Genomic DNA, 57,671 nt, shown 5'->3' with positions numbered 1-57,671 from the left:
CAAAAAATGTAAACGATTCAGAGTGGGTTAATTACACAGAAAAATCAAAGAGACTTCGTTATCACAAGCCGATTGGAATAAATAGAGCAGCTATTGAATTCCTGAAGACGAAGAAAAAGGACATAAAGGTCACAGACGATAAGGATAGCTTTACACTCGTATATGAGACTGACGATGTTAAGCTGCTTGGGGCTAATGGTGACATCCTAGTTGGCGGAAGCTACAACGGACCTATTTACACCGACAATGACACGAATGACAAATTGAAGATTGAGCTTACAGTCTCTAAGAAAGGCTTTAAACCTATGTCGGTTAAGTACATATGCGAACAGGAAAGTCCGCAGATAACAGTTAAGTTTAAGGGTAACTTCAAGTATTCCAAGCAAAATTCAGGTGTACGAGTTGAAGTTCCAAGCGGCATCAGCAGCGCCGCAAGTAGGTAGAAAGGGGGATTATGATGAACAAGATAAAGAAATTAGTTGTGATTGTATTCGCGTTTGTTTTGAGCTTATCCCTCATGTCGTTCAAGAAGAGTTCGAGCTCTGACGTAAATACTTTTGCCGATAAGCTGCGCAATGCAAAGAACTTAGAGTACGAAGTTACCGTATATAACAAGAACAGCGCTTCTAACAAGTATATGAAGAAGTTTAGCTCCGATACGACCATCAGGCAGGGTCAGATTCAATTCAACCCACAGGTATTCAGCGAGTATGTTCTAAGCGGATATGGCACCACGAACGATGATGGCAAGGTAGCAAAGGCGAAACGTATATTTGCAAGTGCCGACGACCTGAACAGCTATGCGAGAATCTATTCTCCAGAGCCAGGTAAAGGATATAAAGGATTTACCTCACCAAAGGAAAATGGATGGGTATGGATAGATAAGGACGATCTCGAGGCTCCGGAAGTTGGGCGTAACGAAGAAATTCTTAAGCTTTATGAGAAGTATGCTAGCAAGTTTAAGAAGGCGGAAGATGATAACTACATATATCTTGACTACAGTGGCGATGTATCTAAGGACTTCAACCAGGTTGGTAAGGCACAGCAGACATTCGCAGACAACAAGGTATTTAAATCAGGTAAACAGTACGTTAAATCGGTAAAGCTTCGCATACACCTTGTGATAGCTAAAAAGGATAAGGCTACCGGTGAAAAAATGGTACCAAGCGAGGCTCACATCCAGATTAAGGCAAAGGGAAAAACCGACGGAGCGGGAGTTAAGCTAGCTAATGAGGATAATTTCATCGCTTCATATCGTGATATAAATAATGTGAAGAGCATTGAAAAGCCGGCGGGAATTTAATAACTGCACTTATGAGCGACATACGATTAATTGCAAAAGTACACTAATTAAGTTATGATAGCAATAACCTATGCACGGGGGTATTTTACAGATAGGAGGTAGAATATGACAGGTTACAAGAAAAGAACAGTCATATTGGTTATCAGCTTGATCGCTTTACTTGGGCTTGCTGGATGCGGACAGTCTGGCGGCGGCAACGGAAGTGGCGAGAATCTAACCAAAGAACAGAAAATTGATAAGGGGCTAGATGCCTTTTACAATCTAGATGACGGAAAGGTTCAGATAGAAGCTAAAACTGACTATATCCGCCACCAACCATCAGAGGGACAGAAGGCGGAGGGCTTTAATAAGTACTCTTATAAAGGAACCTTTGAGATGGGTCCAGTTAGAGCCCGCGGAAAGCTAAACTATGCAAATGATTCTAAAAAGGGGTCTAGAGAAATCTACGGAACCGACGGGGCAGAATTTAAAAAGGAAAAAGGCGATAAGACTTGGAAGCAGGATATTTATACCAGTAAGTGGCGCAATCAGCCAACTGGATTCAACCGCGATTTCATCGCTTTTCTACAAACAAAGAAGAAAGACATCACTGTTAAAGAGGATAAGAAGACTTACACACTTCGCTTTGAGACGACTGATATAAAGCTTCAAGATGAAAATGGTGACCTATTCTTTGGTGCAATGTTCAGGCCGCTCATTGTTAGCTCAACAGATGACACAGGAAAGCTGGTTGCTGAACTAACCGTTTCCAAGGAGGATAATAAGCCGCTATCGTTCAAGTATACTGGTAATTTTGATAGCAGTGCAGTTAGTGCTAAATTCAAGGGCGTGGCAAAATATAGCGATCAGAACACTGGTGTTCGTGTTGAAGAACCTAAGGGCATTGATAAGGCTAAAGGTTACTAGGGAGGGGCAATAAAATGAGACAGAAACGAAAAATAGTTTTAGTAGTCATCGCCATGATGATGGTCCTAACCCTTTCAGCTTGCGGTGGAAAAGGCGATGTTAAGACATTTGTAAAGAAGATGCAAAAGGTGGAAAACCTTGATTATGAGATCCACACATATAGAAGATACGTAGCATCTGAGGGTTCAGCTAGACTCTTTAGGGGTGAATCACAGGTTAGACAAGGTAAAATGCAGCTTGACCCACAGGCTTTCATCGAATATTACTCAAGCGGTACTTCTAATTCTAGTGAGCCTGAGACTGTTGATGAGAAACTGATAAAATTTGGAAGTTCAGACTTCATATTTAAGAGTGATAAGATATACTCCCCAAAGCCTAAGAAGTTATATATCGGCTCATCTTCGGTAACTAATAATTATGAGTGGGTTTGGAAAGAGGCAAAGGATATAAATCCTCCAGAGATAGGTAATAGCAAGACTTTCTTAGATATATACGAGAAATATGCGGACAAGTTTAAGCTGACTGAGGACGAGAATCATTACTATCTTGATTATAAGGGTGATGTGAGCAACAATCTGAATCAGATGGCTAAGCTTCAGGTAGCAATTATTCCTAAAAGCAAAATGCTTAAACAGGGTAAGAAGGATGTAAAGTCCTGCAAGATTGAAATTCACCTCGTGATGAAGAAGGGCAAGGGCGGTCCAACTCCTTATCAGACAAGGATAAAGCTTATTACCAAGATGGATGTTCCTGAAATTGGAGGAGCAATCGACAACGAGGATTACTATCAGGCATATTACCGTGACATCAACGATGTAAAGGAAATCAAGAAGCCTCACGGATTTGATGCTAGCAAGGTGAAGAAGTCGCAGTTCTAGGGTTTGGCCTTGGAGGGCTGCATGTAATCGTCCGGTTATGGCAGTAAAAAATGGACTAGAGCCGATAAAACAGGCTAAAACCGAATATTTAAAGAGGAAGCCTGCGCGTGAGCGCGGGCTTTTTAGTGTGGGAAATTTTGGGAATATAATATGGAATAAGTGTGCTAAAAATGAGAGGGTGGTGTGTTATAATTCGGTATCTAGATTATTCATTTCTATATAGCTTTAAAAAATAAGAAATATAACATTATAGATTTTGGGTTTTGAATAATCGTAAAAACGAATATAATAGTCATTATATTGTTAAGGTGAGGGTTGAATATGTCAAAAAATTTACTTTTAAGTCCAATATTAAAATGGGTAGGTGGTAAGCGACAACTGCTATCAGAAATAATTCCATTAATAGATGAGAGTTGCGATAACTATGTTGAACCTTTCATTGGTGGAGGGGCGGTACTATTCAGATTGCAACCTAAAAAAGCAATTATTAATGACTACAATACTGAACTAATTAACGTATATAGAACAGTCAGGGATGATCTAGATGCTCTTGTAGCATTGTTGAAGGAACATGAAAAATATAATTCATCAGATTATTACTACGAAGTTAGAGCGCTAGACCGCACCCCTGACTTTGATAAAATGTCAAATTCGGAGAAAGCTGCAAGAATTATCTATCTAAATAAGACTTGTTACAATGGATTGTATAGGGTTAATTCTTTAGGACAATTTAACTCACCATACGGCAAATACAAGAATCCTAATATAGTAAATGAAGTTGTACTAAGAGCAATTTCAAAATATCTAAATGGGAATGAAATTAGTATTAGGAGCGGTGACTATAAAGATGTCTTAAATGATATTGAAAAAAATTCCTTTGTATACTTAGATCCACCATATATGCCGATTTCATCTTCATCTTCGTTTACAGGATATACAGAGGGAGGATTTGGGTATGATAAACAAGTAGAACTGAAAGAAGAATGTGACAAATTAAATTCAAAGGGTGTACATTTCTTACAGTCCAATTCTGATTGTGAAGAGATAAGGGAGCTTTATAAGGCTTATAGAATAAAGGTTGTTAAAGCAAAACGAGCTATTAATAGTGATGCAAAAAAACGTGGACAAATAAATGAGGTTCTAATATACAATGCAAAAAAATAAAATTTCTGCTAATGAAGCATGGAAAGAGATTATTAAAAAATACGATATTATAAACAGAATTAATGAAAATGGTATATTTCATATTAAAGCAAGTGAAATTAAAGAATTTAAAGAACCTAGATTAATGGCTAAATGGGACTGTACATCAGCTCTTCCAGAAGCATTAAGAAACAATAAAATTAACATCTTACCTAATAGTAGAAGCTCTTATGTTTTAGGTAGATTTAATTTATATGAAGAACTACCAGAACTAACAGAGTCTGTAAATAAAATGGATTCTGCTGAACTACCCGCTCTTGAGACAATAGATATTAATAGCATTACATCAGAATCTGCGGCAATTTGCATATTGATTATCTCAGGTATATTGGATGATTTTTTAGGTGATAGGGATACCGTCGAAACATTTAATGGAAGAATGGGTACCGGAGAATTCGAGTTTAGCGTAAATACGGTTGATGGTGGAAAGCAGATAATTTCTGTAAAAAATGCGCAATGTGAAATAGACGGCGGTTTTGAAAATGATAAAGATGTCATAATATTGGAAGCAAAGAATGTAGTACACGAAGATTTTCACATTAGACAGCTATACTATCCGTATAGGTTATGGGAACAAAAGGTGTCAAAACCTATTAGATTAGTGTTTTCTGTGTATTCAAATATGATTTTTAGATTATTTGAATATAGATTTTTAGATAAAAATAATTATTCCTCTATTGAACTAGTTAAAGCAAAAAATTATTCTCTACAAGAGACGCATATTGAGATAAGTGACTTAGTAGAGATTAGAAATTTAACTAAAATTATTTTTGATGATGACTGCAGGGAAGATGACAATGTTCCATTTATTCAGGCAAACTCCTTTGAACGTGTTATTTCTCTTTTAGAGAATCTAAAAGAGAACGCTATGACAAAAGAACAAATTGCTGAATTAATGGAATTCGATGAACGTCAATCAGATTATTATTATAACGCAGGGGCTTATCTAGGGTTATTTGTAAAACGAATAGAAGGGTCTGGTAAAAGAGTTACTCTTACTAGATTAGGAGAACAAATATTAACAATGAACTACAAAGAACGTCAACTTAAGTTTGTTCAGTTAATGTTGCAGCACCAAATATTTGCAGATTGTTTTGATAGTATAATTGAAACAGGAGAACTTATTGAGATAAGTGAAATCGAAAAGTTAATGCGTAAATATAACGTATGCAAAAGTACTAGCACAATTCATAGAAGAGCTAGTTCAGTGCAATGTTGGATAAAGTGGGTATTTAATTTAGTTAATTTATAGGAGTGTGTATGAATTATGAACCTCAGATATTTGAACTAGAAAAATCATCAGTATGGAGTTTTAAAGAAAGAGGAGATTGGGCGACTCATGATTCAAAATATAGGGGTAATTGTTCGCCATACGTTTTTAGAAATCTAATAATAAGGTATTCTTCACCAGGTGATAAAATTCTAGATCAATTTGTTGGAGGCGGGACTTCAGTTATAGAGGCAAAATTACTAAATAGAGATATTATAGGTGTAGATATAAATCCTAAATCAGTAGAACTAAGTATCAATAAGCTTAATTTTGCATACGGAAGTAGTGATGTTGAAATAAGAATTGGAGATGCGCAAAAACTTGACTTTATAAATGACCATAGCATTGATTTCATATGCACGCATCCTCCGTATTCGGATATTATAAAATATAGTAATAATATCGATGGTGACTTATCACGACTTGAATATAGTGATTTTTTAAAATCAATGGAATCAGTTGCAAAGGAATCATATAGAGTATTAAAGACTAATAAGTTTTGTGCATTTATAATTGGCGATATAAGGAAGAATGGCTTTGTGAAACCCTTAGGGTTTGAAACATTGCAACTATTCCGAAATGAAGGCTTTTCGTTAAAAGAGATTATCATAAAACAACAATATAATTGTAAAGGCACTTCCAAGTGGGCAAAAATTTCCAATCAAAACAAATTTATATTACTAGCACATGAGTATATCTTTGTGTTAAAAAAATGCAACTAGACGTTTAAATGGATTATGAATTCATGATGAGCAATTGTTTTTCATCCTGTAAAAAGCAGTTCCGATTCAATAACTCATATGTTAGAGCTTCAAGATTAATAAATACTCCGCAAAATAATTCTATTAAAACTTAAAATACAGTTTTACACAATCTATCTTCCTCCAACCTTCACAGTTCGCCGAGGATTATCGAGTACAATGTAGCCATAATTTAAAAGATAATTCACAGTAAACATAAAGGGGTTTGGAGGACATAGATGAACATTTACGAAGGACTAAAGCAGAGAAGAAGCTACTACCAGCTCAACAAAGAGCTACCGGTGAGCACAGATGAGATTCATGCGCTTATAAATGAAGTCACGGAGCTAGTTCCTGATGCGTTTAACATGAAGAGTGCTCGCGTGGTCGTTGCGCTCGGTGAGAAGCAGGATGAGCTGTGGGACGGCATCTATGATGTGTTTGACGGCAAGTTGCGAGAGAGAAGATAGATGGGTTCAAGGCTGCGGCAGGGACGATTCTGTATTTCTACGATGAAGAGGTAGTGCGTGGATTACAAGAGAAGTTTGCTGCATATGCTGAGAACTTCCCAGTATGGGCGAATCAGGCAAATGGTATGCTTCAGATTAATATCTGGAGTGCTCTGCGTGAGCTCGGTGTTGGTGCGAATATACAGCACTACAATCCTGTTATTGATGATTTCGTGCGTGAGAAGTTTGGACTGCCAGAGAAGTGGAAGCTCGTTGCTCAGATGCCATTTGGTGGAATCGTAATGGAGCCAGCACCGAAAGATAAAGAGGATATATCGGAAAGAGTTAAGTTCTACGAATAGTGGATTTTAACGTAAATATTTATGAGCAAAGAGACCGTGGGAATCTTCCTGCGGTTTTTTATTACAAATTTTGTGCTAAAGGGAACTGGAAAGTGTGTAATAATTAGTTGAACTTATATAACAGTGTTGCTGATTGAAGTTAATCAAGGGAAGATAATAGAAATTGTATTGCAAAAAGCAATACAATAGTTCATAATTTTCTAAAAGGAAGGTGATAAATATGTCAGCAACAAAGAATGCAAGCGTTAATGTGAGAATACAGAAAGATATCAAGAAGCAAGCGGAACAAATATTGGAAACCATTGGAGTTCCAACAGCAACTGCGATAGATATGTTTTATAGACAAATAATATTAAATAATGGCATTCCGTTCTCTTTAACTATTCCGAATAATGTTCCAGTCAGAGAAAATATGAATGATAATGATTTTAATATAATTATGAGAACTGGATATATGCAGGCTGCTGAAGGCAAATCGAAGGATGTAGATGAGGTGTTTGATATTCTTGAGAAAGGAATATGATGAGGCAATACAGAATTTACATTACGGAGCAAGCAGAGGATCATCTTTCTTCTATTAAAAACTATTACATAGAACAAATGAAAAAGGAACCGCCCTGCGGTTCCTTTTTTAATGCCTAGACATCTTAGGGCAATACAAAATAAGACAACATCACGGACAAAACGAGTTGGTAAAAACACCGAATTTTATTGAAAAATCAATACATACATGAGATATATCTTCTTTTTATAATGCTATTGACACATATATCGAACCGCGATATACTTGATATATCGAGATGCGATATATCAAAGCTTGATATAGGAGGAGCAAATGGATTCAAAATTAAAGAGGGTCTACGTCCCAATGTCGGAGACAGCCTTTTATATACTGTTCTGCCTGCAAGAGCCTCAGCACGGATACGGCATCGGGCAAGAGGTAAAAGAGATGACGAAAGGAGAAGTCAGCATAAGCCCTGGGACGATGTACGGAACACTTTCCAAGATGGAGAAAGATGGACTGATTAACTTCGTTAGTGAGGCTGAGAAGCGTAAGATTTATGAGATTACAGAACTTGGACGTGAGATTCTCACTATCGAGATGAATCGTATCAAACGCATATATATCAACAGTATTGGAGATGAGTACAATGGGTAAGAGACAGACAAAGATTAGATTTTTTACAATAGCAGATTACAACGAAGAGCAGACTTGGCTCGAGAAGCAGCATAAGAACGGTTTGAAGCTGGTAAAGGTTAAAGCGCCATGCTTTTTCACATTCGAAGAGTGTGGGGCTGAAGAGGTTTCGTACAGATTAGAGTTCAACCAGACCAAGATTACCGATGATTACCTCCAGATGTATGAGGATTACGGCTGGGAATATATCGGTGGATGTATGAACTGGAGCTATTTCAGAAAGCCTGTAGTTGAAAGCGCTGTGGAAGGAGAGAATGAGATATTTTCCGACGATGAGTCAAGGCTGAATATGATAGACAGAATCGTACATACCAGGCTGATACCTATAATTGCCGCACTAATTCCGGTAATTTTTCTAAATATAAGAAGTATGCTAGAAGAGGCTGATGTGTGGTACAGCTCTGCGAGAGGAGGGATAAACATCGTGCTCATAGCTATTCTAGCTGCCGATATCTGCCTGATTTCACACTGCCTGAGGAAGTTCCGAAAGCTTAAGAAGGACCTGTAGTCAAAGCGTTATACTAATAGAAATATAAAAAAGCACACAGCCCAACTATTTCGGAAGCTGTGTGTTTTTGTTCGTTTGTAGTTACTATTCCGACAGTAGGTATGAGGGCGCTGTTAGCAAGGTCATCTAGACTAGCACTTCGCCGTGCATACCCTCTGGGACCTCGAGTCCCATGAGTGTCAGAAGCGTTGGCGATATATCTGCCAGCTTGCCATGGGGTACTTTGAAGGCTCTTGGCTCGTTTGCGATATGGCACAGCGGAACTGGTGATAGCGAGTGCTTAGTCACAACATTATCCTTATCATCCAGCATGTAGTCGGCATTGCCGTGATCGGCTGTGAGTAGAATCTGACCATCCTTTGCCAGAACTCTGTCCACAATCTGCTGTACCAGTCCATCGAGCGTCTCTATAGCGCTAACCGCTGCATCGAAAACACCTGTATGGCCTACCATGTCGGGGTTTGCGAAGTTCAGTATGATGAGGTCGTACTTATCCGAGTCTATTGCTTCTAGTACATTTTCAGTCAATAGTGGAGCGCTCATCTCTGGCTGAAGATCGTAAGTAGCCACCTTCGGAGATGGAATCAAGATGCGGTCCTCTCCTTTAACTGGAGCTTCGACACCACCGTTAAAGAAAAATGTCACATGTGCGTACTTCTCAGTCTCGGCTATGCGGAGCTGAGTTAGTCCAGCGTCAGATACCACACCTCCGAGAGTCGGTTCAACGACTTCTGGTGGAAACGCGACTTTTACATTAGGCATAGACGCATCGTACTCAGCCATGCACACGTACACGAGATTCGATAGAATTTTCTTCCTTGCAAATCCATCAAAATCAGGATCCACGATAGCACGAGTTATCTCGCGTGCACGGTCAGGTCTATAGTTGATGAAGATGACCGAGTCACCGTCTTTGATAGGTGTATCATCTACGATTGTTGGGAGTACGAATTCGTCAGACTCGTCCTTGTCATACGATATCTGAATCGCTTCAGCAGGAGAAGCTGCTCTGACGCCTTCAGAAAGTGTAAGTGCGTCGTACGCAAGCTCTAGTCTCTCCCAGCGCTTGTCCCTATCCATAGCATAGAAACGGCCAGAGATAACTCCGATTCTGCCTAGTCCAAGCTCAGAGAATTTCTCTTCGAGAGCACTCAGGTAGGTCATAGCGCTGCGAGGCGGTACGTCGCGGCCATCGAGGAAGCAGTGAACCACTACATCCTTGATACCTGAACGCTTTGCGAGCTCGAGAACTGCGTAGAGGTGTTCGAGCTTACTGTGTACGCCACCATCTGAGCATAGTCCCATTATGTGAAGGGTGTGACCTGAAGATGCATTTTCCATGGCTTCAAGCAGCACCTTGTTGTTATAAAATTCGCCTGTGCTAATCGACCTATTGATGCGAGGAAGATCCTGTAGCACAACGTTTCCTGCACCTATATTAGTGTGCCCAACTTCTGAGTTGCCGATCTGCCCATCAGGAAGACCGACGAATTCACCGCTCGCCTCCAGGGTGATGAACGGGTATTTTGTGAAAAGCGCATCGAGATGAGGTTTTTTAGCGGCAGCAATTGCGTTGCCGTGCGATTCTTCGCGGATTCCGTAGCCGTCGAGTATCATCAGCATTGTTGGTCTATTTTTAATCATTGCTATCCTCCTATAGATATATTCAAGTATACACAAGAGCGGTGTTTATTTCTAGGAGCTGAAGTATTGATTTATAGTTTATAATTGTGATTAAAATCCGTGTTTACAGTATTACTTGGGGTTTGCACGAGATAATAAACATCATATAATAGTAGCATCATTATTTTAAGGAGAACGGAAGATGGCAGACGTCAGATTTACGCCTGATCAGCAGAGGGCAATCGATACTATCGACAAAAGCATTCTCGTATCGGCCGCAGCTGGTTCCGGTAAGACGGCAGTGCTCGTTGAGCGCATCATCAATATCATAGTTCAGGGCAGGGCGGATGTTGACCGCATGCTTGTCGTGACATTTACCAATGCTGCAGCATCTGAGATGAGGCTAAAACTGACCAAAGCGATTAACAAGGAGATCAAGGCATCTAAGGCTTCTGAACCAGAGAGAGCGGAGAAGCTCAGGCAGCAGCTAGGTAAGATGTATAGGTCATACATATCGACGGTACATAGCTTTTGTAACCGCGTTATCAAGGAATTTTTCTATCTGACTGATCTCGAGCCGAACTTCAAGATATGTGATAGTCTCAAGGCTGAAATCATGAAGATGGAAGCTATCGAAGAGGTGTTTGAACAAGGATTTGGAGAGGATAATTTTATAGAAGGGGGCTCATTTCGTGAGTTTTTAGACCGCTACAGTAAGGAACGAGATGATAAAGCGCTAATGCAGGAGCTCGTCAAAGCATACGCAGATCTTCGGAGTATGCCAGATTATTTTGAATGGTCTGAGCGCATGGCTGAGAAGCTTCGTATACCGGATAGCGGTGACTACCGAGATAGCGATTTATATAGAGAGCTTTTGGAAGAGGCAAGGCGGATTGTGGATGAGACCCTTCGAGAATCACTTGGGCTGCAGGAATATCTGATTACACTTAATTTACCCAATACGGCAGCTAAGCTTGACTCTGAGATAGGTGTATTTCAAACTCTGGCGGATGCTATTAAGTCTGTTTGTGACAGAGGAGAGCTTGCTAGAGGAGCTGAAGATGTCGTTTCTCAGGTATTTCAAAATTCTATATTCGGTACATTTACCGGTGGAAAAGGTGAAAGAGAGGCTTACAAGGCGGTATCTGCTGATTGCAAGGCTCGCAGAGATACATATAAGAACAACTTCCAGAACTTCTTTAAGGAATACAATTTTGCAGAGCTCAAGATTTTATTCGAGGAGCAGGCGGAAACGCACAAGTATACGATGTATTATTTGGCCCTACTCAAGGAATTTGAGAGCATTTATAGTGCGAAGAAGCGGGAGCAAGGTGTTATTGACTACGGTGACATGGAGCATATAACTGCAGGTATTCTCAAAAATGAAGAGGCAAGGAAGGTGCTCCGTGAACGGTTCGAATTTGTATTCGTTGATGAATATCAGGATGTGAATACCCTTCAGGAGTATCTAATCGGCAGCGTGGCACGCGAAGATAATGTGTTTAAGGTAGGTGACGTCAAACAGAGCATCTACAAGTTCAGACAGGCTGAGCCTCATATATTTGAGGAGACATCTAGGGCATATAAAGACGAGAACAATGAGCATGCGATTCAGATAAATCTCAACAAGAACTTCCGCAGTAACGGAGCTACGATTGACTACATCAACTATGTATTTCAAGATTTGATGGATGGCTATGACGATGATGAGAAGCTATATCAAGGACTTACGGGGCATCCTGAATATAACCTTAAGCCAGAGGTGCACCTGCTTCTAACTGAAATGGATGATTCAAGCGAAGGGGAAAGCTCAGATACAAGTTATAAACCTCGAGGCTCTCAGATCGTTGATATAGAAGGACCTTCATCTGGTGAACGAGATGAGTCTGAAGAAGAAATTAAGTCCCTCTCCAAAGCTGAGATTGAAGCGATTCATGTTGCGGATATTGTCAGCGGTATCATCGGTACGGAATTCTACGATGGCAAGAGCGGAAAGGTTAGAAAAGCAACTCCTAGAGATATATCCATATTGCTTCGTTCTACTAAGAATAAATCAGACATGTATTATAAGTCGCTGATGAGCAAGAGCATCTCGTCCCATATCTCTGATGATGGTGGCTATTTTGATACGGTTGAAGTAGCTGTTGCTATGGCGATCCTTAAAATTGTTGATAACATGCATCAGGATATACCGCTCATATCCGTGCTCAGGTCAGAGGTGTTCGGGTTTACTCCAGAGCAGCTTGCTGAGATAAGAGCCTTTGCAAGGGAGATGCAGATATCGGAAGCGAAGGATAGAGAAGGGAAGGTGCAGTACAAAAGTCAATCATACTGCGATGCATTGCTTTTATACAGTGCAAATGGCAGTGACGATGGTTTAAAGTCTCGTGTAAATGAGGCGCTCACGACCATCGAGAAATGGCGTGCGCACAGCAAGATGATGCAGCTCGATGATTACATTTGGTATCTACTAGAAGATTCCAATTATTACATGTACGCAGGTGCTATGTATGGCGGCAGACAGAGACAGGCAAACCTAAGGGCGTTAGTAGAGAGGGCTGGAGCCTTTAGGATGTCTAGTATCGCCTCACTCAGCAGCTACATAAGCTATCTTGAGGTATTAAGGACCAAGAACGTAGATATGGGACAGCCATCAATGGTCAGCGAGGAAGATGATGTTGTCAGGATAATGACCATCCATAAGAGTAAGGGACTCGAGTTTCCGTTCGTAATCGTAGCGGGCATGGGAAATCAGCTCAATTATTCGTCTGGCATCAAAGGCTTCCAATTCGACAACGAGCTTGGAATCGCCTTGGCGTACGTCAACCCAGACGAGCATTACTGGCGTAGAACGCTGATGCAGAAGAAGATAACAGCCAAGATTCGTGAGGATGAGTATCAGGAGCAGCTTAGAGTCTTGTACGTTGCGATGACACGTGCTCGGGAAAAGCTATATCTTATCGGCTGTGAGAAGACAGATGAGTTTGTGCTTGATGATATTCGTTCTAGAACTAGTTATTTTAAGATCATGGGAAAGTTGTGCGACTCTGGGCACTATAACGAGTATACATCTACTGATATGCATGAAGTTAAGATGCCGTCGCTTCCACGAGGGGCAAATAATTTCTTGACCACTGATAAGATTCCGATGGATATCGAGCTAAGTGAAGAATATGAAGAGGTTAAGAGGCGTCTCGACTATGAGTATGCATATAAGGATGATCTTAATACCAAGGCGAAATACTCCGTTAGTGAGCTTAACAAGGAAGCAATAGAGGAGTCAGTTTACAGAGGCAAAATCGAAGATAGAAATACAAGAATTGAGAGGCTAGCTAGCGCCGATGCAGCAAGTATAGGAACTGCTTATCACAGAATTATGGAGTTTGTGGATTTCAAGAAGGCAGTAAACGAAGCTGGTGAGTGCGATAAGTCTTATATAGCCGAAAGAGCTGAGAATCTTCGTGTCAATGGAGCCATTTCTGAGGCTGTATTCAAAGCTCTTGATCTTCGCAAAATATACGCGTTCTTTGAGACTGAAATAGGAGTGCGGGCTTGTGCAGCAGCTAGAGAGGGCTTGCTATCTAAGGAAAAACCTTTTACATTAAGGGTAGAACGAAGTGGTAAAAGTGTACTGGTTCAGGGTATCATCGATTGCTACTTTAGTGATGGAGATGGACTGGTTCTGGTTGACTACAAGAGTAACAGACTTAGCTACAAGGATAGAGAAGCTGACATTGAGCGCATAAAGGAAGAGTATCGGGAGCAGATAAGTCTCTACAAGCGTGCTCTCGAGGAAGGTACGGGACTAAGTGTTAAGGAAGCATATCTGTATCTGCTAGATAAATCAATTACTATATCGATGTTATAACAAAGGGCGAATTCTGCAGAGAATTCTACATAGAAGAGAGGTAAAAAATGTTCAGAAACCTTAGAAATGAGAAAAAAGCTATTTCAGAAGAGGCTGCAAAGAAGCTGCTAAAAGAAGCACCAAGAGGAGTCTTAGCAGTGAATGGCGACGATGATTATCCGTATGCAGTGCCAGTTAACTATCTGTACGATGAACACAAAGGTCGTATCTACTTCCATAGCCTGCGTGGAGGATACAAGGTAGAGTGTATGGAGAGATGTGACAGGGTATGCTTTACCGTATATGGAAATGAACAGATCAAGGAAGAGGCGTGGGCCCCGTTTGTACAGAGTGTGGTTGTGTTCGGAAAGTGCCATCCAATTGAAGATAGAGAAGAGATGTTCGAAGTGCTGAAAAACTTCGCTCTAAAATACTATCCAAGCGAGGACCTCGTGCACCGCGAGATAAAAGCAACTGGTCATGCCGTACAGATGTACGAGATTGAGATTGAGCATATGACTGGTAAAGAAGTGCAAGAGAAATAAAGCTTGTATACATAAAAAACCATTTAATGGATAATAAATACCATTAATACTATTGAACCGATAATATTATGATGATAAAATGACACACGTCAGTTAGTTAAAGTGAACTAACCAGCGTGTGTTTTTATATTAAGCAAGCAAAGGGGAGATGGGAATATTTCTCAGCTGCAGCTTACGTATAGTAGGAAAGGAAAAAATATATGGAGTATGTCAAGAAGAGAAGTATATTGTTCGTAGCAATTCTTGTGCTCAGCATGGTTCTTGGAAGCATCAACATAGTTTCAGCAGCAAGCAGAACACAGGATGTGTACAAGTCTTACGATGTGTCTATAAAGTCTGGAAGCAGTGCATATGGGTATACTGACGGAAATAAGTGGAGTGCAGTATATGAGAAGGTTCTAGGAACTAATGGCACAACGCTTACACCGATATGGTATTCGGCTGATGGTTCTAACTATTACCCAGTAGAGGTATCCAGAGTTTATCAGTCCGGTGGATATGTATACACGTTCAAGGCCAATGGAGCAGTTCTATACACGGGTCAAAATGCAGTTATGAATCCTGCAATTATCGCAAAGCTCTATGATAAAAAACTTACTAAGACTATATACAGCGGAACAGAAACTGTTTCAAATCAGACATTTAACGGACCTGTTGAGGTAGAAGCTGGAGCAAATATCACTTTTGATAATGTAAAGTTCAACAATGGCCTCACTACCTATGGAGTATCTAATGTTTCGAACAGTTCGTTTACTGATAGCACGGCTGTCAATAGAGGTAGTGGTAAGACTTATATAGCAGATACATATTTCGGCCACACCGCTAGTTCATCGAGCTTATATGGTCAGACTTCATCCGTAGTTGGAGTAAAGCTGAAGAGCAATCGCCTAACAGACGCTGTAAAGGGAAAGGCTTATGCTGAACTTCTTTCGTTCCCTGATTTTTCATACACGTATTATCCAAACTCATACAGTGCAAGAGTAACTGCCAAGATGCACTATGACACAGTTAGTATCGTTGGTGCACTTCCAAGTGGACTTACAGCAAGCGCTGCAAACTACGATGCTACGGCTGAGAAGACAGATGTTAATATAACCGGGACACCTACGGCAGAGGGAATAGATCAGCTATTCGATATTAATTTTACAGAAGGCGTTTCAAAATTAAATATCACGATTCCAATGTTAATTAATGTTAATGCATATAGCGTTGAGTACAATGTTATTGGAGACACCCCAAGTGGATACACGGCTCCAAGCACTGTAACTGGTGTAGGGTACGGCGAGACAGTTACACTTGCGGCTGCACCAAATAGCATTTCTGGACAGAAGAATGGCGTTAACGGCAAATGGAAATTTTCCGGATGGTCGACAGACAGAAACAATATAAGCACTACAAAGGCCACTACGGTAAATGTAACTCAGAACACTGTAGTATATGGGCAGTGGATATTTAAAGCAGATAACACTTCTTCTACTACTGTTACACCTGCTTCAGGAAACTCTAGCAGAAACAGTGCTCCTGCAGCTAATACCGTAAGTAAGCATAAGGTCCATAGGGCTGGACCAAAGACTGGTGATAGCAACGATATCGGTGGATACTTGCTAGTGCTCGGAGTGGCTTCGGCAATATTGGCAGTCGTTTCAAAGCGCAAGGCTAACTAGTTAAGGTAGCTGTCCGTATAGCGATATGCGATTATAAAAATTTAAGAAAGCCTAAAGTAATAAGTTATAAATATGCTAGACGAGAAAATCGAGATTTGTTCAGGAATTGAAAAATCTTGGCTTTCTCGTTTTGTTTTGGAGCGTTGTTATGTATAATTTATTTATCTAGGTTACTATAAGTAGTAATTGCAAGAAAATCGATACTAAAAGGCAAGATGTAGGAGCATATGATGATAGAGATTAAAGACATCGGGAAATTCGAATCCATACCGCAGATTGCAAGTGACATAGTAAATGGTGATGTAAATGCCTTAGAAGAGCAGCTATCTAAAGGATGGGATATCAATGAAGAGATAGTGCTTAGCAAGTACACGAGGCTTTTGCCACTTAACCTAGCTCTTATGATGAATAAATCCAAATCTATCGAGTGGTTAGCTGAACACGGAGCAAATCTAAACGATGAAGATAATCCAAGCTTTCTTACTGCAGTTAGATACTCTAATGAGGAAACCATAAGATATCTGGTTTCTAAAGGCGCCGATGTCAATTCTGTTAACTCGGTAGAGACTGAAGCATTTGAACAAGCTATCTTTGGAGAGAGGCTAGATAACCTAGCTCTGATCGATGAACTCGGTCATACAGTTAAGAAGCATGGCGGAGCAGCTTTTAGAAATTGCCTCGATAAGAGAAATTACGATGTTGTTGATTTCTTTATAAAAAAAGGCGTCGATATAAACTATAACGAGGCTGATTCTATTTATCCGTTTAATCCGACACCACTCTGTGTAGCAGCGAGATACGTTGACCTTGAGATGTGCAAATACCTCGTGGAACACGGTGCGGATGTGACTATTACAGAGAAAGATGGCATGAGACCGTACAGCATCGCGCTTGAGAAGGGTGATGACGAGATGGCGGAGTATTTTAAGGGGCTGGAACCAACTGAGTTTCATAGTCTTCACAACAAGCTGGACGAACTGAAAGCGTACAAGCTTCCTAAGGCGATGATTGATTTGCTGCAAAGTGATAATCTGCACTTTGAACTTCCAAATTGTGATTTCGGTTACATCGACTTTTTTGAGCTTACCGAAACGGTTCCTATGAAGCTCGGCAGGCGAAAAGTGCTTAGGATATCTAGGTCAACTGGAGATTATAGCGATATATACGTAGTCTGGAATCCTAAAACCAAGAAGGTTGCCGTTTACGATGTTGAACACGAGGAACTGAAGGATCTATGTGGATGCAAGGATTTTATAGATGATATGGCAGGGCATCTGCAGAGAGTTCTGGAAGGAGAGCTATAAGGATGAATATAGTTGATAAGTCTAAGGAAATCGTAAAGTACATATGTGAGAACTTCGAAGAATGGGATTTAGATGACCCAGTCGAAGAAGAGTACATCGATGATTACGAAGATTTGGCAGGAGCGAAGGAAGAAGAAATTAAGGCACTTGAAGATACTTTCGATATTGAGCTGCCAAAGGCTTTTAAGGAGCTTTATAGATATAAGAATGGTAGTGGATATATGTGTGCATTACCATGTGTGGTAGGTGAGCGCGATATGACGTTTTGTCTAATGAGCCTTGATCGGATAACGAGTAGTAAGGGGTACTTTCAAAACAAGGATGCGCTTCTTGCAGACTATCCTGATTTCTTCTCGGCTCAAGATATTGAGCGCCTTAGTGATAGCAGAATTAAGCCGTATCTGTTCAACAAGAGATGGTTCCCGTTCGCAGAGTATTGTGACAGCTGTTACCTGATGCTTGACATGAATCCAGGAGATGATGGAAAAGTAGGCCAGATAATTTGCTATATTCACGATCCTGACGAGGTTGTATATGTATCGGAAAGTCTAGAGAAACTCGTTTCTGAGGTCTATGATGAGATATGCTCATAGGAGCATAAAACAAATTTGCAATTGCATAAAAGACAAAGAAAAAACAATTTCTTTGTCTTTTTTTTAATGCAATTTGACGGATGAAGTAGTATAATTCATGTATTAAATTTTATACAATTTTAAGCTATCTTAAAAGCTAGGAGGACTTATGAAAGCTTCAATTCGTTATGGCAGGAGTGCAGCACTCGTATTAGCATTCTTGTTATCATTAATGATGATGATGCCACCTAACATGGCATATGCTGCTACTAAGTACACTGCAACAGGAAGTGAGACTGCAGCTCAGCTAACGGCTATCATCGACGGTACAACCACAGATGCTGCAGGTAATAAGTATGATGTAGTTGAATTTCCAGCAGGAACGTACAATTACAATATGACTGCACCGATTCATATCAGAAGAGCTGTAACAATCAAGGCGGATGCAGGTGCAAACGTAACGCTAACTGGTGGAGATTTTAGAGGATATGCTAACTCCAATACAACGTTTACTGGAGCAGGCTCTTTCCTTCTCAAGAATCCAAATACTTACGGTATCTGGTCTAACGACCCATCTGTAAAGTTCAATTTTGACCACACAAACTTTACTATCGATGGTGCTCCAGGATTCGGATTCTATGCTCTATTAGGTGGAAACACTACTAACATTAAGGGCGGAACATTTGTCGTTAAGAACTGTGCAAATACAGGAAACGAAGGTGGAATCGAAGTTGACGGAGCTACCTTCAACGTGTCGGATGGCGCACAGATGACAATTGAAAACAACGGAAATGGTACCTTTGGAGACCTATACATGAACGGCAAGATGAATGTAAGCGGCGCAAACACAAAGGTTACAATCAACGAGACAAGAGCAACAGCTAGAGGATACGGAATGGTAATTCCAACATCTGGACACCTCAACATAGACGGAGCTACTTTTGAAATCAATACAACAACTGCAGGTAGAGGTCTTAACGCAGGAAATAACGCAGCTGATACAGTTAATATAGAGAACGGCGGAAAACTGCTCATCAAGGCTAATGGCGGACTTGCAAATAGCGGTATTCGAAGAGCGAAGGTTACGTTAAATGACACAAGTGTTCTCAAAGTCGAGGGCTATAAGTATGCGCTAGACGGAAGTGTTCTCGTAACTAAAGGTAAGCCACATGTAACGCTTAACGGAACAACAGAGGATAATGGGTCAACACCTGTATTTACAGGAGGAACAAACGGATCAATTATCATGGGTGGATCGGTGCTCGAAGACTACACTGATCACGTTGTAGATGGTGCTCTTACAGCAACAGCTGGAGGAAGCCAGGTAGCTACACAGCCTGTAAATACAGCTGGCGAGGCGCTCACGCGTTTTGATATCAGGGGGCTATCTAATAAGACTATAAACATTGCAGCAGATCCAGACAACGCAGCACATCCTGCATACACATATAGCGTGGGTGCAAATCATGGTGGAACGGCTTACGTATGGGCTCCTGCAGTAAATGTAAAGTTCTGGGAGACAAAGGAAGCGTTCGATAACAATGATGCTGCTAAGCTCATCAAGACTCTGACAACTATCCGTGGCAATAATCTCAAACTGGTTGGGGCAACTATGCCTGAAGCGCCAGCTGCACCAGCAGGAAAGGTGTTCTCACACTGGGTAAATGCAGATACAGGCGAGGTTTTCGATGTGAACACATCTCTCACCAAGAGCATGACAAACGTATACCCAGTTTATAAGGTGCCAACAGTTAAGAAGGTAGTTAAGGTTCACAAGAAAGGACCTAAGACAGGCGATACAGAGAATGTTATGCTCTATGTAAGCATGCTAGCTGGAGCAATTGTTACACTTTCTGTAATAGTAAGATTGAGACGTAAAGCGTAATTCACTAACCAGATTGCTTTGGTGATAAGTGTAAGAAGTTCTCTTGTTACGGGAGCGAGAATAAAACTATATAAATACATAACAGTTGACTAATATGAATAAATTAAAGGCAAATGCAGATTTCTGTGTTTGCCTTTTTTCATTTCATAAACATTTCATAAATGTTCGGTAATATTTCTTGTATGAAGCAAGGGCTTCGAAAAAACTATAAGGAGGATGGCTACAAGTGGTAAAAAATGCAATCGCCTATGTCGCTAGGCGCAGATGCAGAACTTTTATAATCTTCATCATTTTGACCTTGGTCCTCGCATGTATACATGTGTGTTTAAATATAATTATATCTAGTGATAACGTTGAAAAGTCTCTCTACAAGGTTTCAAATTCATCGTTATCAATAGTCAAGAAAGGGGACCAAGGGACGTTTGAAATCAAGAACTTCGCAGGCTTAAAAAAAGTGAATGGTGTCAGCGAAGTTATTCCTAGGTATGAAGGCGTAGCGACGCTCGTAGGTAGTAAAGTTGTCAACGGAAACCAAACGGTTATACGAGATGATGTACCGAGCGAGTTTAGAAATGCGGTATCAGTACAGGCAGCTACTCGGACGGAACGCGAGGTACTTTTTAGCAGTGGAGTTTTCAATCTTGAGGAAGGAAGGCACATCACTAGGGGTGACAAAGGCAAGGTGCTTTTGCATAGAAAGTTTGCCGAGCACAACAAGCTGAAGCTGCACGACAAGCTTAGCCTGAAATTTTTGAAATCAGACGGGAATGCAGCGTCCGGAGAGGATACAGAGATACTCGAAATAGTCGGAATATTCTCCGGTAAGATGCAAGAGCAACACACGGGTATGCCATCTGATCTCAGTGAAAACACCATGTTTACTGACTATGATTCAAGTCAGAAGGGACTTGGATATACGGGTGATAGTAGAGTGGCTAGTTCAATAACAGTTACGACGAATAGTCCAGAGAATTTAGATACTGCAGAGAAAAATATAAGGAAATTAAATTTAGATTGGTCGAAGTTCGATACAACTAAGAATAATGGAGCGTTCAAAGAGGCTTCCGAGTCACTGTCAGGAGTTAAAAACATCATGAGAATCATGACACTGTCAATTCTAGGAGGCGGGACAATAGTACTCTCGCTCATACTGGTGCTCTGGCTCAGGGAGAGAGTTTATGAGATTGGAATTCTCTTGTCTATCGGGGTAAACAAACTGGCGATAGTCGGACAGTTCATTCTTGAACTCATATTTGTATCGATTCCAGCTATGATATCGGCACTAATAGTCGGAAATGTTGCATATTCGTTTATCGTTGATGGATTTGCAAGTAGTGATGAATCGGGAGCGCTTGCGAGAGATCTAAGCGAAGGTGGAATAGGTGCTAGTTTCACGACTTTTGCGATGAGCTACGCTCTGTTACTAATGATAATATTCGTTTCTGTTGTTATAACATCTGGAGCAATTTTAATACGTAGTCCAAAGGAAATACTATCCAAGATTAGTTAGGAGAAGGCATGAAAGTAATAGAAATTAAAAACGTATCATACAGTTACCATGGCTCGAGAGACAAGGTGCTATCATCGATTAATTGCAGCTTTGAAGCGGGCAAATTCTACGCTATAACTGGCAAATCAGGCGCCGGCAAGTCGACGCTTCTATCTCTACTAGCGGGGCTTGATGTACCTAGTTCAGGAGAGATTTGCTTTAATGGCAAGAACATAGCACTACACGGATACAGCAATCACCGTAGGGACAACATATCCTTGGTGTTTCAGAACTACAACCTGATCGATTATCTGACACCTATTGAAAATGTTAGGCTCGTAAACAGAACCGCTTCTGACGAACTGCTTCTTAAACTTGGCCTTAACAGCAGTGAGATTAAGCGAAATGTCATGAAGCTTTCAGGTGGACAGCAGCAGAGAGTTGCTATAGCAAGGGCTCTAGCTTCGGAGGCACCAGTTATTCTCGCAGATGAACCGACTGGAAATCTCGATGATTCAACTGCTGGCGAAATTATCGGAATCCTCAAGAAGCTGGCTCAAGAGAGGGATAAGTGTGTCATCGTAGTTACACATAGCAAAGAAGTTGCAAATGCAGCCGATGTAGTTATGGAGCTTAGTGGCAAGAAGCTCAAAGAGACGAGAAAGAATAACTAGGAGGATGACGATGATTAAAAATGCATTTGCATATGTCACAAGAAAGAGTCTAAAATCTCTGATTATATTGCTCGTCATTACTGCGATGGCTACATTGAGTATGGTTGGACTTGCAATTAAGGACGCGACTAACAAATCGGCAGCAAAAACTTTTGGTGACATAACGAATAGCTTCACCATGGAGATAAATCGCCAGGTTAATATGGGAACTGCTAGAGGCGGCGGAAACATTCGTAACGAAGATATCAATAAAATCGTGAAATCTGGCTATGTAAACGGATACATCAAGAGAATCGGAGCAGTAGCTGATCTCGTTGGATACGAGATAATCAGAACTGATGCGACAAATCAGAATGAAGATGCGGAGCGCATAGAGAAGTTTAAGAGCACTGTGATGGTAACTGGTGTAAACGATTCGTCGCAGGATATGAAGTTTGTAGCTGGTACATTTAGACTTGTAGAGGGAAAGCATCTTGGGAAGAATGATAAGAATAAGGTACTTATTCACAAAGACCTTGCTGAGAAGAATAATCTCAAGGTTGGCGACAAGATTAAAATAAGGTCTAATCAGTACGACGCAGACAACGAGAAGCAGGCGGACGAGACCATAGAGGTTGAGATCAAAGGCTTATTTGATGGGCACAACCAAGGTGGCGTGAGTGCAGCGGTAGAACTCTATGAGAATAATATAATCAGCGACATCGACACAGCAGCAAAGCTGTACGGAAATACAGAGCAGACTGCAGTGTATCAGGATGCGACTTTCTTCGTAAAGGGAGACCAGAACCTCGATAAAGTTATCAAGAAAGTTGAGGGGCTCGATATAGATTGGCAGAACTACACGCTAGTGAAGAGCACATCAAACTATCCAGCGCTGCAGCAGTCAATTTCGGGAATCTATTCATCGGCAAATAAGCTATTTGTGGGAGGTATAGTGTTTGCAGGGCTTGTAGTTTCACTCCTTCTGTTCCTCTGGATGAACTCGAGAAAGAAAGAAGTTGCTGTATTGTTGGCGATCGGCCGAACTAAAAGGGAAATCGCAGGACAGTTTGCAGCAGAGCTCGCATTTATAACGATTCCTGCTTATATTATTTCGTTCTTTGCATCAGGGATGCTAGGCAAAGTTATAGGAAACAAGGTGCTTCAAAGCGTCACGGGGAATATTGCTAAGGGTATCTCCAAGGAGTCCGCTTCGGCAGGTCTCGGTGGAGGTGCAGAAGTTGACGGATTTAACAAGACTCTGACAAGTTTAGATGTTATCATTAACGGGAGAGCTGTGCTTTATGTCGTGCTCTTTATGACAGTAGTACTAGCTATATCACTACTCATTTCTACATACCACATCCTGCGCAAGAGACCGAAGGAGCTGCTTATAGACGCGAGATAGAGACTGGAGGGTCAATGAAGATTCTTATAGTTGAAGACGATCAGAATATCAGGGAGGGAGTCGCAGACTTCCTCTCTGAGTTTGGTTATAATACGATTGAAGCATCTGATGGACGAGAGGCTCTCGCAAAATTTGATGAACAAGATATCAGTCTTGTAATTCTCGACATTCAGATGCCATATATTAATGGTTTAGAAGTTCTAAAGGAGATTAGAAAACGAAGCAAATTACCTGTTCTTATGCTTACGGCATTTAGCGATGAAGAGTATAAAATTGATGCATATACGAGCTTGGCGGATGGATATCTCGAGAAACCGTTCTCCTTGCCAGTGCTCCGTGCCCGCGTTGATTCTCTAATCGAGCGTTACTACGTAGTAGCGGATAAGTTCAGTTATAATAGCGCAGAGGTGGATTTTGCAAGCTATACGGCGAAGCTTGCAGGGAAGCCTATAGATATCAATGCTAAGGAAGTAGATATATTAAAATTTCTCGTCCACAATGAAGGGCGAGCACTGACTAGAGAGCAGATTATAGACGGTGTGTGGAAGGCGACAGAGGAGCCTCCTTTTGACCGAGTGATAGATGTATACATAAAGGAGCTAAGGAGAAAGCTTGAGCTAGACTGTATAGTAACTATTAGGAACGTAGGATATAAACTGGAGAGGAAATGAAAAGACTAAAAATATTCCCTAAAATGTTCATCCAGACATTCACCATCCTCGGTGTGCTAATCGTAGTGGTGCATCTGATGGTGTTTCTGATGTTTCCTAAAATTTACCTAGAGAGCAGAAAGAGTGAAATCACATCCAAGGCCAATGCAGTATCTGCGGCGCTTACGGGCAAGGACAAGAGCTTCGCTCAGCAGTATCTGACATTCTATTCTAAGAGCAGTGAGATTAAAGCTTATGTAGTGAGTGACAGCATCAAGGAGGATGAACTTAAAGTCGGAGATGTGGCGGATGATAGCGTTGATAAGGCGAGTAGTAATAATTCGCTCATCATCGAGTCGCGTAAAATAAGGCTTGCGGATGGCAGTGAGCTTGCGGTGAATTTTGTTTCAACTGCTGATATGCGACAAGAGGCCAAGGGACTAATAATAAAATTACTTCCTATATCTTTAGCAGTTTCACTAGCGATATCAGTTTTAGTATCGCTGATATATGCAAGACTTTTGACAAGAAATGTTCAAGAAATAAAAGAAGTTACAACTCGAATGATGGAGCTTGATAGAAACGCTCTTTTGCCTGTCGAATCATCAGATGAGATAGGACAACTCAAAGCGCAAATTAATGACTTGTATGTAGCTTTGCTTGAACTGATAGATGATCTTGAGGTCAAGAATGAAGAGATTATAAAGCTTGAGAAGCTAAAATTTGACTTCTTTAGAGGTGCTTCTCACGAACTAAAAACTCCATTAGCTAGCCTCAAAATTATTCTTGAAAATATGAAATATAACATTGGCAAGTATAAGAATCGTGATAGCTATATTGACAACTGCATTGAGATAGTCAATGGGTTGGCACAGAATATATCGCAGATTCTCTCTGTTTCTTCGCTCGATCACCTTAGTGATGACGAGGAAGAAGTGGTTATAAATGAGATTTTGCAGGAGGTTCTAGATAAGTATGAACTTATGGCTGCGCAACGAAGTATCTCAATCAACAACCGTCTCGGTGATGAAAAAATTTACATAGGTAAGAGTGCTCTTAAGGTGATACTATCCAATGTAGTTGGTAATGCTGTAAAGTATTCGGATACAGGAGGTATCATAGATATCGGTTCAGATAACGGTTGGATATATATAGATAATACTTACGATGACGCAGAAAATCTCGATTGTGAAAGACTATTTGAAGTGAACTTTGACGTAGGAAAGGATAATAGCAATGGACTAGGTCTGTATATAGTAAGAAATATTCTATTAAGTTACGGGATTGAGCACAAGCTAGAACGATGTGAAAAAAGCATAAGATTTACGATTAAAATTACTTAGTAAAGATGAAATAAATATATTTAAGTAGTTTACAGAAAAAGTCAATCGTCACAATGGTGATTGACTCTTTTTTTCGTTCGAATTACACCAAAACCACACCTTCACTCTTATTGATAAAAACCTCTCAAAATAGTATAATAATATAACTTATGCCATGTAAAATGGACGATTTTAAGAGGGACGGGATACCGATATGCTAAGTTCGATTCAAAGTATAATGTCTAACTTCAGACCGGAAGACGCGCTGGATATAGCAATCGTGTCTTATATTGTTTATAAGATGATCGGTTTTATTAGAGAAACCAGGGCGATGCAGCTCATACGAGGGCTGGTAATTATCATAGTTGCGTTTTTTGTATCGGACATATTCAACCTGTATCTGCTAAATTGGCTACTCAAGAGCCTATTCACCATGGGACTCTTCGCAGTTGTCGTGTTATTTCAGCCAGAGCTGCGTAGGGCGCTCGAACAGGTGGGGCGTAAGAATCTCATGAACACGAACTCGTTCCGCAATATCGATAAGAATAAGGCTGTTGAAACGGTAGATGCCCTTGTGAGTGCAATCGATGATTTCTCAGCCACAAGGACAGGGGCATTAATCGCAATTGAGCGAGAGACGATGCTTAACGATATTATCGAAACGGGGGTTGTGGTAGATGCTGAGATTTCCGTCAGGCTTCTGGGAAATTTATTTTACGAAGGTTCCCCACTTCACGACGGTGGAGTGATTATTCGTGGTGCTAGAATCCATGCGGCATCATGCGTATTCCCGCTGACAGAGAAGAAGAACATTGGCAGAAACCTAGGAACGAGGCACAGAGCAGGTGTAGGGCTCAGCGAGGTTTGTGATGCTCTGATAATAATAGTTTCTGAAGAGACCGGAGTGGTATCGATCGCTGAAGATGGAAAGATTCGCAGATTCGTAGATCTCAAGACAATCGAGAAGATGCTTCTCAATATGTATCTGCCATCTGAAAGGGGGATGTACGGTAGGGTTGCGAAGCTAGTACGCCGAAAGGGGGGGAAGCACGATGCAAAGTAACGAAACAAGCAGCAAGAGGATCAACAAGCTCAACCTAGCGCTTTCGGTTGCAATCGCATTTGCCTCCTGGCTTTACGTAGTATATAGCATAAACCCAACAATCAGCCGTACGTATACGAATATTCCTGTGACGGTCGCAAACTCCAAGACGCTTGCCAAGAATGATTTGGCAGTAAGCAAGCTTGATACAGAGAAAATCTCAGTTACCCTTGTTGGAAGGCGCTCGGCGATTAATGAGCTGAAGAAATCCGACATCGTCGCAACCGTCAATGCATCGAATGCAGGCAAGGGAGAAAACTCGATGGCTGTGCAAGTGAGCGTGCCTGGTGCTATAGCGGTCAAATCACAGAGTGAAAGCAGCATTTCGGTCACAGTTGAAGACCTAGAGGTCAAGAAGGTAAGCACATATACGACATATAAAGACGGTCAATCTGGTGAGCCTGTAGTCAAGAAGCAGAGTAGCAAAGAAGTAGAGGTACAAGGAGCTGAGAGTCTGGTTAAGAATGTAGACTCGGTCAAGCTCGAACTCGATGCTGACAAGGTCACCGATAAAGCTAAAGAATTCAGCGCAGTCGTAACCCCCGTGGATGGAAGCGGTCACAAGATAGACTATCTGACTACTGATCCTGACAGGGTATCTGTAACTGCATATAAAGGTGAGACCAAAACTGTTAAACTCAAGGTAAAGGTTACTAATACACAAGATGGCAGTGTTTCAAGGACGTACTCCGCACCGAGCACTATAGTTATCAAAGGTAGAAGCAAGGATATCAAGAACGTAACAGAAATTACATCCAAAGAGATGGATATCAGTTCTGTAGCCGAGACAGAGGATATGGATATCGATTACGACCTACCAGAAGGTGTGAGCATAGCAAATGAATCAAGGCACGTAAAGCTCAAGGTCAAGGTGAGCACGAGCGGATCGAAGACCGTGAATGTTCCGGCTAGCTCAATCAACATAAATAATGTTGCTAGTGGTCATACAGCGAAGGCGGATAGTGGCGTTAACGTCGTCGTAACGGGCAGCAAGGACAAGATAGCGAGCATCACAGCTAGTTCATTCGTAATCAGCGCAGATGCAAGTGGTCTAGGGGCAGGTCAGCATACTGTTACAGCGTATCTAACCAATAATTCTGGACTTACGGCAGCACTTGAAAGTGCACAGATTACGATAACAGTTCAGTGACGGGGTATCTTAAACTTGCGATTTGGCATTGACTGTTTATGCAAGACGATAAAATTACAGATGGAATTTATACTTTGCAGGATATATATGAGAAGGAATTAAGGAGAATCTAATGGGCAGATTGTTTGGAACAGATGGTGTAAGAGGAGTGGCCAACACAGAACTTACAGCTTCGCTTGCATTCGATATCGGAAGAGCAGCAGCGTTTGTGCTCGGTGAGAACGATAAAAAGCCGGTTATGGTTATTGGGCGCGACACGAGAATCTCTGGGGACATGCTTGAAAATGCGCTGACGGCTGGAGTGCTTTCCGTTGGCGGAGATGTGATAAAGCTAGGAATTGTTCCTACACCAGCAGTTGCTTACCTAGTAAGGAAGTATAACGCAGATGCAGGTGTCGTTATCTCTGCATCCCATAACCCCTTTGAATACAATGGCATTAAGCTATTTAATGGTGAAGGATATAAGCTGGATGATAGTGTTGAGCAGGAGATTGAGGCAATTATACTGGGCGAGAAGGAAATCAGCACAGATGAATTCGTTGGGGCAAAGCTCGGAACCTGCCGTGAGGACGATGCCAGTGCGATCCAGCAGTACACTGACTTTCTGCTTTCGACGATAGACAAGAGGCTCGATGGCATAAAAGTAGTTCTCGACACTGCAAATGGTGCAGCATTCGAGATTGCTCATGTCGTATATGAGGCACTTGGGGCAGAAGTTACAGTGCTAAGTGATAGTCCAGATGGAGTTAACATTAATGATAACTGCGGATCCACACATCCTGAGAATCTGCAGCAGAAAGTTGTAGAGCTCGGTGCGGATGTTGGATTTGCATACGATGGAGATGCGGATAGGCTCATCGTTGTGGATGAACAGGGTCGAATAATAGACGGAGATAGAGTGCTCTGCATATGCGGAAAATATCTAAAGTCTAGAAGGCTTCTTGCAACAGACAAGATTACAGCTACTGTTATGAGTAATATCGGACTTCATAAACACCTAAAGGAATATGGAATCGGTGTCGATGTAACCAAAGTCGGCGATAGATATGTTCTAGAGTCCATGAGAGAGACAGGCTCTGTGCTAGGTGGAGAGCAGTCTGGTCACATGATATTCTTGAACTACACGACGACTGGTGATGGCGTACTATCGTCGCTGCAGTTCATGAAAGCTTATCTTGATTCTGGAAAAAAGCTCAGTGAGCTCAGAGACGAGATACAGATTTATCCACAAGCGCTAGTAAATGCTAGGGTGGACAATGCTTTCAAGGCGACGGCTCTAGAGGATGAGGAAGTTAAGAAGTTCATCTCTGATATCGAAGCGAAAATGGAGGGCACAGGTAGAGTTCTGATAAGACCTTCCGGAACCGAGCCACTGATCAGAGTCATGCTAGAAGGTGAGGACATCGATGAAATTCAGGGATATGCGAAGCAGGTGGCAGCACTTATATCTGATAAATTTGGCAAGTGATTAGTAAATAAGCTATATGGCAAAATAAACCGCCATGGCAACACATAGCGGGAATTTTAGTTTTGTTAAAATAATAGAGAGCGAATCGTTATAGCAACTACGGGGAACTGTGGATTGGCTATTTGAAATAATATATTTGGAGGAAACAATATGTGCGGAATCGTAGGTTATGTAGGTAATGAGGCTCCTCAGGGCATCATTATCGAAGGACTTAAGAAGTTAGAGTACAGAGGTTATGACTCGGCAGGTATCGCTGTTGTAAATGATGGCAAAATCAAGCTGAGAAAGCACGTTGGTGAAATCGTAAATCTAGAGAAGCTAATTGGAAATGAAAATCTAGGCGGTCACGTGGGAATTGGACACACAAGGTGGGCAACTCACGGTGCGCCATCTGATGTAAACTCACATCCTCATATGAGCAATGACAACAGAATTGCACTTGTTCATAATGGAACAGTTGAGAATTATGTGGAAATCAGAGAGCAACTCGAGAAAGAAGGATTCACTTTTAAGAGTGATACGGATTCTGAGGTTGCTGCAGTTCTGTTCGGAAAATACTACAACGAGCTCGGTGACCTAAAGGCTACTATGGACAAGGTAACTCACGAGATGACAGGAACTTTTGCACTCGCTGCAATCGCTGAGGATCAGCCAGAAAAATTTGTAGCATACAGAAAAAATGCCCCACTAATTGTCGGCAAGGGTAACGGCTGTAACTTCGTAGCTTCAGATTTTTCGGCACTTCTTAAGTATACAAAGGATGTTTATCTTCTGGAGACTGGTGACACAGTAATACTCACTCCAGATGGCGTTACAATCTACGATGAGTCTGGCAAGGAGATTAAGCGTGAGACGATGCACATCAGCTGGGACGAAAGCGTCGCTGAAAAAGGCAAGTACGAACACTTCATGCTCAAGGAGATATTTGACCAGCCTAAGGCTATAGAGGAGACCCTTGACCGCAATCTAAGCGATGATGGAAGAGTGTCGCTTTATGATATGACGCTTACTAAGGATGATTTTGCTAAATTCAATAAGATCTGCATCGTAGCATGTGGAACTGCGTACCATGCCGGACTAGTTGGTAGAAATATCTTTGAAAAGTTCGTAAAAATGCCTGTAGAGGTTGATGTAGCTTCTGAATTCAGATATAGAGATCCTTTTGTAGACGAAAAGACACTTTTCATTGCAATCAGCCAATCTGGAGAGACTGCGGATACCCTTGAAGCACTCCGTGAGGCTAAGAGAAAGGGAGCGAGGGTATTATCCATCGTCAATGTAGTAGGAAGCACAGTTGCTCGTGAATCTGACGATGTGTTTTATACATGGGCTGGTCCTGAGATTTCAGTAGCTTCAACAAAGGCTTACACAACTCAGCTTCTGTCACTTTACCTATTAGCTCTATATCTAGGCGACCTACGAGGAACCATATCAGAGGAGTACTACAGAGAGGTTGTCAGCGAGCTATCTGAGATTCCTGAAAAATTGGAGAAGGTTCTGACTCTTAGAGGTGATATCGAGAAGCTTGCAAAGAAGCTTTACGATAGAGACCAGGTGTTCTTTATCGGTAGAGGTATGGATTCTAGCGTTGCTTACGAGGGTTCGCTAAAGCTCAAAGAGATTTCATATATAAACTCCTTTGCAATTGCGGCTGGAGAGCTGAAGCATGGAACTATTGCTCTTATGGAGCCTACTACTATTGTCGTTGCACTAGCAACACAGTCTAAGCTGTTTGATAAGATGGTTTCCAACATTCAGGAGGTTAAGGCGCGTAATGCACACGTGATTTCCATCGCAAAGGAAGGTAATACGGCTATAGAAGAGCATTCAAATGAGACATTCTACATTCCAGAGTGCATGGATGAGGTATCTCCACTTCTAAGCGTAATCCCGCTTCAGATATATGCATACTACGTTGCCAAAGAAAAGGGATGCGAGATAGACAGGCCTCGTAACCTTGCAAAGAGTGTAACTGTAGAATAAAATAAATGTCATTATTTCGAGCGTGTGCGGAACTTGCAATTGCAGGCTACGTACATGCTCGTATTTGAAAAGTTATAGGCGCATAGTTGTTTAGAATTAGAGAATTGGTATGGAAGAGAACAAGGCAATCAAAAATTATACGGAATGGATCAATGCCAAGGGAATCGATTCAGATATGAGACAGTATCTGATGAATATGATATCCCGACCAGAGGAGATTGAAAGCTGCTTCAGCGAGGAGCTCGATTTTGGCACGGCTGGCATGAGGGCGACTATGGGAGTAGGTTCAGCTCGAATGAATATCTATACAGTTGCTACTGCAGCATATGCTATGGGAGAGATGCTTAAAGAAAAGCATGAGGGCAAGGAAGTAAAAATCGTTATTTCGTACGATTCACGTAATAATTCAAGAGAGCTTGCAGAGGCTGCCGCCGTGGCTAGCTGTGCGGCAGGTGTTAAGGTTCTATTTTCAGACAGACTGCGTCCGGTGCCTATGCTATCTTATGCTATAAGGAATTTTGCAGCAGATGGTGGAATAATGATTACAGCATCGCATAACCCTAAGGAATACAATGGCTTTAAGTCGTACAGATCCGATGGAGCGCAGATGATCGATGAAGAGACCGAGGCGATTAAGAGTCGCATCAGAGATGCTGTTCAGGGTATAGAGATACTTTCAACAGCGGAGTCCTTCGAAGATCTCGTAAAGGACGGAGCTATTACATATTTTGGCAGGGAAATCGACGACAGCTACGATGCGATGATCATGGACTCGTTTAATAGCAGCAGTGTCAGCAGAAGATCGAGAGCTTCGCTTCGTATTGTGTATTCACCGCTCAATGGCTCGGGACGAGAGCCGGTAAGAAGGGCGCTTCGTGAACTGGGATACGAAAAGGTATTTGCAGTAAATGAGCAGGATAATCCAGATGGTGACTTTCCAAGTCTAAGGGTTCCAAATCCTGAGTATGATGATACGTATGATTTGGCTAAGAGATACGCTGAGATGTCGATGGCTGATATCATTATCGTTACAGATCCAGACTCAGATAGGCTAGGCGTAGCGGTATATGATGAGGGCGAATATAAGAGGCTTACAGGAAACCAGATAGGGGCGATACTCCTCGAGTATCTTCTTTCTGAGGCAAAGAAGCTGGGTAATCTTCCAGAAAATGGATATGTGGTAACTTCAATCGTATCGACCCACCTGGCAAGAGCCATCTGCGCTAGATATGGCGTTAAACTATATGAAACTTTAACGGGCATAAAGAATATTGCCGAGCAGATTAGGCAGAGATCCGATAATGGAATGGAAAGATTTATGTTCGGGTTTGAGGAAAGCAATGGATACATGCTTAACCAGGCTGTCCGCGATAAGGATGGCGTGATGGCCGCAGTAGCTATAGCTGAAATCGCAACTCTGTCCAAGGCGAACGGTGTTACTCTAATCGAGCAGCTGGAATCCCTGCATAAGCTCTACGGATACTCCGCAGAAGGTAGTGTATGCGTGGAAGGCGTTGGTGTTGGGGAAAGATTTATGGAGCATCTTAGAACGCTCGACGGCAAGCTTGGTGAACCTGGAACTGAACTCGGAGTGCTTGACGTAAAGAACTATACGGATTACCTTCCTGAATCAAATGTTCTTCTATACGAGCTAAGCGGTCTCGACTGGATTGCTTTTAGACCTTCCGGAACAGAACCAAAGTTCAAGATTTACTTTGGTTTCTACGGTGCAGAGTCAGCAGCGGAGAGCAGACTGGAGAGAATTTCGAAAGCTGTTGTTGCTGAAATTAATAAATATAAGGAAAATTAAGATGACAGATGAAGTGAGAATTGCACTACTCATAGATGCGGAAAACATCTCAGCTCAGTATGCGGGTTACATAATCGACGAAATCGAGAAGTATGGTATCTGTTCGTATAAAAGAATCTACGGCAACTGGGAACGCATCGTTAAGACTAGGTGGGAGCAAGAGATCAGAAAGCACTCACTAAAGCCTATGATGCAGGTTAACAACACGAGAGGCAAGAACGCATCTGATTCAGCTCTTATAATCGATGCAATGGATATCTTGTACGGAAGCAATGTCGAAGGTTTCTGCATAGTTTCTTCTGATAGTGATTTTACGTCTCTAGCGAGAAGACTGAGCGAGTCAGGATGCCTAGTGCTCGGTATGGGAGAATCGGACAAGGCTACAGAGGCTCTCGAAAATGCCTACGATAAGTTCATCTATATAGACCTTCTTGCCAAGCAGGCAGAGGAGGAGCGCCTCGCTGAGGAAGCTCTCGAAGCTGAGTATAAAAAGCAGAAGAAACAGGAACGCAGCAAGGATGTGGCTGAGAATACCGCCAACACTCCTAGCAAGAAGGCAATAGAGGCGAAGATTCAGCAGATTATCATGGAGAATAATGATAAGGGTAAGCCTACAGATCTCGGACTTATCGGAAATGAGCTAAACCGCATCTATAAGAATTTCGATGTGAGGTATTACAGCAAGAAGGGCGGTAAGCGTTACAAGTACCTTAAGGAATTTGTTAGCGACTTCAAGTCTCTCAAGGTAGAGGTTAGCGGCGACCGCGGTATATACGTTACTGTAAGATAATAAAAATCACCTATAGTCAGCAGTCTGACTGTAGGTGATTTTCTATCTTTGATGAAAACTATAAATCTACTTGTCTTCGATTGTAAAACTTAGCTCAGCTCCACACTCTGGACATACTGCATCTCCAGGTGATGCCTGAAACTCCTTGCTACATACAGGGCAAACGATTATATATGTATCAGCATCATAGCCATCTGGCACGTTGTTGTTAAATGCTTCTTTATATTGCTTATCGTCCATAGTTCCTCCTCTTTTCTAACTTAACTTCTAATTCTTAATTATTTATTATTTTACATTATATTAGTTGTTTCCTCAACTTATTCAAACATATAATGAAATTGAAACACTGTGTTTATTATTATGAATACGCTAGATTTTGCTGAAAATTGATGCAGAAAATTAATATAGAGAATTACAATCAATATAAGTGAAAAATAAGAAAGGAGGATAAAATGGATAAAACTGCGATTGATTACCGTGGTCTAAAGTATGTAAATATTGCTATTTGGATAGAAGTAACGTACATACTGATAAACGGTGTTACTGGACTATTTACACTGCTTCAGATAGCGGCGATGTCAGAGATGTCAGATGGCGTTCTGATCTTCAATACGAAGATTGCTCCTGACTTAATCTTAGTTATGTTCATAGCAAATGCAATATTATACATCATGGGTTTAAATGGACTCCAGAAACTCAATCCGTTCTATCGAAAGGCTTGCAAGGTATATATTGCATACCTCATCTTCATTTTCTTATCCATAATAGCATTTGTAGTCCTCGCATTTGCTGCCAGTAATTTTGTTGTCATTTCATTCAGGACAGATAATATCAATACTGGCACAGTGAGTGTCTTAGTATGGAGCTTAGTGATAATGCTTCTTGCAGTACTGGTTGTTAGTAATATTCTAAATATAATCTATATGAGAAATATTCTGCTCGGGACTAGAAGAATCGCAGATGTGCTTGGCAGCCAAGAATTATCTAAAGTAATCACTATGACTGAGAAAATATATAGAATGGCGATGATTGTTACCACGGTGATAGTGACAATTGGTGTGATGGGCATCGTGTTCGTTCTAAAGAAATATATACTCAAAATAATTGCTGGAGGTGCGTATTCATTCGTAGCTTTGTACAGTGCGTTAAGGGGTATGCAGATATTCTTATTCATGTTAACTGCTGCGTACATCATCAGCTTCATTGTGAGAACGCTCTATGCAATCAGACTCACGCAGTCCTATGTGGAGATTACAAAGCATGAGATAAGTGAGGCAGAAGAAGCTGCCTTGCTAGAGGATGTGCAGGCGGTACAGGAAAATAAAGCCAGATAGTATATATCTCCAGTAATAAATTTTCAATAATAATAGAATCCGTGCAATTAAAGGAAGAAGATGGCCTTACTAGTTGCACGGTTTTTTATTATGAAAATGGAGAGGTTAATTTACAAAGTCATAAATACAAGTATAACAAAGCACCTCGCTGGATTTAGCCAGTGAGGTGCTTTATCACTCATTAGTTTTTTATACGTTGTACTGCCGGGAGGCAATATACTAGCCGATAAGATCGAGGAGAGCCTTCTTAGGAACTGCTCCTACCGACTTGTTTACTTCCTCGCCGTCCTTGATTACAAGTACTGTTGGGATACTCATAACGCCGTACTTCTGAGCAAGTTCTGGGTGCTCATCTATATTGACCTTGCCAACCTTGATGTCGCTTCTCTCGTCAGCGATTTCCTCGATGACTGGCGATAGCATCTTGCATGGTCCGCACCAAGAAGCCCAAAAATCAACTAGAACTGTCTTATCTGCCTGCAGAACTTCCTGTTCAAAGTTTTCTGATGTTAATTCAATTGCTGCCATTTTCTTGTCCTCCTTATATTACTCAAAATCAGAATACGAGCATTCAGATTAATTGCGTACAATTTTTATTAATTTCACTTTAACATTTTTTTTCGTCACTGTGTGATGATTATGTGAGAAAAAACAATATCATGGTATAATTAATGGCTAATAAATGTATTTTTGCAAGTCAAATTGCAGAAAGTATAATTAGCTTAATTAGATAGAGAAGTATGAAGCTTTAAATCGGAGATTTGACATGTATATTGATGAAGCAACTTTTAGACAGATATTTCATAAGTTTATCTATATCGAGTGCCCTGATGCGTTAGAAGGATTATCTGACACAATAGAAATAATCGATGGTGCAACAGGGGTAATTGCATACTGCTTCTGTGAGGATCTCGTAGGCACTAGCTTTAATCTATTAGCCTCTGCAAAGAAGGCTGAAGATGGGAAGCTAAAGGTAGGACCGAGATGTTCCGAGAGGTACGCAAGGGTAAGATTTAATGATGTTAAGGATTATGAATTTGAACCTGTGAGCGAGCAGGACGCCGACTTATCGGAATTTGATGATGTAGCAGATGATATACGAGATAATTTAGAGTCTGCAGATAAGAAGATGACAATGCTTAGAGAGCTGGAGATGCTGGATGGTGGGCGAAACATTGAACTTCCGGACTTCGTGAGTGTGACGGTGGGAAAGAAGGGATTTTTGCCAGAGGTAGTGTGGGTGAGAACGACTGATTTTGGAGACAATGAGTTTTACGGCACACTTCATAATCCACCAAAGCAGGGCTTCGGGCTTGAAGCAGGACAGAAGGTTCGTTACCGCGCATATGACAACGAAGGGGAGATAATGCTGATACTTGATAGCAGCATGCTGAATTAATATGGACATTACACAGAAGATAACGGAGGAACTAGGCATTAAACCTTGGCAGGCCGAGGCTGTAATCAATCTCATCGATGAGGGGAATACTATTCCTTTCATCGCGAGATACCGAAAGGAAGCGACGGGAGCACTTGATGATGAGGTCCTTAGGCGCTTTGATGAGAGGCTTAAGTACCTACGTTCGCTCGAAGAGAGAAAGCAGACAGTAATTTCATCAATAGAGTCCCAAGGAAAATTAACCGATGAACTTCTAGCTAAGCTAGAGCAGGCCGAGACAGTCGTTGCAGTCGAGGATATATATAGACCTTACAAGCCAAAGAGACGTACTCGTGCGATGATTGCAAGGGAAAAGGGGCTTGAAGGACTGGCGACATATATCATGTCACAGGATGCAACAGTTTCAGTTCTAGAAGAGGCGCTCAAATACTTAAATGAGGAGCACGAGGTAAATGACGCTGATACCGCAATCAAGCTAGCGCTAGATATCATCGCTGGGGATATATCGGATGATGCGGATATAAGAACCTGGATTAGAACACTTACTGCTAAGGAAGGTGTGCTCATCACATCGGTGATTCCAGCGGTAAAGGCAGAACTCGAGGCTAGCGGAGAACGCAGTGTATATGAGAATTATTTTGAATTTGCAGAGAAGGTAGACGGTCTCCCAGGACACAGAATCCTCGCTATCAATAGAGGAGAAAATGAAAAGGTGCTCAGTGTGAAGCTTGAAGCTCCAGTGGATAAGATAGAGGAAAGGCTTTTTAAAGACTTAAAGAGCTCAGCTAACAAGGTCACTCAGCAGTATATCGAAGAAGCGGCAGCTGATGCATATAAGAGGCTCATAGCCCCGTCTATCGAAACTGAAATCAGAAATGAGCTGACGATTGGAGCACAGGAAGGTGCGATAAAGATATTTGCAAGCAACCTAGAGCAGCTTCTCATGCAGCCACCTATCGGCGGGAAGACAGTTCTCGGCTGGGACCCGGCATTTAGAACAGGCTGCAAGCTCGCTGTGGTAGATGCGACTGGAAAGATTCTAGACACAACTGTTATATATCCGACCGCACCGCAGAATAAGGTTAAAGAAGCAAAGCTGACTTTAGCAAAGCTAGTGAAGAAATACGATATAGATATCATCTCTGTCGGAAACGGCACGGCTTCCCGTGAGTCGGAGCAGATAATCGCAGAATTCATCAAGGAGTACGAGCATGGACTCTATGCAAATCCTAAGAAAAAGCTCCAGTATGTAATCGTAAATGAAGCAGGCGCTTCGGTATACTCGGCTAGCAAGCTAGCTACGGAGGAATATCCAGATCTCGATGTAGGTGAGCGCAGCTCTGCATCGATTGCTAGAAGGCTTCAGGATCCGCTCGCAGAGCTCGTTAAAATCGATCCGCGTTCAATCGGAGTTGGACAGTATCAGCACGATATGGATCAGAAGAGATTGGCAGAAGCGCTCGGTGCAGTTGTAGAAGACTGTGTAAATAGCGTAGGTGTAGATTTAAATACAGCTTCCGCTTCACTTCTAGAATACGTTTCGGGAATCAGTAAACCGATTGCAGCTAATATCGTGAAGTATCGTGAGGAAAACGGGAGATTTGACAGCAGAAAGCAGCTACTCAAGGTTGCTAAGCTTGGTCCTAAGGCGTTTGAACAGTGCGCTGGATTCCTTCGCATCAGAGATGGCAAGGAGCCACTAGATTGCACGGCGGTTCACCCGGAGAGTTATGATGCGGCCCGTAAGGTGCTAGAAATTATGGGATACAAGCCTTCTGATATCATAACAGGTGCAGCTAAGGGAATCTCAGAAAGTTTGAGTTCCAAGAACAAGCTGCAGGAAAAGTTCGGTAGCAGGCATGGAAATAGCAAGTCGGATAGACCTTCGATGAAGCAGCTGGCAGAAGCTGCGAATATCGGTGAATATACGCTAAAGGATATTTTGAATGAAATCGAAAAGCCAGGAAGGGACCCTAGAGAAGAGGCTGAAGCACCGCTGCTAAGAAGTGATGTGCTGGAGATAAGCGACCTAAGACCAGATATGGAGCTCAAGGGAACAGTTCGTAATATCGTGGACTTCGGAGCATTTGTGGATATAGGCGTTCATCAGGATGGGCTCGTACATATCTCTGAGCTGTCGGATAAATTCGTAAAGCATCCGCTCGACGTGGTAAAGGTTGGGGATATCGTGAATGTCCGCGTCTTATCTGCTGACGAGAAGCGTAAGAAAATTGCACTATCGATGAAGAAAAAGAGATAGTGAATCAATTCATATGTGCTGACTGCTAGCGCTAATGAACTATGTAAAAAATAATGCGTTTAATGCTGAAAAGAGGAGGGTATTATGGAATTTAAGGAAGTTATAGAAAGCAGATATTCTTGCAAGAAATACTCGGACAAGAAAGTAGAGCGCGAAAAACTAGAGGCGGTGCTCGAGGCTGGAAGGCTTGCTCCAACTGCTAAGAACCTGCAGGAACAGCACGTGTACGTGCTGGAATCAAAGGAAGCGCTGGATAAATTTGATATTGAAACTCCTTGTAGATATGGTGCGCCAACTGTGTTAGTGGTAGCCTTCGATACGACCAATGTCTATGTGTATCCAGGTGAAAAGAGGGATTCGGGAATTGAGGATGCATCAATCGTTGCAACTCATATGATTCTCGCTGCAGCTGACCAAGGGTTAAACAGCTGCTGGATTAATTTCCTAGATCCAGAGAAGCTGCATAAGGCGCTCGGACTTCCTGAAAATGAAGAGATACTCATGGCTATGGACCTTGGGTACGCCGCAGAGGAAGGAACTCCGCTACCGAATCACTTTAAACGCAAGGCGCTTAGTGAGACGGTTTCGTATCTATAGTTATAGGACAAGATGAGTTATAAAAATCGCTATATCCCTTGGGATTACAAGGGGTATAGCGATTGTATTTTTTGGCTTAAAATTGAGTAACTGCTAGCGATGCTTAGTGATTATAAATCTGTAATATTAATCTTCTGCACAGATAGGAAATGAATTATTAATATTTGCTTTCTATTGAAGCTGCCGCAGCCCTAGCCGAGGACCAGGCGAACTGGAGGTTATAGCCACCTGTGATTCCGTCTACGTCTAGCATCTCTCCGATGCAGTAGGCGTTTGGGGCGGATTTGAGCTGCATCGATTTGCAGTCAAACTGGTCGAGGCAGAGGCCACCCGCGGTGACGATGGCCTTGCTGAAGTCACCGCGCGATTCGATTTCGAATCGGTCCTCCGTGAGGAGGACGGCGGCCTTCTTCGCGCTGCAAGCGGAACGCTTCGCCACTTCCTTGGCGAAGCGGCGCGGCAGAGCGAACTCTTTAGCAATTATAGCTCCGAGTTCGCTGCTTTGCGCGATTCTTGCACCAGAACATCTGCCATGCGAGGATTTGAACTCGGTGCCAGTAGCTGAGATAAGTCTGGCAAGAACTTCATCTCTGCTCATCCCCACATAATTGATTTGAAGCCAGCAGCCTGGCTCTGCGTATTTTGATGAATTGAGAATTACTGGTCCAGTGAAGCTATCGTGGGCAAGGAGCAGAGAGCCATTTAAAAGCACAAGGCGCCTGCCTGCATTTGGATATATGCTAACTTCTACCTTATCAAACGAAATTCCAGATAGCTCGCCGTATGGATACCCTTTTATATCTAACGGTGCAAGCGATGGCTTTAATTCCGTGTGCGCCAATCCAAGTCCTTCGTTTACAACGTCGAACATAGAGCCATCTGATCCGCTTCTTGGATAAGATTTACCTCCAGTTGCTATCACGAGATGCTTTGCTTCGTAACAAAATCTCTGACCATCTGGAGTCTCTGCTATAACTATGTATCTTCCTGTATCTAATTCTTTCGTTTTATCATTAAGTGGTTCTTTGTCATAAGCTTTGATTTCAACAACCTTTCTATTAGTGATGACCTTAAAACCGTTTTGTGAAGAGGCTGATAGAAATGCATCTCTCACATCTTGAGCTTTCATCGATTCAGGAAATACCCTGCCGTCTGCTTGTGTCACGGTTTTGATTCCTCGAGAATCGAGGAATGAAACCAGGTCGGTATTGCTATATTTATACAGAATCTTGCGGATTGATTTTCCAGCATCACCATAGCAGCTAGGGAAGTCCTTGATGCTGCCAGCATGCGTGATGTTGCAATGACCATGGCCGCTCATCAGGAGCTTCGTCCCAACACGGGAAGAACCTTCGAGGATTAAACCGCCGGTTTTTAGGCTTGCAGCACACATCAGTCCTGACGCACCAGCACCGACTATTATCACATCAGTGCTGATTACAGATGATGTACTTGCAGATGCAGGTGTGAAAGAGCGCCCGCTTTTACCTTTCGCAGAAATGTCATGATGGTTAGTTCTATCAATGTTTTTTAATCTTGTGCTCTGTTTCAATTCAGTCTCCTAGGTGTATAATGAGAGTCACACAATTATAGCATAAGTTGTAGTTGTAATAGATGAAGCTGTATCAAGGTGAATTCAAATAGGAGGGCTTTTGGGTATTAATCTCAATGTTATATATGGCGTCATGATTCCATTTATCGGGACATCTCTTGGCGCGTTTTGCGTATACTTTATGAAAAAAGACCTCAGTAAAGGTGTTGAGCGTATGCTCAGTGGCTTTGCTGCAGGCGTAATGGTTGCTGCATCTATATGGAGTCTCCTAATTCCTGCTATGGAGGAGAGTTCAGGCATGGGGAGACTCGCCTTTATACCGGCGGTGATTGGATTTTGGATTGGAATCGGATTTCTGCTACTTATGGATCACGTGATTCCTCATATGCATGCTGCTACTAATGAAGTTGAGGGACCAAAGAGCAGTTTGTCTAGGACGACGATGCTGGTTCTAGCGGTCACACTTCACAACATACCTGAGGGGATGGCTGTCGGCGTCGTATTTGCTGGCTGGATGACTGGCAATTCAGGGATATCACTTGGGGGTGCGCTTGCGCTTTCACTTGGAATAGCGATTCAGAACTTTCCTGAAGGTGCAATCATATCCATGCCACTTTACTCAGCTGGCTCATCGAGGCACCGTGCATTTAGAAATGGCGTGCTATCGGGTGTGGTTGAGCCGATAGGTGCCATTCTTACGATAATGTTCGCACAAGCGCTGACTCCGATTCTGCCGTACATGCTCAGCTTTGCAGCTGGAGCAATGCTGTATGTCGTTGTAGAAGAACTTATACCTGAGATGTCAGAAGGGGAACATTCGCATAGTGGTGTACTTATGTTCGCTGTTGGATTTTCAATCATGATGACACTAGATGTTGCGCTTGGTTAAAGAAAATTAGGAGGGCTAAAGATGTCTATTTCGAAAATTGTAGAGGAATTAAAAGCTGATGAGAGAAATACCGAGTACACAAGGCGCGGCATTCCGCCAATTTTTCAGCTTAATAAAGATGCCAAAATCCTGATAATAGGTCAGGCTCCAGGGAGAAAAGTAGAGGAGTCTAAAATCCCTTTTGACGACAAGTCTGGAGAAAAGCTGATCTCGTGGATGGGTATAGATAGGAAGACCTTCTATTCCGATAAGATTGCGATTTTACCGATGGATTTTTATTATCCAGGAAAGGGCAAGACAGGGGATTTGCCGCCAAGAAAGTTCATAGCTGAAGAGTATCACCACGAGATTTTGGATGAGCTCGCAGATATAGAGATGACTCTTCTAATCGGGAAATATTCTATGGATTACTACCTAAAGGGGGAGATGAAGAGGAATTTAACTGAAACCGTAAGGAGCTACAAAGAATACCTGCCAAAGTACTTCCCGATAGTACATCCGAGTCCGCTCAATTTCCGCTGGCAGGCTAAGAACCCGTGGTTTATGGAAGAGGTGGTGCCTGTACTAGCTGAAAGAGTGGCGAAAATACTCGGATAAAATGCAGCTAGTTAATTGAAATGTGTGGTCCAAAAGCGTAAACCACTTAAGATTGACAGCTGCGAATTATATAGATTAACAATTATTTTGACTTTTAATATGTACGGAGGGGAAGATGGACGTTAGATATAAATTAGGGTTCGGACTTATGAGACTGCCTCAGACGAATCCAGATGACGCAGGGAGCATCGATATACCTGAGTGCGAATGCATGGCAGATGCGTTTATAGATCAGGGATTTACATATTTTGATACCGCATGGATGTATCATAATAAAGAGAGTGAACCAGCGACAAAGAAATTTCTAGTAGAGAGACATGAGCGGAGTGAATACACGCTCGCTACCAAGATGCATGCAGGTTTTTTTAACACGGAAGAGGAGCGAGATGCGTATTTTGAAGCGCAGCTAGAGAAGACAGGTGCGGGATATTTCGATTACTATCTCCTTCACGATGTCGGACGTGACAACATCGATAAATTTAAAGAACTCCACTGCTTTGAGTACCTAAAGCAGAAGAAAGAAGAGGGTATTATAAGACATCTCGGATTCTCTTCTCATGAGGACGCTGAGCATGTAGATAAGTTCCTAACTGATCACCCTGAATTTGAATTTATTCAGCTGCAGATTAACTATCTCGATTGGAATAGTGAGGGCGTTCAGTCCAGAAAGTGTTACGAGGTAGCTGTTAAGCATGGAATGGATGTCGTGGTAATGGAGCCCGTTAAGGGAGGAATTCTTGCAAATGTCCCTGCCGAAGCTGAAGCTCTACTCAAGGCGTACCATCCCGATATGTCCGTTGCTTCTTGGGCGATACGTTTCGTTGCTAGCCTAGAGAATGTAAAAGTAGTTCTAAGCGGTATGAGCAGCATGGAGCAGCTGCTCGACAACACCTCATACATGAAAGAGTTCAAGCCTCTATCACAAGATGAATATGAGATCATAGATAAAGTGGTCAGTATAATAAATAGCTCCATTACTATCCCGTGCACAGCCTGTTCGTACTGCACGGAGGGATGTCCTATGAATATTCCTATTCCGAGATACTTCTCTCTGTACAATACGGATATGCATGAAGATAGCGATAGAGAGTGGACGCCTCAGTGCGAGTACTACGAGAGAACGACTATGACATTTGGAAAGGCCAGCGAGTGTATCTCGTGCGGTCAATGTGAGGCGATATGTCCGCAGCATCTGCCAATTATAAAGGATCTTGAGATGGTGGCAGAGCATTTCGAGAGTAGGTAATTATATAAATTTCAAAAAGAAAGAGTGGAAATAAATGCACAAGTACCCTATTAATGTAACTATAGATACTAATATTTTTTTTGGAGCTAAATTTGATTTTGGAATAGATGGAATTTTTCACATATTACGAGAATATGTGAACGATGGGACAATAAATCTAATTTTGAGTGATATTGTAATTAAAGAGGTGAAGCACCACCTTAAAGAAAAAGCAATTGAAGTAACAAGAAGTGTGAAAAAATGCAGTAAGAATATTAAAAAGATGGTTTCAAACGAAATGTTATGTGCTGCGGGTTTTGAATCATTTATAAATATACCTTGTGAAGAGAATGTAGTCCAAGAATGCAATTTGCGGTTTGAACAGTATATTAATGACTTAAAACCTGAGATTCTAAATTCTGGTAATATCAATGCAAATAAAATAATAGAAGACTATTTTGATATGAAACCTCCTTTTGAAGAAAAGAAAAAAGAGGAGTTTCCAGATGCTTTTATTATTGAACAGGTAAAAAAAAGATTCGATAAAGAAAATATATATATTATTAGTGCTGATAAAGGTTTTAATAGAGCATTTGAAGGTGAAAATTACCATTTGCTAGAATCGCTAAGTGACTTATTTGACATGATTAATAAGGATAAAGAAGGTTATAAGGAAACAATTAGTAGTTTAGAAAGCAATATTGAATCAATAATCATAGATATAGAAGAGAGAGTAAGGGATTGTGACTGTATTTATGTCTGCGGTATGAGCTATGATAGAGAATGTTGCATAGAGGGGTATGATTATGATGAAACCTATTTGGAAAATATATCTGACATAGAATGTAGACTTCATTCAGTAGATCAAATATTAGAAGAAACATCAATAGTGACATTGAATTGTTCAGCAGATATAACCATGATATGTTGTTATAATGATTACGAAAATTCACCATGGGATTCAGAAGAGAGAAAATACATTTATCTAGATCGCGTTAAACTCTTGGAAAATCATGCTGCGAGGTTTGGGTGCACAATTGAGTTAAATAGGTGTTCGGGAAGAGTTAATGTTTTAGAATTACAGATTACTCTAGGGGCGAACACTCTAAAAGATAGAGAAGAGATCAGTACAATATAAAAAAGTAATATGAAAAGCTTGTATTTTTAAAAGAACTTGGGACTATTCCAATCAATAGAACATACATACTATTATTTTGTAATAATTACAAAGTAATATAGGAATATAGACTAATAAAAAAATATATAAGTGTAGTTAGGCATCCTTGACTTATAGGGGTAGGGGGTATATGATATCGACGTAGATTTTATTATATATAGATAAACTATTAAGCGTTTGCATGTGAGGAGAAGAGATGACAGAAATTTCTGAGCGCCACCGAAAGCGTTCGCATATGGAATATAGGAACCTGATGAACAGGCTTAAGAGAATTGAAGGACAGATTAGGGGTATCGAAGGAATGCTTGAGAAGGATGCATACTGTCCTGATATATTGATTCAAGTTTCTTCTGTAAATAGTGCGCTTAATAGCTTCAACAAGGAGCTAATGGCGAGCCATATCAGGGGGTGTGTCGCTAATGATATAAGAAATGGTGATGATGAGACTATTGATGAGCTCGTTAAAGTCATGCAAAAGCTCATGAAATAGATAAGGGAGGAGATTAGATGGATAAATATAATATCACTGGTATGAGCTGTGCTGCTTGCCAGGCACATGTCGAGAAGGCAGTGAGCAAGGTTCCTGGGGTGGAATCGGTATCCGTAAGTTTACTTACCAACTCCATGGGAGTAGAGGGTAGTGCGAGCAGCGAAGCTATCGTAAAGGCTGTAGAGGATGCTGGATATGGTGCAGCTATACAAGGTGTAGAGGAGAGCCAATCTTCTACAAATTCTCTCGAAGCTCAAGAGAAGGCTCTCGAGGATAAAGAAAGTCCTGTCCTGAAGCGAAGGCTTGTAACATCGGTGGTGTTCCTGCTGGTGCTAATGTATTTCTCGATGGGACACACAATGTTTCATCTGCCACTTCCAAAATTTCTAGATGGAAATCACATCGGAATCACGGTTATACAGATGGTTCTGGCGGCAATAGTTATGTTTATCAACAAGAAGTTCTTTGTCGGCGGATGGAAAAGCGTGCGCTCAGGTGCGCCAAGCATGGATACATTGGTTGCGATGGGTTCTATGACATCGTTTCTGTGGAGCTTCTATATATTGATGCAGATGACTAGAAGCGTGACAGATGGTGATACCAAGGCTGTGATGGCAGGCATGCACAACCTGTATTTTGAGTCAGCAGCTATGATAGTTACTCTTATTACTGTTGGGAAGCTCCTTGAAGCTCTTTCAAAGGGTAGGACAACTGATGCACTAAAGAGCCTGATGAAACTCGCACCCAAGACTGCGGTTATAGAGCGTGATGGTGAAGAGACCTTAGTTCAGATTGCTGAAGTTAAGACGGGTGACGTTTTCGTCGTTAGACCTGGTGAGAACATTCCGGTGGACGGAGTGATAATCGAAGGCGGAACAGCGGTAGATGAATCTGCACTGACAGGAGAAAGTGTTCCAGTTGATAAGTCGATTGGTGACGAAGTTTCGGCAGCTACGATTAATAGAACTGGATTTATAAGAGCTAAGGCTACACGCGTTGGAGAAGATACAATTCTATCGCAGATTATCAAGATGGTCAGCGATGCAGCGGCTACCAAGGCTCCTATTGCTAAGATAGCTGATAAGGTGTCTGGAGTATTCGTTCCGATAGTCATCATAATCGCTGTAATCGTGACGCTGATCTGGATATTTGTCGGGCAACCATTCGGATATGCGCTTGCTAGAGGTATCGCCGTGCTAGTTGTAAGCTGTCCTTGCGCACTTGGACTGGCAACTCCAGTAGCTATCATGGTCGGAAGTGGTCTTGGTGCTAAAAACGGAATATTGTTCAAGACTGCTAGTTCACTAGAGGAGACGGGAAGGGTTCAGATAGTAGCTCTCGATAAGACGGGGACGATTACTAAGGGCGAGCCTACAGTCACAGATATAAAGCCTGCAGATGGAGTTACAGCAGTTCAGCTACTTAATATCGCTAACGCTCTCGAAGCTAGAAGCGAGCATCCTTTTGCACTGGCTATTACTAGATATTTTGAAGAGAAAAAAGAAGAACTTAAGCTCGCAGATGTCGAGATTGAAGCCTTTGAAGCGATATCAGGAAAGGGCATCCAGGCTAAGCTAGTAGGTGCTGAATCCAAAGGCGACTTATATGCAGGAAGTGTAAAATACATATCTGCGCTTGTAGAAGTAGCTGATGATATCAAGACTGAAGCAGATTCGCTGGCGGCACAGGGAAAGACACCTCTTCTATTCGCTGGCGGCGGAAAGCTGATTGGTATGATAGCCGTTGCAGATACGGTTAAGGATGATAGCAGAAGTGCAATCGCTGAGATGAAGAGGCAAGGCCTCAAAGTAGTTATGATTACAGGTGATAACGAGAGAACTGCACGTGCGATTGGTGATCAAGCTGGTGTTGAATATGTCGCGTCGGGAGTGCTTCCAGATGGAAAAGAAAATCTGATAAAGGAACTTGGAAAGCTCGGCAAGGTTGCGATGGTTGGAGATGGAATAAACGATGCTCCTGCGCTTACAAGGGCAGATGTCGGAATTGCAATCGGAGCGGGTGCTGATGTAGCAGTTGATGCTGCAGATGTAGTGCTTATGAACAGCCGCTTATCGGACGTCTCCGGAGCTATAAGGCTCAGCAGGGCTACGCTTAGAAATATACATGAAAATCTATTCTGGGCATTTTTCTATAATATCCTTCTCATTCCGCTTGCTGCAGGTGCTTACGTACACTTCATGAAAGGATGGTCTATGAACCCTATGTGGGGTGCGGCAGCTATGAGCCTCTCTAGTTTCTGCGTATGCATGAATGCGCTCAGATTAAATCTGTTCAAGGTTCACAATGCAAACAGGGACAGGCACGGCAAAGGTGAGGTTAGTGAAACAAAATTGAATTCGCTTATCAAGAAAGTTGCGGGAAATGATGAAAGCTCCGATGAGCCGGGACAAAGCGAAACAAATAATTTGCATGAAGATAATTTAAAGGAGGGCAAAGTTATGACAAAGACTATGAAAATCGAAGGTATGATGTGTGGACACTGCGAAGCCACTGTAAAGAAAGCGCTTGAAGCTATCGATGGTGTAAATTCAGCTGAGGTTAGCCATGAAGCAGGAACAGCTGTAGTTGAGCTATCAGAAGAGGTGCAGGATGAAGTTCTGCAGAAAGCTGTAGAAGACAAAGATTATAAAGTTTTATCTATTGCATAGCAAAATGGTGTGTTACAATTACCTTGTACACGGCTTAAGCCGTTAAGCATTAAAGGTAAGAGGAGAGGTAATTATGATCGCAAAAAGTATGGAACCCTTCCTAGCGGGCAGCTCAGTTATCAGAGCTATGTTCGAAGAGGGTAAGAAGATGGCAAAGGTATACGGACCAGAGAATGTTTACGACTTCAGTGTTGGAAACCCTGGACTACACCCACCAAAGGAGTATAGAGAAGCTATCAACTACGTTAACAACGAGATGGATCCGCACCTAGTTCACGGCTACATGCCTAATGCTGGTTTCGAGTCCACTAGAACAGCTGTAGCTGAGAATCTCAATAAGAGATTTGGATCAAACTTTACTTTTGAAAATATCATCATGACAGTTGGAGCAGGTTCTTCGATTAACGTAATCATGAAGACTATCTTTGACCCAGGTGATAAGCAGGTTGTATTTGCTCCATATTTTGTTGAGTATGCAAACTGGGCTAGCAACTACCATGCAGAGACAGTAGTTGTTCCTCCAAATGAAGCAAATGGATTCGAGCCAGATCCAGAGGCACTCAAGAAGGCTCTTGATCCAAAGGTTAAGGTAGTTATTATCAACAACCCTAACAATCCAACAGGAGCAATCTATTCGCGTGAGACTCTCGAGAAAATCGCAGAGGTTCTAAAGGAAGCTGAGAAGGAATATGGACACCCTATCTATATCATCACTGATGAGCCATACAGAGAGCTAGTCTATGTAGACAAGGAAATCGTGTTCATCCCAGATCTATACGACAACACAATCATCGCGTACTCATGGTCGAAGTCGCTTTCAATCCCTGGAGATAGACTTGGATACCTAGCTGTATCTCCAAAGTCTGACAACGTTGAGGAGTTTATGGCTGCAGCAACTGTCGCTAACCGTATTTCAGGAGATACTAATGCTCCTTCAATCATTCAGCTAGCAGTTGAGAGATGCCTGGATGCACAGGTTGATATCCCATATTACAAGAAGAATGCTGAAGATCTGTACAAGATCGTGACAGATGCTGGATTTACAGCAGTTGTTCCTCAGGGCGCTTTCTACCTATGGGTAAAATCACCAGTTGCTGATGAAAAGGAACTAGTAGCTGCTGCTAAGGAGGAGAGAATCCTGGCAGTACCTGGAAGCGCATTCGCTTGCCCTGGATACATCAGACTTTCGTTCTGCATCTCTAATGAGACTATTCAGAGGTCAGCTGAGTCGTTTGCTAAGCTAGGGAAGAAGTATTTCGGTTAAGAATCGATAAGTAATAAGGGCTAATACATGTCTCTAGAGAGGCATGCATTGTAGACTAAAACTTCAGAATTGTGATAAAATAAGCGTGTGAGAATATTTCTCACACGCTTATTGTTTTTATGAAGAGAGGATAAGATGGAGAGGATTGCGAGTTTTAACGTAAACCATGACACCCTTGAGAAGGGAATGTATATATCGAGGATAGATGGAGATATAGTGACCTATGATATTAGGATGAAAAAACCGAACATGGGTGATTATGTTTCAAATGAGGCGCTTCATACATTCGAACATCTATTTGCAACCTACGCGAGGAACAGCGAGATTTCCGATAAAGTCATATACATTGGACCTATGGGATGTAGGACTGGATTCTACCTACTGATGAGAGATACCGCTACCAGGCAGCAAGCGATAGACCTAGCCAGAGAGTCGTTTAAGTTCATATCAGAGTATAAAGGTGAGATTCCGGGCGCAGCAAGGAGCGAATGCGGAAACAGTGAAGAGCACGATCTCGAGGCAGCGAGAGCTGTTGCGATAGATATGGTAGAGGTTCTGAAGGACTGGAATGAGGAGAAACTTGATTATGACTATGAAGGATAAGAGTATAGGTGCGGCCTTCTGCGATGCAGCTGCGGTAATTGGTGGCAATGATAGACTAGGGATAGTCTGTGCTATGGATGTCGAGATGCAGGACCTACTGGAGCAGATGAGGGGCGTTTCGGTTGATGAAATTTACGGCTTTAAATTCTATGAAGGTATACTAGAACAGACTCAAGTGGTGCTAGTGAGATGCGGAATAGGCAAGGTTAACGCAGCGAGAGGCACTCAGCTGATGATAGATAAGTACAGACCAAGCTACATAATCAACAGCGGGGTAGCTGGCGCGCTCAATACAGAGCTAAGGCCAATGGATATCGTTGTTGGGAAGGATTTTATCCAGCACGACTTCGATCTCAGCCCAATCGGTTATGCGAAGGGCTGCCTAGCCACAGGAGATAGATCAAAGCCGACAATCACCCAAGCAGACAGCGATATGGTGAAATTGCTTACTGATGTATCTGAAGCGGTTGCTAGAGAGTATGAGGAGGCCGGCAAGGTGCTTGTGGGCAGAATAGTGAGCGGTGATCAGTTTATCAACAGTCCGGAGGTTAAGGCGGAACTGAGGGACGATTTTGGTGGAGATGCGGCTGAGATGGAGGGAGCAGTTCTAGCATATGTTGCAAGCTGCGCAAATGTGCCTTGTGCAGTGCTAAGAGTAATTTCTGACATGGCAGATGGGACTAACAACGAGTCGTATGATGAATTCGAGAAGAAAGCATCAAAGCTATCTGCAGAGATAATAATAGAGCTGGCCAAACTAGCACCATCAAATCGCTAAACTAGCAATTTCTAACAACATAAATGATGCTTATCGTGCCTATATGACAAGTAAAGTGTATTAAGACCGAGTATAGAAGGTTTAAAGTACTAGTAATACGAGCAGTGACTACTTAAAGTCGCTGCTTTTTATTTTTTGTGATTTGAATGGCAAGAAAGAAAGCAGAAGTGCAGGTACGGAAACAAAAACATAATTTTACAGTTGACAAAGCAAATAGATATGAATATAATCTACTTAGCTACCAAGTAAGTAGTTAATAAAGTGAATCAAAAAAAGATTTACTTTATTAGATGAAGATTTTAACTAGAGAAGAATATCGATTGATGACAATGATTGTTATTGATCTTTTTATGAGAAACTGAAAGGAAGGTTACATCATGGCTAATATTTATACTTCTGCTGATCAGCTAATCGGCAAGACACCACTTCTTGAACTTACAAGAATCGAAGAAGAGCTTGGACTTAAGGCTAGGGTTTTCGCTAAGCTTGAGTATTTTAACCCAGCTGGCTCTGTTAAAGATAGAATCGCAAAGAGAATGATTGAGGATGCAGAGGCTAGTGGCAAGCTTAAGCCTGGTGCAACTATTATCGAACCAACTTCTGGCAATACCGGTATTGGGCTCGCTGCTGTAGCTGCAGCAAAGGGCTATAAAACTATAATAGTTATGCCTGAGACTATGTCTGTAGAGAGAAGACAGCTTATGAAGGCATACGGCGCAGAGCTTGTTCTGACCGAAGGAGCAAAGGGCATGAAGGGAGCTATCGCTAAGGCTGAGGAGATTGCAGCTGAGACAGAGAATAGCTATATCCCAGGACAGTTCGTCAATCCATCTAATCCTGCAGCTCATAGGGATACTACTGGTCCTGAGATCTGGGAAGATACAGATGGAAAGGTTGATTACTTTGTAGCTGGAGTAGGAACTGGTGGTACGGTGACAGGCGTTGGAGAGTATCTGAAGTCTAAGAATGAAGATGTAAAGATTGTTGCTGTTGAGCCTGAGGCATCGCAGACTCTCGCAAAGGGTGAAGCTGCACCTCACAAGATTCAGGGAATTGGCGCGGGATTTGTGCCTGAAACCCTTAACACACATATATATGACGAGATAATTCCTGTTACTAATGAGGATGCTTTTGAGACTGGTAGATTAATAGGACATAAGCAAGGCGTACTGGTTGGAATTTCTTCTGGTGCAGCATTATGGGCTGCTATCGAGCTTGCTAAAAAGTCAGAAAATGAAGGTAAGAATATCGTAGTTCTATTGCCTGATACAGGAGATAGATATCTATCGACACCGCTATTTCAGGAATAATAGCTGATTGACATATCATTAATTATAGAGAAAATTATTATGGAAATGCGGGGCTAGACATTTTTGTCCCGTATTTTTGCGTTTCATGTAAACTTAATGTAAAATGTAATGGATTTAGAAAATAGGAGGAAACTGTGTTAGTCTCAACGAGAGGAAGATATGCCATAAGGGTGATGATTGACCTTGCCGAACATATGAATGGCAAATACATACCTATGAAGGAAATTGCCGATAGACAAGACGTGTCGCTTAAGTATATGACTAAAATCATGCAGGCTCTAACTAAATCAGGTATGCTCGATGGACAGCATGGCAAAGGCGGAGGATACAAGCTCAATAGGGATCCCGAGGAGTATCGCGTCGGCGATATACTTAGGTTAACGGAAGGCACTCTTGCCCCAGTCGCTTGTATAGATGAGACAGACTGCAAGTGCGACAGGTCCTTCGAGTGTCGGACAAGACCGATGTGGAATGAGCTTGACAAGTTGATTAGTGAATATTTAGATGGAATAACTATAGCTGATTTGATGGAGGGGAATACCGCAGATAACTACGTCATCTGATGTAGTGCGGAGCAACGCTTTATATGAACGCGATAATTTGTGATGATAACGCCAGAGAACGTGAGTGGTGCCACAAGGAACTGCTCAAGAATAAAGGCAGCTTTGAAGACGGTTTGGAAGTGCTTGAGTATGAGTCAGGCAACGAACTACTATTTAAGTATCCTGACTTAGAAATAGGGATTGATATCGTATTCCTGGACATCATGATGCCGGGACCAGACGGCATTACTGTAGCAAAGAAGCTACGTGAGATGAACTATGGTGGTGAGATTGTTTTCTTTACAGGTACTATAGACTATGCTGTTAATGGTTATGACTATGAAGCACTCGCATATCTGATAAAAGGAAAGACTTCATCTGAGAGGTTTAGCGAGGTAATAAGTCATTTCCTCATTCGTAAGAGTGAGCGAAGCGGTGAAGTTATCATTCTTAGATGCGCTGGAGAGACAAGAGTAATCAACCTATCGGCAATTAAATATTTCGAGGTGTATAAAAGGCTTACAACAGTGTATTACGGTGATTCGAAATTTAGTTTTTATTCACCTTTAGCTAAACTTAGCGAAGAACTTGAGGGAAAGAACTTCGTTCGTGTACATAGAGCGTATCTTGTCAATGCTGATTATATTTCCAAGAAGACTATGAGAGATGTGACACTTCGCGACGGAACAGTGCTTCCAGCGGGCAGAAACTATATCAAGAAGATAAAAGAAGATTAAAAAGATGTGTAATAATAGGAAATTGAACAAAAATAATACTAGTACGCGACGGCGAGCGGATACTGTAGTGCGCATTTTAGTGATGTGCTTGCTTTTAATGCTTTATAGCATGAATGTTTTCGCACTTGAAGGTGATTCCGATAGGCCTCTGGCGCTTGATGAAAACGGATTGCTAGAGAATCGCGTGGAAGGTGAGACCGTTAATCCTGATGCTTATCTAGAAACATCAGGTGATAGGGCAAACAACAACACGAATAACGAGCATGTAATACATGTGACTAAGAACGGAGTTACCTACACCATTGGGTATGCTCTGAATAGCTCTACTATTTTACCAGAAGAAATAAGTGGTATGGATAGTGACCAAGCTCTGGAATACATTGCCAATAAAAGCATGACTTTCTATACAGACAGAAATGCTACGGTTATACCGGATATAGTGTTTGGCAAGGACTACTTCGTGAGAGTCAATGGGTTGACCCACGTAACTCCGGATACACTACGCGGAAGCTATAGGCTAGAAATTGCCAACAACAGCGGATTTAATAATGCAGCGACGACTACAGTTACCATCGGAAATAGCGGTAATGGCGGAAATGGTGGTAGCGGTGGAAACACTGGTGCAGGCAACGAGGATAGAACAAACACAAATGGACATAGCACTGCTACAAACGTGGTTCAAAGCTTAGCTAGAAGAATATCTTCGGGTACAAAAGTTAGAGGTGCGAACAGAGCTCCGTCAGCAGCAAGAGCAAATCAAGTAAATCAAAATGCTATCTCGGATTCAAGCAATGCTAGTGCAGCAAATAGTGCAAATAATTCTAGTGAATCAAGTCGTTCAAGCGCAAGTGCAGCGGGGCACGGTTCGGGCAGTGCTGGAAGCGGAATAGCTTCAAGCAGAACTGTAGAAACTGTAACAAATGCAGCAACTGCTGGAGCTGGAGCTGGATCAGTTTGGCTCGCAGTCCTTATAATATCCGACATAAAACTGCTTCTGTGGTATAAGAAACTTAAAGAAGCTAAGAGAAAGTAAGCTCTATAAAGAGCGTTTGTAGGAGATAATTAGATGTTACTTAAGATAGCTATATGGGTGATTTTTGCAGTAGCGATAGCCGTCAAAATATATACCAAGAAACGCGTTCAGAATATCGATGGATTCGGTGGCATAACCACTAGGGAAGAAGTTGATAGAGCTAAGCGATGCAGAGTTAGCAAATAGAGGATAGGACACTGAAATACCAGCCGACCATGAATGTGTATCATGGTCGGTTTTTATTTAAAAACATAAGCTGAAATTCGATGAAACTAACCGTTTTTTTGTTGACAAAATAATATGGTTAATGTACACTAATTTAAGTTAAGAAAGCCTAACACGATGTTAGCTAATTTAACTGACAGCGCGGCTTTGTACCGCGTATTTTAATTAGTGGAGGAGGAGATGCAGTATGATTCCAATCACACTTGTTAACCAGGGAGAACTTGTTACAGTCAAAAAGATAACTGGTAGCGATGCTATTAGACAGCACCTCGCAGAACTAGGATTTGTAGTGGATGCGGATGTGATGGTTGTAAGTGCGTTCAACGGAAACGTTATCTTACAGGTTCACGGAGCGAAGATTGCACTCAATGAATCAATGGCAAGACGAATTATGGTATAGCATGGCTATCGATGGATAATTCTTCAGCAAATAAAAGATTTTATTTTTAAGGAGGAGAACAACATGGCAACTCAGATGGGAACTCTTAATAATGTTAGAGTTGGTAAGACTGCTACTATTAAGAAAATCAACGGTGCCGGAGCAGTAAAGCGCAGAATCATGGATATGGGACTCACTAAGGGAACTGATGTCTTTGTGAGAAAAGTTGCGCCTCTTGGTGACCCAATCGAGCTAACTATCAGAGGCTACGAGCTTTCTGTTAGAAAGGCTGATGCGGCTTTGATTGATGTTGAGATAGAAGATTAATCTATGGTGATTGCCGCTTCTATATTTTTTAAGTATCGATTAGTTGAATTGAACTAACTATATATTAAGTACCGTGAAAGGAGTGTACTAACATGTCACTTAAGATCGCCCTCGCGGGTAATCCTAACTGTGGTAAAACCACATTGTTTAATGCTTTGACTGGTTCAGCGCAGTACGTTGGTAACTGGCCAGGTGTAACTGTTGAGAAGAAAGACGGAAAACTACGTGGACATAAGGACGTAATCGTTCAGGACCTTCCTGGAATTTATTCTCTTTCTCCATACACACTAGAAGAAGTTGTTACAAGAAACTATCTAGTCAATGAGAAGCCAGATGCTATCATCAATATCATCGACGGAACTAATCTAGAGAGAAACCTATACCTAACGACGCAGCTGCTCGAGCTCAACATACCTGTTGTAATCGCAGTTAACATGATGGACCTAGTTGAAAAGAACGGAGACACCATCAATCTGGATAAGCTCAGTGAAGAACTAGGATGTGCTGTTCTTCCAATCAGTGCGCTTAAGGGATCTGGCTCCAAGGAGCTAATCAAGAAAGCGCTGGAGGTTGCAGAAGCTCATCAGCCTGGAGAACTTCCACACGTATTCAACGGATCGGTTGAGCACGCAATCGCTCACATTGAAGAATCCATTGAGAAGATTGTAAGTAAGGAAAATCTCAGATGGTATGCAATCAAGCTATTTGAGAGAGATGAGAAGATTGTTGAAGAACTGGCACTTGATGCTGAGCTCAGCAAGCATATCGAAGAGCATATTGCGGACTGTGAAGCAGAGCTTGATGATGATGCTGAGAGTATCGTTATCAACCAGAGATACGCATATATCAATAAGGTAGCGCCTAAGGCTATGACCAAGAAGGCAAACCATGAAAAGCTCTCGACTTCAGATAAGATAGACAGAATAGTTACTAACAGGCTTTTGGCTCTTCCAATCTTCGTGGCAATCATGTACCTAGTGTACTGGCTAGCTATTTCTAAGATTGGTACGCCTCTAACTGACTGGGCTAACGACACACTGTTCGATGGATGGGTTAAACCAGGTGTCAAGACAGGGCTTGAAAGTCTCGGAGCATCTGGATGGGTTGTTTCCCTCGTAGTAGATGGTGTTATAAACGGTGTCGGATCTGTACTCGGATTCACTCCGCAGATGGCATGCGTATTCCTCTGCCTATCAATCCTCGAGGACTGCGGATATATGGCGAGAGTTGCGTTCATCATGGACAGAATCTTTAGAAGATTCGGACTATCTGGTAAGTCGTTCATTCCTTTCCTCATCTCATCTGGATGCGGAGTACCTGGAATCATGGCAACCAGAACTATCGAGAACGAGAAGGATCGTCGTATGACGATGATGACTACCACGGCGATTCCGTGCGGAGCTAAGCTTCCTGTAATCGCTACGATTTCTGCTTACATCTTAGGTAACAAATGGTGGGTAGCACCTCTGATGTACTTCGTTGGAATCGGCATAGTTATCTGTTCTTGTATCATTCTCAAGAAGACTAAGCAGTTCGCTGGAGATCCAGCACCATTCATCATGGAGCTTCCTAATTACCATTTTCCTTCAGTAAAAGGTGTTCTTATCCACGTATGGGAGAGAGTATGGGCATTCATTAAGAAGGCCGGAACAATCCTGTTCCTATGCGTAGTAGTAATGTGGGTTCTCTCAAGCTATGGATTTAGCCACGGTTCATTCGGAGCTGTTGATGCTAAGGACAGCTTGATGGCAGATATCGGTGGTGCAGTTGCATTCATCTTCAAGCCACTTGGATTCGGAACATGGCAGGCAGTTGCAAGTTCGATTTCAGGATTCGTTGCTAAGGAAGGAATCGTTTCCACGATGGGAGTTCTGTCTGGTCTCGGAGCAATCGAAGACTACAACGCTTCGATGAGAACAGCATTCGATGCATTCTTCCCAACCACAATAGCAGCTATTTCATTCTTGATGTTCAACCTGTTTGACTCACCTTGTCTCGCTGCTATATCGACAGTTGCTAAGGAGATGAACAACAGAAATCACTTCTGGTATACGATTATCTTCCAGAACGTTTCTGCATATCTGTTTGCGTTAGTTGTATATCAGCTAGTTGGACTTGCAATTGGTGAGGTTGCATTCGGCGTATGGACAGTAGTAGCAGCAGTAATCGCAATCTTCGTACTGTATCTGCTATTCAGACCAG

At 41.9% G+C, this 57,671-nt stretch carries 54 protein-coding genes (2 of these 54 cut by a window edge); 50 read left to right on the top strand and 4 right to left on the bottom strand.

What is annotated here, in order from left to right; all coding sequences use genetic code 11:
- The 12 genes from Q7O90_RS06525 to Q7O90_RS06475 form a co-directional block, all read left to right on the top strand.
- Window positions 1-443 carry the 3' portion of a DUF6612 family protein gene (locus tag Q7O90_RS06525; RefSeq protein WP_304128745.1) on the top strand. 340 nt of this gene lie to the left of the window's left edge, so only the last 443 of its 783 coding nucleotides appear in the window; its start codon lies off the left edge, out of view; its stop codon occupies window positions 441-443.
- 14 nt (window positions 444-457) lie between these two features.
- Complete coding sequence (locus tag Q7O90_RS06520) at window positions 458-1,303, top strand: hypothetical protein (protein ID WP_304128743.1); 846 nt, start codon at window positions 458-460, stop codon at window positions 1,301-1,303.
- A 105-nt stretch (window positions 1,304-1,408) separates the two neighbouring features.
- Complete coding sequence (locus Q7O90_RS06515) at window positions 1,409-2,209, top strand: hypothetical protein (protein WP_304128741.1); 801 nt, start codon at window positions 1,409-1,411, stop codon at window positions 2,207-2,209.
- 14 nt (window positions 2,210-2,223) lie between these two features.
- Complete coding sequence (locus tag Q7O90_RS06510; protein WP_304128739.1) at window positions 2,224-3,087, top strand: DUF6612 family protein; 864 nt, start codon at window positions 2,224-2,226, stop codon at window positions 3,085-3,087.
- Between the two features lie 321 nt (window positions 3,088-3,408).
- On the top strand, window positions 3,409-4,251 hold the full coding sequence (locus tag Q7O90_RS06505; RefSeq protein ID WP_298878041.1) for a DNA adenine methylase: 843 nt from the start codon (window positions 3,409-3,411) through the stop codon (window positions 4,249-4,251).
- Window positions 4,238-5,542: a type II restriction enzyme gene (locus Q7O90_RS06500; RefSeq protein ID WP_304128736.1), complete on the top strand. Its 1,305-nt coding sequence runs from the start codon at window positions 4,238-4,240 to the stop codon at window positions 5,540-5,542. Before Q7O90_RS06505 ends, Q7O90_RS06500 begins: the two co-directional genes overlap by 14 nt.
- Before the next feature lie 8 nt (window positions 5,543-5,550).
- On the top strand, window positions 5,551-6,282 hold the full coding sequence (locus Q7O90_RS06495) for a TRM11 family SAM-dependent methyltransferase (protein WP_304128735.1): 732 nt from the start codon (window positions 5,551-5,553) through the stop codon (window positions 6,280-6,282).
- A 257-nt stretch (window positions 6,283-6,539) separates the two neighbouring features.
- The gene (locus Q7O90_RS08175; RefSeq protein WP_330667067.1) at window positions 6,540-6,770 is read left to right on the top strand and encodes a nitroreductase family protein; all 231 of its coding nucleotides are present in this window, start codon (window positions 6,540-6,542) and stop codon (window positions 6,768-6,770) included.
- 53 nt (window positions 6,771-6,823) lie between these two features.
- On the top strand, window positions 6,824-7,111 hold the full coding sequence (locus Q7O90_RS08170; protein WP_442929252.1) for a nitroreductase family protein: 288 nt from the start codon (window positions 6,824-6,826) through the stop codon (window positions 7,109-7,111).
- A 220-nt stretch (window positions 7,112-7,331) separates the two neighbouring features.
- Window positions 7,332-7,634 carry a type II toxin-antitoxin system RelB/DinJ family antitoxin gene (locus Q7O90_RS06485; protein WP_304128733.1) on the top strand — a complete coding sequence of 101 codons (303 nt, stop codon included), beginning with the start codon at window positions 7,332-7,334 and terminating at the stop codon, window positions 7,632-7,634.
- 312 nt (window positions 7,635-7,946) lie between these two features.
- Window positions 7,947-8,270 (top strand): PadR family transcriptional regulator, encoded by a 324-nt coding sequence (locus Q7O90_RS06480; RefSeq protein ID WP_273137478.1) that lies wholly within the window; start codon window positions 7,947-7,949, stop codon window positions 8,268-8,270.
- Complete coding sequence (locus Q7O90_RS06475; RefSeq protein WP_304128731.1) at window positions 8,263-8,817, top strand: DUF2812 domain-containing protein; 555 nt, start codon at window positions 8,263-8,265, stop codon at window positions 8,815-8,817. Before Q7O90_RS06480 ends, Q7O90_RS06475 begins: the two co-directional genes overlap by 8 nt.
- Window positions 8,818-8,943: 126 nt before the next feature.
- Here Q7O90_RS06475 and gpmI read toward each other — a convergent pair whose 3' ends face one another.
- A complete protein-coding gene (gene gpmI / locus Q7O90_RS06470) occupies window positions 8,944-10,461 on the bottom strand; it encodes a 2,3-bisphosphoglycerate-independent phosphoglycerate mutase (protein WP_330667066.1) in 1,518 nt (505 codons plus the stop codon).
- Window positions 10,462-10,642: 181 nt separating this feature from the next.
- On the opposite strand from gpmI, the gene addA reads away from it, so the two are divergent.
- The 17 genes from addA to Q7O90_RS06385 all read left to right on the top strand — a co-directional run bounded on the left by addA (window position 10,643) and on the right by Q7O90_RS06385 (window position 34,082).
- Entirely contained in the window at window positions 10,643-14,308 is a 3,666-nt protein-coding gene (gene addA / locus Q7O90_RS06465; protein ID WP_304128730.1) for a helicase-exonuclease AddAB subunit AddA, read from the top strand.
- Between the two features lie 47 nt (window positions 14,309-14,355).
- Entirely contained in the window at window positions 14,356-14,832 is a 477-nt protein-coding gene (locus Q7O90_RS06460; protein ID WP_304128729.1) for a pyridoxamine 5'-phosphate oxidase family protein, read from the top strand.
- 200 nt (window positions 14,833-15,032) lie between these two features.
- Window positions 15,033-16,496 carry an SHIRT domain-containing protein gene (locus Q7O90_RS06455; protein ID WP_304128727.1) on the top strand — a complete coding sequence of 488 codons (1,464 nt, stop codon included), beginning with the start codon at window positions 15,033-15,035 and terminating at the stop codon, window positions 16,494-16,496.
- Window positions 16,497-16,726: 230 nt separating this feature from the next.
- Entirely contained in the window at window positions 16,727-17,800 is a 1,074-nt protein-coding gene (locus tag Q7O90_RS06450) for an ankyrin repeat domain-containing protein (protein ID WP_304128726.1), read from the top strand.
- 2 nt (window positions 17,801-17,802) lie between these two features.
- Window positions 17,803-18,393, top strand: a complete 591-nt coding sequence (locus Q7O90_RS06445; RefSeq protein ID WP_304128725.1) for an SMI1/KNR4 family protein — start codon at window positions 17,803-17,805, stop codon at window positions 18,391-18,393.
- Window positions 18,394-18,541: 148 nt separating this feature from the next.
- Window positions 18,542-20,257, top strand: a complete 1,716-nt coding sequence (locus Q7O90_RS06440) for an LPXTG cell wall anchor domain-containing protein (RefSeq protein ID WP_304128724.1) — start codon at window positions 18,542-18,544, stop codon at window positions 20,255-20,257.
- 226 nt (window positions 20,258-20,483) lie between these two features.
- On the top strand, window positions 20,484-21,767 hold the full coding sequence (locus tag Q7O90_RS06435) for an ABC transporter permease (protein ID WP_304128722.1): 1,284 nt from the start codon (window positions 20,484-20,486) through the stop codon (window positions 21,765-21,767).
- A gap of 8 nt (window positions 21,768-21,775) precedes the next feature.
- Complete coding sequence (locus Q7O90_RS06430) at window positions 21,776-22,420, top strand: ABC transporter ATP-binding protein (RefSeq protein WP_304128720.1); 645 nt, start codon at window positions 21,776-21,778, stop codon at window positions 22,418-22,420.
- Between the two features lie 10 nt (window positions 22,421-22,430).
- Complete coding sequence (locus Q7O90_RS06425; protein WP_304128718.1) at window positions 22,431-23,807, top strand: ABC transporter permease; 1,377 nt, start codon at window positions 22,431-22,433, stop codon at window positions 23,805-23,807.
- 14 nt (window positions 23,808-23,821) lie between these two features.
- Window positions 23,822-24,478, top strand: coding sequence for a response regulator transcription factor (locus Q7O90_RS06420; RefSeq protein WP_304128717.1), 657 nt, complete (start codon window positions 23,822-23,824; stop codon window positions 24,476-24,478).
- Window positions 24,475-25,800, top strand: coding sequence for a sensor histidine kinase (locus Q7O90_RS06415; protein WP_304128716.1), 1,326 nt, complete (start codon window positions 24,475-24,477; stop codon window positions 25,798-25,800). Before Q7O90_RS06420 ends, Q7O90_RS06415 begins: the two co-directional genes overlap by 4 nt.
- A gap of 193 nt (window positions 25,801-25,993) precedes the next feature.
- The gene (gene cdaA, locus Q7O90_RS06410; protein ID WP_304128715.1) at window positions 25,994-26,842 is read left to right on the top strand and encodes a diadenylate cyclase CdaA; all 849 of its coding nucleotides are present in this window, start codon (window positions 25,994-25,996) and stop codon (window positions 26,840-26,842) included.
- Complete coding sequence (locus tag Q7O90_RS06405; RefSeq protein WP_304128714.1) at window positions 26,832-28,031, top strand: CdaR family protein; 1,200 nt, start codon at window positions 26,832-26,834, stop codon at window positions 28,029-28,031. The genes cdaA and Q7O90_RS06405 overlap by 11 nt, the downstream gene beginning before the upstream one ends.
- Before the next feature lie 112 nt (window positions 28,032-28,143).
- Window positions 28,144-29,499: a phosphoglucosamine mutase gene (gene glmM, locus Q7O90_RS06400; RefSeq protein WP_304128712.1), complete on the top strand. Its 1,356-nt coding sequence runs from the start codon at window positions 28,144-28,146 to the stop codon at window positions 29,497-29,499.
- 150 nt (window positions 29,500-29,649) lie between these two features.
- Window positions 29,650-31,482, top strand: a complete 1,833-nt coding sequence (gene glmS / locus Q7O90_RS06395; RefSeq protein WP_304128711.1) for a glutamine--fructose-6-phosphate transaminase (isomerizing) — start codon at window positions 29,650-29,652, stop codon at window positions 31,480-31,482.
- Between the two features lie 109 nt (window positions 31,483-31,591).
- Window positions 31,592-33,292 (top strand): phospho-sugar mutase, encoded by a 1,701-nt coding sequence (locus Q7O90_RS06390; RefSeq protein WP_304128709.1) that lies wholly within the window; start codon window positions 31,592-31,594, stop codon window positions 33,290-33,292.
- 1 nt (window position 33,293) lies between these two features.
- Window positions 33,294-34,082 (top strand): NYN domain-containing protein, encoded by a 789-nt coding sequence (locus Q7O90_RS06385; RefSeq protein WP_304128707.1) that lies wholly within the window; start codon window positions 33,294-33,296, stop codon window positions 34,080-34,082.
- A 66-nt stretch (window positions 34,083-34,148) separates the two neighbouring features.
- Here the strand turns inward: Q7O90_RS06385 and Q7O90_RS06380 are convergent, their stop codons facing one another.
- Window positions 34,149-34,322 (bottom strand): hypothetical protein, encoded by a 174-nt coding sequence (locus Q7O90_RS06380; RefSeq protein WP_273279419.1) that lies wholly within the window; start codon window positions 34,320-34,322, stop codon window positions 34,149-34,151.
- 212 nt (window positions 34,323-34,534) lie between these two features.
- Here Q7O90_RS06380 and Q7O90_RS06375 point away from each other — a divergent pair, with 212 nt between their 5' ends.
- Entirely contained in the window at window positions 34,535-35,416 is an 882-nt protein-coding gene (locus tag Q7O90_RS06375; RefSeq protein ID WP_304128706.1) for a hypothetical protein, read from the top strand.
- Between the two features lie 219 nt (window positions 35,417-35,635).
- On the opposite strand, the gene trxA is transcribed toward Q7O90_RS06375, so the two are convergent.
- Window positions 35,636-35,944: a thioredoxin gene (gene trxA, locus Q7O90_RS06370; RefSeq protein ID WP_106057961.1), complete on the bottom strand. Its 309-nt coding sequence runs from the start codon at window positions 35,942-35,944 to the stop codon at window positions 35,636-35,638.
- A 238-nt stretch (window positions 35,945-36,182) separates the two neighbouring features.
- On the opposite strand from trxA, the gene Q7O90_RS06365 reads away from it, so the two are divergent.
- The 3 genes from Q7O90_RS06365 to Q7O90_RS06355 all read left to right on the top strand — a co-directional run bounded on the left by Q7O90_RS06365 (window position 36,183) and on the right by Q7O90_RS06355 (window position 39,672).
- The gene (locus Q7O90_RS06365) at window positions 36,183-36,815 is read left to right on the top strand and encodes a hypothetical protein (RefSeq protein WP_304128703.1); all 633 of its coding nucleotides are present in this window, start codon (window positions 36,183-36,185) and stop codon (window positions 36,813-36,815) included.
- Window position 36,816: 1 nt separating this feature from the next.
- Window positions 36,817-39,075 carry a Tex family protein gene (locus tag Q7O90_RS06360; RefSeq protein WP_304128701.1) on the top strand — a complete coding sequence of 753 codons (2,259 nt, stop codon included), beginning with the start codon at window positions 36,817-36,819 and terminating at the stop codon, window positions 39,073-39,075.
- Between the two features lie 84 nt (window positions 39,076-39,159).
- Window positions 39,160-39,672 carry a nitroreductase family protein gene (locus Q7O90_RS06355; RefSeq protein ID WP_304128699.1) on the top strand — a complete coding sequence of 171 codons (513 nt, stop codon included), beginning with the start codon at window positions 39,160-39,162 and terminating at the stop codon, window positions 39,670-39,672.
- 157 nt (window positions 39,673-39,829) lie between these two features.
- Here Q7O90_RS06355 and Q7O90_RS06350 read toward each other — a convergent pair whose 3' ends face one another.
- Window positions 39,830-41,224: an NAD(P)/FAD-dependent oxidoreductase gene (locus Q7O90_RS06350; RefSeq protein ID WP_304128697.1), complete on the bottom strand. Its 1,395-nt coding sequence runs from the start codon at window positions 41,222-41,224 to the stop codon at window positions 39,830-39,832.
- Between the two features lie 100 nt (window positions 41,225-41,324).
- Here Q7O90_RS06350 and Q7O90_RS06345 point away from each other — a divergent pair, with 100 nt between their 5' ends.
- The 17 genes from Q7O90_RS06345 to feoB form a co-directional block, all read left to right on the top strand.
- Entirely contained in the window at window positions 41,325-42,113 is a 789-nt protein-coding gene (locus tag Q7O90_RS06345; RefSeq protein ID WP_330667065.1) for a ZIP family metal transporter, read from the top strand.
- A 21-nt stretch (window positions 42,114-42,134) separates the two neighbouring features.
- Window positions 42,135-42,710 carry a uracil-DNA glycosylase family protein gene (locus Q7O90_RS06340; protein ID WP_304128695.1) on the top strand — a complete coding sequence of 192 codons (576 nt, stop codon included), beginning with the start codon at window positions 42,135-42,137 and terminating at the stop codon, window positions 42,708-42,710.
- Between the two features lie 115 nt (window positions 42,711-42,825).
- Window positions 42,826-43,956: an aldo/keto reductase gene (locus Q7O90_RS06335; protein WP_304128692.1), complete on the top strand. Its 1,131-nt coding sequence runs from the start codon at window positions 42,826-42,828 to the stop codon at window positions 43,954-43,956.
- Between the two features lie 34 nt (window positions 43,957-43,990).
- Window positions 43,991-45,073, top strand: a complete 1,083-nt coding sequence (locus tag Q7O90_RS06330) for a PIN domain-containing protein (protein ID WP_304128690.1) — start codon at window positions 43,991-43,993, stop codon at window positions 45,071-45,073.
- A 235-nt stretch (window positions 45,074-45,308) separates the two neighbouring features.
- Window positions 45,309-45,602 carry a metal-sensing transcriptional repressor gene (locus Q7O90_RS06325; RefSeq protein WP_106056003.1) on the top strand — a complete coding sequence of 98 codons (294 nt, stop codon included), beginning with the start codon at window positions 45,309-45,311 and terminating at the stop codon, window positions 45,600-45,602.
- A gap of 17 nt (window positions 45,603-45,619) precedes the next feature.
- A complete protein-coding gene (locus Q7O90_RS06320) occupies window positions 45,620-48,271 on the top strand; it encodes a heavy metal translocating P-type ATPase (protein WP_304128687.1) in 2,652 nt (883 codons plus the stop codon).
- 73 nt (window positions 48,272-48,344) lie between these two features.
- Window positions 48,345-49,535, top strand: coding sequence for a pyridoxal phosphate-dependent aminotransferase (locus Q7O90_RS06315; protein WP_273067446.1), 1,191 nt, complete (start codon window positions 48,345-48,347; stop codon window positions 49,533-49,535).
- A 135-nt stretch (window positions 49,536-49,670) separates the two neighbouring features.
- The gene (locus Q7O90_RS06310) at window positions 49,671-50,138 is read left to right on the top strand and encodes an S-ribosylhomocysteine lyase (RefSeq protein WP_273067444.1); all 468 of its coding nucleotides are present in this window, start codon (window positions 49,671-49,673) and stop codon (window positions 50,136-50,138) included.
- On the top strand, window positions 50,122-50,916 hold the full coding sequence (locus tag Q7O90_RS06305) for a 5'-methylthioadenosine/adenosylhomocysteine nucleosidase (protein ID WP_304128684.1): 795 nt from the start codon (window positions 50,122-50,124) through the stop codon (window positions 50,914-50,916). The genes Q7O90_RS06310 and Q7O90_RS06305 overlap by 17 nt, the downstream gene beginning before the upstream one ends.
- A 377-nt stretch (window positions 50,917-51,293) precedes the next feature.
- Window positions 51,294-52,226 carry a cysteine synthase A gene (gene cysK, locus Q7O90_RS06300; protein ID WP_304128682.1) on the top strand — a complete coding sequence of 311 codons (933 nt, stop codon included), beginning with the start codon at window positions 51,294-51,296 and terminating at the stop codon, window positions 52,224-52,226.
- A gap of 134 nt (window positions 52,227-52,360) precedes the next feature.
- Window positions 52,361-52,789 (top strand): RrF2 family transcriptional regulator, encoded by a 429-nt coding sequence (locus Q7O90_RS06295; protein ID WP_106056015.1) that lies wholly within the window; start codon window positions 52,361-52,363, stop codon window positions 52,787-52,789.
- A 23-nt stretch (window positions 52,790-52,812) separates the two neighbouring features.
- Window positions 52,813-53,505 (top strand): LytR/AlgR family response regulator transcription factor, encoded by a 693-nt coding sequence (locus Q7O90_RS06290; RefSeq protein WP_106056017.1) that lies wholly within the window; start codon window positions 52,813-52,815, stop codon window positions 53,503-53,505.
- Window positions 53,506-53,602: 97 nt separating this feature from the next.
- Complete coding sequence (locus Q7O90_RS06285) at window positions 53,603-54,538, top strand: hypothetical protein (protein WP_304128679.1); 936 nt, start codon at window positions 53,603-53,605, stop codon at window positions 54,536-54,538.
- A gap of 33 nt (window positions 54,539-54,571) precedes the next feature.
- Entirely contained in the window at window positions 54,572-54,724 is a 153-nt protein-coding gene (locus Q7O90_RS06280) for a hypothetical protein (RefSeq protein ID WP_304128676.1), read from the top strand.
- 226 nt (window positions 54,725-54,950) lie between these two features.
- Window positions 54,951-55,163, top strand: a complete 213-nt coding sequence (locus tag Q7O90_RS06275) for a FeoA family protein (protein ID WP_106056022.1) — start codon at window positions 54,951-54,953, stop codon at window positions 55,161-55,163.
- A 75-nt stretch (window positions 55,164-55,238) separates the two neighbouring features.
- Entirely contained in the window at window positions 55,239-55,469 is a 231-nt protein-coding gene (locus Q7O90_RS06270) for a FeoA family protein (RefSeq protein ID WP_106057967.1), read from the top strand.
- A gap of 92 nt (window positions 55,470-55,561) precedes the next feature.
- Window positions 55,562-57,671: the 5' portion of a ferrous iron transport protein B gene (feoB, locus tag Q7O90_RS06265; protein ID WP_304128674.1), read on the top strand. Its footprint extends 47 nt past the window's final position; 2,110 of the gene's 2,157 nt are visible here — the first part of the coding sequence; it begins with the start codon at window positions 55,562-55,564; its stop codon lies beyond the right edge, outside the window.

Source organism: Mogibacterium diversum (assembly GCF_938028775.1).
In the GTDB taxonomy this organism is placed as follows: domain Bacteria; phylum Bacillota; class Clostridia; order Peptostreptococcales; family Anaerovoracaceae; genus Mogibacterium; species Mogibacterium diversum_A.
This window is presented reverse-complemented; position numbering and strand designations above follow the sequence as displayed.

Bases quoted from the DNA above. Each gene is read 5' to 3' on its own strand.
- Q7O90_RS06420 (WP_304128717.1), top strand. From the start codon at position 23,822: ATGAAGATTCTTATAGTTGAAGACGATCAGAATATCAGGGAGGGAGTC.
- Q7O90_RS06520 (WP_304128743.1), top strand. From the start codon at position 458: ATGAACAAGATAAAGAAATTAGTTGTGATTGTATTCGCGTTTGTTTTG.
- Q7O90_RS06290 (WP_106056017.1), top strand. From the start codon at position 52,813: ATGAACGCGATAATTTGTGATGATAACGCCAGAGAACGTGAGTGGTGC.
- Q7O90_RS08175 (WP_330667067.1), top strand. From the start codon at position 6,540: ATGAACATTTACGAAGGACTAAAGCAGAGAAGAAGCTACTACCAGCTC.
- Q7O90_RS06455 (WP_304128727.1), top strand. From the start codon at position 15,033: ATGGAGTATGTCAAGAAGAGAAGTATATTGTTCGTAGCAATTCTTGTG.
- cysK (WP_304128682.1), top strand. From the start codon at position 51,294: ATGGCTAATATTTATACTTCTGCTGATCAGCTAATCGGCAAGACACCA.
- Q7O90_RS06440 (WP_304128724.1), top strand. From the start codon at position 18,542: ATGAAAGCTTCAATTCGTTATGGCAGGAGTGCAGCACTCGTATTAGCA.
- Q7O90_RS06335 (WP_304128692.1), top strand. From the start codon at position 42,826: ATGGACGTTAGATATAAATTAGGGTTCGGACTTATGAGACTGCCTCAG.
- Q7O90_RS06450 (WP_304128726.1), top strand. From the start codon at position 16,727: ATGATAGAGATTAAAGACATCGGGAAATTCGAATCCATACCGCAGATT.
- Q7O90_RS06430 (WP_304128720.1), top strand. From the start codon at position 21,776: ATGAAAGTAATAGAAATTAAAAACGTATCATACAGTTACCATGGCTCG.
- trxA (WP_106057961.1), bottom strand. From the start codon at position 35,944: ATGGCAGCAATTGAATTAACATCAGAAAACTTTGAACAGGAAGTTCTG.
- Q7O90_RS06270 (WP_106057967.1), top strand. From the start codon at position 55,239: ATGGGAACTCTTAATAATGTTAGAGTTGGTAAGACTGCTACTATTAAG.
- Q7O90_RS06305 (WP_304128684.1), top strand. From the start codon at position 50,122: ATGACTATGAAGGATAAGAGTATAGGTGCGGCCTTCTGCGATGCAGCT.
- cdaA (WP_304128715.1), top strand. From the start codon at position 25,994: ATGCTAAGTTCGATTCAAAGTATAATGTCTAACTTCAGACCGGAAGAC.
- Q7O90_RS06330 (WP_304128690.1), top strand. From the start codon at position 43,991: ATGCACAAGTACCCTATTAATGTAACTATAGATACTAATATTTTTTTT.
- Q7O90_RS06355 (WP_304128699.1), top strand. From the start codon at position 39,160: ATGGAATTTAAGGAAGTTATAGAAAGCAGATATTCTTGCAAGAAATAC.
- Q7O90_RS06425 (WP_304128718.1), top strand. From the start codon at position 22,431: ATGATTAAAAATGCATTTGCATATGTCACAAGAAAGAGTCTAAAATCT.
- Q7O90_RS06320 (WP_304128687.1), top strand. From the start codon at position 45,620: ATGGATAAATATAATATCACTGGTATGAGCTGTGCTGCTTGCCAGGCA.
- Q7O90_RS06325 (WP_106056003.1), top strand. From the start codon at position 45,309: ATGACAGAAATTTCTGAGCGCCACCGAAAGCGTTCGCATATGGAATAT.
- Q7O90_RS06485 (WP_304128733.1), top strand. From the start codon at position 7,332: ATGTCAGCAACAAAGAATGCAAGCGTTAATGTGAGAATACAGAAAGAT.
- Q7O90_RS06460 (WP_304128729.1), top strand. From the start codon at position 14,356: ATGTTCAGAAACCTTAGAAATGAGAAAAAAGCTATTTCAGAAGAGGCT.
- Q7O90_RS06405 (WP_304128714.1), top strand. From the start codon at position 26,832: ATGCAAAGTAACGAAACAAGCAGCAAGAGGATCAACAAGCTCAACCTA.
- gpmI (WP_330667066.1), bottom strand. From the start codon at position 10,461: ATGATTAAAAATAGACCAACAATGCTGATGATACTCGACGGCTACGGA.
- Q7O90_RS06385 (WP_304128707.1), top strand. From the start codon at position 33,294: ATGACAGATGAAGTGAGAATTGCACTACTCATAGATGCGGAAAACATC.
- Q7O90_RS06515 (WP_304128741.1), top strand. From the start codon at position 1,409: ATGACAGGTTACAAGAAAAGAACAGTCATATTGGTTATCAGCTTGATC.
- addA (WP_304128730.1), top strand. From the start codon at position 10,643: ATGGCAGACGTCAGATTTACGCCTGATCAGCAGAGGGCAATCGATACT.
- Q7O90_RS06480 (WP_273137478.1), top strand. From the start codon at position 7,947: ATGGATTCAAAATTAAAGAGGGTCTACGTCCCAATGTCGGAGACAGCC.
- glmM (WP_304128712.1), top strand. From the start codon at position 28,144: ATGGGCAGATTGTTTGGAACAGATGGTGTAAGAGGAGTGGCCAACACA.
- glmS (WP_304128711.1), top strand. From the start codon at position 29,650: ATGTGCGGAATCGTAGGTTATGTAGGTAATGAGGCTCCTCAGGGCATC.
- Q7O90_RS06275 (WP_106056022.1), top strand. From the start codon at position 54,951: ATGATTCCAATCACACTTGTTAACCAGGGAGAACTTGTTACAGTCAAA.
- Q7O90_RS06415 (WP_304128716.1), top strand. From the start codon at position 24,475: ATGAAAAGACTAAAAATATTCCCTAAAATGTTCATCCAGACATTCACC.
- Q7O90_RS06500 (WP_304128736.1), top strand. From the start codon at position 4,238: ATGCAAAAAAATAAAATTTCTGCTAATGAAGCATGGAAAGAGATTATT.
- Q7O90_RS06365 (WP_304128703.1), top strand. From the start codon at position 36,183: ATGTATATTGATGAAGCAACTTTTAGACAGATATTTCATAAGTTTATC.
- Q7O90_RS06475 (WP_304128731.1), top strand. From the start codon at position 8,263: ATGGGTAAGAGACAGACAAAGATTAGATTTTTTACAATAGCAGATTAC.
- Q7O90_RS06390 (WP_304128709.1), top strand. From the start codon at position 31,592: ATGGAAGAGAACAAGGCAATCAAAAATTATACGGAATGGATCAATGCC.
- Q7O90_RS06280 (WP_304128676.1), top strand. From the start codon at position 54,572: ATGTTACTTAAGATAGCTATATGGGTGATTTTTGCAGTAGCGATAGCC.
- Q7O90_RS06495 (WP_304128735.1), top strand. From the start codon at position 5,551: ATGAATTATGAACCTCAGATATTTGAACTAGAAAAATCATCAGTATGG.
- Q7O90_RS06340 (WP_304128695.1), top strand. From the start codon at position 42,135: ATGTCTATTTCGAAAATTGTAGAGGAATTAAAAGCTGATGAGAGAAAT.
- Q7O90_RS06445 (WP_304128725.1), top strand. From the start codon at position 17,803: ATGAATATAGTTGATAAGTCTAAGGAAATCGTAAAGTACATATGTGAG.
- Q7O90_RS06360 (WP_304128701.1), top strand. From the start codon at position 36,817: ATGGACATTACACAGAAGATAACGGAGGAACTAGGCATTAAACCTTGG.
- Q7O90_RS06505 (WP_298878041.1), top strand. From the start codon at position 3,409: ATGTCAAAAAATTTACTTTTAAGTCCAATATTAAAATGGGTAGGTGGT.
- Q7O90_RS06380 (WP_273279419.1), bottom strand. From the start codon at position 34,322: ATGGACGATAAGCAATATAAAGAAGCATTTAACAACAACGTGCCAGAT.
- Q7O90_RS06310 (WP_273067444.1), top strand. From the start codon at position 49,671: ATGGAGAGGATTGCGAGTTTTAACGTAAACCATGACACCCTTGAGAAG.
- Q7O90_RS06285 (WP_304128679.1), top strand. From the start codon at position 53,603: ATGCTTTATAGCATGAATGTTTTCGCACTTGAAGGTGATTCCGATAGG.
- Q7O90_RS06510 (WP_304128739.1), top strand. From the start codon at position 2,224: ATGAGACAGAAACGAAAAATAGTTTTAGTAGTCATCGCCATGATGATG.
- Q7O90_RS06315 (WP_273067446.1), top strand. From the start codon at position 48,345: ATGATCGCAAAAAGTATGGAACCCTTCCTAGCGGGCAGCTCAGTTATC.
- Q7O90_RS06375 (WP_304128706.1), top strand. From the start codon at position 34,535: ATGGATAAAACTGCGATTGATTACCGTGGTCTAAAGTATGTAAATATT.